Below are 56101 nucleotides of genomic sequence, written 5' to 3'. Positions count from 1 at the left end.
GCTCATCGTCGTCGCCCGCGCCGTCCTCGACCAGGCGGTCTCCGGCATGGCTACCAGGATCGCCGTTATGATGAAGTTGAGCGCGATCCACTTCCAGAAAAGGAGGCCGAGCGCGAGCCAGACGGCGACGTGGAAGATATCGTAGCCGATCGTCGCCAGCAGCAGCCATTTCTTCCTCAGCGGTGCGGCAATGGCAAATATCTGCAGGCCGAAGGCTGCCAGATTCACCGGCACCTGTAGCAGGATCAAAGCGTCATAGCCGAGTTGCACCAGCTCCGGCGAAGCTGCGTAGGGCAGCGTGCCCTTTTCCAGCGCGCCGGGAATGCCGTCGGCCAGGCGGTTGTCCAGGATCCAGGAGAGGATCCCCCCGTCCATCCACAGCTTTGCAAGCCCGGACCAGAAATAGTTGGCGAGATGCGCGCCGATCCCTGCCGTCAGGACCATGATCGCCGCCCGCAGCCGCTCCGGCCCGGTCAGGCCGAGCCGCATTGCGGACAGCGGAAGCCTGGCCGCCAGCGCAATGAAGCAGAAACCGATTCCCCAGAAGGTGAGAATCTCCGCAACGTTGCGGATGTCGAGATCGGAGAAATAGAAGCCGGTGAGCTCGCTGTGCAGGCCGCGCGTCATCCAGAGCAGCATGGCAGCGCCGAAGACGGCCGACGGCCGCCAGACCCCAAGCATGGCCAGCGGGATTGCCGCCCAGCGCACATGGCCGTGGAACAGCACCGCCGGATGATCGAGCGGCAGGGTCACATAGGGAACCGCGAACGGCTCCAGAGCGAAGTAGAGCGCCAGGAACACCGCCCCTCCCCGCAGCGCCGTGCGGGCGTAGGCAGGCAGCGCACCATAGCCGACCGGCAGAAAAGCGCCGGTCAGCAGCGCGATGACCCCGCACCAGACGAGGATCAGTCCGGGCCGCTCGGCGGCAATGAAATCGGTACCCTGCTTCAGCAGCGTGAAACCGAGAAGCGCCGCAAGGAGCAGCATGAGCGGACCGGCAAGTCCGCCGGCTTCCCCATGGGGTTCGACCGTTCGGGCAGCTGCATGGGCGCTGACCGGCATGGTCATGGTTCAGCCCTGCCCCGCCTCGTTCCAGCTCTGCTCGCGAAGGACGATGTCCTTCTGCCCGCGCCGCTCGAAGCGGCGCGCCATGAAGCGGTGGAAGAACCAGCGCTTCTTCGAAAAGGGCATGACGTGGTAAAGCAGCCGCTCGGACAGCGTCCAGCGCACCTTCCTGCGGTCGCCCCGCCGTTCCGAACTGATGCACCACAGGTCGCGGTCATAGGTCTGGCCGCCCAGCTGCAGCACGCGGTCCATCAACTCGTGGTCCTTCAGAACATAGGGCCAGCGCCGCGCGTCATAGCCGCCCGCAGCCTTGAGCGCGCTCGTGCGGAACAGCTGCGCCGCTCCGCTGGTGTGGTTCTGCCGCGGCATCAGGCGCGCTGCAGCCAGCCGCCGGTTCGCGGCCCACCAGTCGGCGAGAGCGCCAGACCGCTCCGGCATCAGCAGCGCGCCCAGCGCGACCCGGCTTCGGCCGCCCTCGTCGAACAGCTCTTCGGCGCGCGTCAGATAGTGCGGCGGGTACCAGGTGTCGGCGTCGCAGATCGCGACGAATTCGGTCTCGGCGGCGTCGATGCCCCGTTTCAGCGCATGCACCTGGCCGGGAGCCTCCTCTTCGAGGAATTCGATTTCGAGATCGCGCGCGGCGGCGAGCGCGCGGGCATCCTCGATACAGCCGTCCGTCGACCCGTTGTCGACGACGAGGATGCGCACGGGCTGTTCCTGGTCGGCAAGAGAAGCGAGCGTGCGCGGCAGGTAGTCGCGTTCGTTGTAGACGGGAATTACCGCCGACCACCGCAATGAACCAGGTTCTTCCCCGCTATAATTCATGGCTTCACGACCCTTTGACGACCGCGGGCACCGCACGAGATTTTGCAGTGCGCCCCAACCTCACTACATAATGCGGGAGCGCATAAGAGCCGGGATATGGAGAGCGCAATGGTGCTTGATGACGAAAAGATGGGCGGGGCGATGCGGTCCGCCTCCTTCGGCATCGGCGATGTCGTGAAACACAAATATTTTCCCTTCCGCGGGATCATATTCGATGTGGACCCGGAATTCGCGAATACCGACGAGTGGTATGAGGCAATCCCCGAAGATATCCGCCCGGCAAAGGAGCAGCCCTATTACCACCTGCTGGCCGATAATGGTCAGGAGGCCTACGTGGCCTATGTCAGCCAGCAGAACCTGCTGACCGACGATGAGGGCGGCGAACCGATGCACCCCGCCTTTGCAGAGCTGTTCGAACGCGGACATGACGGCCGCTATCACCTGAAGGGCGCACAGGCGCACTAGCCGGGTTCGGGCTGCCGCTCAGCGACCGTCCGGTCTTGACGAACCGGACAGGCCCCAGTATCTCGCGCGTTCGTTCAGCGGCCAGCTCGCGGTTCCGAGGATTCGCGCGGCCGCTGTGTTCGTTTTTATAGGACCGTTTGGAAAGACCCGATGTTCGCGATCGTGCGCACGGGCGGCAAGCAGTATCGTGTGGCCGCCGACCAGAAGATTGTCGTTGACCGGATCAACGGCGAAGTGGGCGACAAGATCGCTCTCGACGATGTCCTTATGATGGGCGAAGGCGCCGATCTGAAGGACGCCGCCAAGGAGGTCGTGCACGCGGAGATCGTCGAGCAGGCCAAGTCCAAGAAGATCAAGGTCTACAAGAAGAAGCGCCGTCACGGCTATGAGCGCACGCAGGGTCACCGGCAGCAGCTGACGGTCCTGAAGATCACCGCGCTCGGCGGTAAGGCGCCGGCCAAGAAGGCTGCGCCGAAGGCCGAAGCCAAGGCCGACGATTCGTCCGAAGCCAAGGCGCCCGAGACGAAGGCCGCGGAATCCAAGGCGGCGCCGAAGAAGGCTCCCGCCAAGAAGGCCACTGCCAAGTCCGAGACGAAGACCGAAACGAAGGCCGCCGCCGAAAAGAAGGCGCCTGCCAAGAAGAAGGCCCCCGCCAAGAAGGCCGCGACGGCGAAGTCCGACGCGAAGTCCGACGACGCGGCCGAGTAAGAGGAGACTGAAAGATGGCACATAAAAAAGCAGGCGGCTCCTCCCGCAACGGCCGCGACTCTCCCGGTCAGCGCCTTGGCGTGAAGCGTTTCGGCGGTCAGCAGGTTGCTGGCGGCAATATTCTCGTGCGTCAGCGCGGCACTCGATTCTGGCCGGGCCGCAATGTCGGCCTGGGCAAGGACCACACCCTGTTTGCGCTCGTAGAGGGCAAGGTTGTGTTCCACGACGGTGCGCGCGACCGAAAGTATGTCTCGGTCGACCCCATTATGGACGCGGCCGAATAACGCGAGGCGACCCGCCGAAAATACAGGTCGCCGGACAGGCGACCCAGGGACAGCGAAAGTCCCGAAAAAGAGGGAGACGGGTCGCCGGCTCCCTTCTTTTTTGTCTCTCTCGATCGATAAGGCCCTGCGCCGTGCCTTCATGTGGGTACGGTTTGAGGGGCAGGGAGGGCAGGAAAGATGTTCATGATCACACCGCGCCTTTTCCTCAGGCCCCTATGGCCGGAGGATGCCGAGTCGCTGGCGACCAGGATGGGCCGGCGCGAGGTCCTGTGGAATCTCGGCACGCCGCCCTGCCCCTACGGTATAGAAGACGCGCGCGCGAAAGTCGCCGGGGACTGGGCGGACTGGCCGCTGAAGGTTTCGCTGGCCATCTTCATGCGCACGCCCTCCGGCCCCGAACATGTCGGCGGCGTGGGCTTTTCCGCCGCCCCGACTGCGAAGGGCGGCATAGAGCTGGGCTACTGGATCGCGAAGGACTGGTGGGGCCAGGGTATCGCCGTCGAAGCGGCCCTGCCGGTGCTGGAACACGCCTTTCTGGCTTGGAGACTGCCGCGCCTGTGCGCTGGCCACTACGAGGATAACCCGGCGTCAGGCAGAGTGTTGGAGAAGCTGGGCTTCGTTCCGACGGGAGAGGTCATCCTCTACGACAGCGTTCCGCGCCAGCGGAAGGAGCGCAGCGTTGAATATGAGCTTTCGCGCGAACGCTGGGAAGACCTGCGCGGGTTTCGCTGTCGCCCCGGCGTATCCGAGGCGGCGTGAAGGAGTGACAGCCTTGTTCATAACAACGAAGCGGCTGTTTCTGCGCCCCCTCTGGCCGGAGGACGCGCCCCTGCTTGCCCGGCGGATGGGCGAGCCGGAGGTGCTGCGCAATCTCGGTACGCCGCCGTCACCCTTCACGCTTGACGCTGCGAAGCAGAAGATCGCGGCGGATGCGGCCTGCTGGCCGTCAACCGTGCAGTTAGGAGCCTTCCTGCGGACCGAGGATGGCCCCGAACTGGCCGGGGGCGTGGGCTTCGGCGCGCGCGCCGACCGCGGCGGCGAAACGGCGCTGAGCTACTGGATCGCAAAGGAGTGGCAGGGCCGGGGCATCTCGGTAGAGGCGGGCTCTGCCCTGCTTGAGCATGCGTTTCTGGCGCATCGCCTGCCTACCCTCACCGCCCGCCACTATGCCGACAATCCGGCATCGGGCCGGGTCCTCGAAAAGCTCGGCTTCACCGCGCTGCCCGGCACGCAGAAGGTCTTCTGCCGGCCGCGGGGCGAGGACGTGGACAGCATCTGCTTTTCTCTCACCCGCGCGGACTGGGAACGGCATAGCGGCCTGCTCGCAGAACCACTGCGACGGGCAGCCTGACCCTGATCGCGGATACGGATAGCGGCCTCGCCATCACAGCCAATGGCCAGCCGCTGCCGCAGCCGCTAGAGCCACGCCCATGCAGTTTCTCGACCAGGCCAAGATCTATCTTCGTTCCGGCGCGGGCGGTCCCGGAGCCGTTTCCTTCCGGCGCGAAAAATATGTCGAGTTCGGCGGGCCCGATGGCGGCAATGGCGGGCGCGGCGGCGACGTGGTGTTCCGCGCGGTCCCGAACCTCAACACCCTGATCGACTTTCGCTATCGCCAGCATTTCAGGGCGAAGCGCGGAACGGGCGGCGCCGGGCAGAACCGGACCGGCGCTTCCGCCCCCACCATGGTCATCGACGTTCCGGTCGGAACGCAGATTTTCGACGAGGACCGCGAGACGCTTCTGGCCGACCTCACCAAGGCAGGCGAGACGATCACCCTGCTGGAGGGCGGCATGGGCGGCCGCGGCAATGCCAGCTACAAGACCTCGACGAACCGCGCCCCGCGGCAGCATCAGCCGGGCGAGCCCGGCGAGGAGATGTGGGTCTGGCTGCGACTGAAGCTGCTGGCGGATGCCGGCCTCCTCGGCCTTCCCAATGCCGGGAAGTCCACCTTCATCGCGCGGGTCTCGAACGCGAAGGCGAAAGTCGGAGACTATCCCTTCACCACCGTGAAGCCCCAGCTGGGCGTCGTAACGTGGCGCGATCACGAGTTCGTGCTCGCCGACATTCCCGGCCTGATCGAGGGAGCCGCCGAGGGCGCCGGTATCGGCGACCGGTTTCTCGGACATATCGAACGCTGCCGCGTCCTCCTCCATCTGGTGGACGGCACGCAGAACGATCCGGCAGGGGCCTACAGGACGGTACGGGACGAGCTGGCAGCCTACGGCGCCGAACTCGAGGACAAGCCCGAGATCGTGGCGCTGACCAAAATCGACGCGCTCGATGCGGAACTGATCGCGGCCCAGGTCGCTGAGCTGGAAGAAGAGTGCGGACAATCGGTCCTGCCTGTTTCGGCGCAAAGCGGAGACGGGCTGCACGAATTGCTGCGTGACCTTGCGCCGCTCGCCGCCGCCCCGAAGCCGGCGGAAGTCGAAGACGAAGACGAGAATGAACAACAAGGGGACTGGTCTCCACTATGAGTGAAGAGACACCGAACAACCTGAAGGGTATCAAGCGGCTGGTCGTGAAGATCGGCTCGGCGCTCCTGGTCAGCGATGCGGGCGAGCCCGAACGCTACTGGCTCGCCAGCCTGATCGACGACATTGCGCATCTGAAGCGTGAGAACGACATCGAGACCGTGATTGTCGCCTCTGGCGCCGTGGCGATGGGTGCAGAGCTGCTCGACCTTCCACCGCGTGAAAAGCGCAGCCTTGAGGACAGCCAGGCCGCCGCCGCGACGGGCCAGATTCTGCTTTCCTCGCTCTTCTCCGAGCTGTTTCGCGCCCAGCGCCTTCGCGCCGCCCAGATTCTCGTCACACTCGACGATCTGCAGGACCGGCGCCGCTATCTGAATGCCGCCGCGACGCTCGACAGGCTCGTCAGTCTGGGCGTGACGCCCATCGTGAACGAGAATGACAGCGTCACGACGGAGGCGATCCGCTTCGGTGACAATGACCGCCTTGCCGCGCGCGTCGCGCAGGCAGCCGACGCCGACATGGTGCTGCTGCTGTCGAACGTCGACGGTCTGTACACCGCCGACCCGCGCGGCGATCCGAAAGCAGAGCATATCCCTGTGGTGGACGAAATCTCCTCGCTAAACGTCACCCTCGGGGCCAGCACGGGGCCTGGCTCGGGCGGCATGGGATCGAAGGTCGAGGCGGCCCGCATCGCTACCGCAAGCGGCATCAACCTCGCCATCGCCGACGGGCAGCGGCCGAACCCCGTGCTGCGCTACCGCGATGGTGGTCGCGCGACCCTGTTCACCGCGAACCCGGACGTGAATGCCCGCAAGGCCTGGATCGCCGGAAAGATCGACATTCAGGGCCGCATCACCATCGACGAGGGCGCAGAGAAGGCGCTGTGCGAAGGGAACTCCCTGCTGGCCGCAGGCGTCATTTCCATAGACGGTGAATTCGCGCGCGGCGCGTCGATCGACATCTACTCCGCCGAAGGCGCGCTACTGGCGCGCGGCCTCACGGGGTACAGTTCCGGCGACGCGCGCCTGATTGCCGGTAAACGAAACGACGCCCAGCGCGAACTGCTCGGCTATGCCCCGCGCTCCGCACTGGTGCACAGAAACAATATGGTGCTCTTGTGAACGACATGACCCCCGTAACCCTTATCGACACTCTCGGCCGCGAGGCTCGCGAGGCGGCGCAGAAGCTCGCGCTTATGACGACCGAGGACAAGGCAGAGGCGGTTCGCGCCGCCGCGCAGTCCATCCGCGAGTCGGAAGCCGAGATTCTCGCCGAGAACCAGAAGGATCTCGACAACGCGTCCGACCTTCCCGCCGCCATGCAGGACCGGCTGAAGCTCGATCCGCAGCGGCTTGCCGGCATTGCCGACGCAGCGGACGCCATTGCCGCCCTTCCCGATCCGGTCGGCGAAGTGATCAAGACCTGGGAACAGCCCAACGGCCTCAAGTTCGAACGCGTCCGGGTTCCGCTGGGGGTTGTCGGCATCATTTACGAAAGTCGCCCCAATGTGACTGCCGACGCCGGCCTCCTCTGCGTCATGGCGGGCAATGCCGCGATCCTTCGTGGCGGCTCGGAAGCGGTTCATTCGAACCGCGCGCTGCACAAGGCCATAGTCGCGGGCCTCGAAAAGGTCGGCGTTCCGGGCGCGGCCGTGCAGCTCGTGCCGACCCAGGACCGCGCCGCCGTCGGCGCCATGCTGAAAGCGTCCGGGCTGATCGACATCATCGTGCCGCGCGGCGGCAAGTCGCTCGTCGCGCGCGTGCAGGAAGAGGCCCGGGTGCCGGTTCTCGCCCATCTGGACGGCATCTGCCACGTCTATGTCGACGGCGCGGCTGATCCGGACATGGCAGAAAAGATCGCGGTCAATGCGAAGATGCGCCGGACGGGCATTTGCGGCGCGATGGAAACGCTGCTGATCGACAAGGCCGCTATCGAATTCGCGCCGCGCATCATCCGCGCGCTGCTCGACGAAGGCTGCGAAGTGCGCGGCGACGTCACCGTCAACGGCATGGACGAACGCGTAAAACCGGCTGCCGCGGAGGACTGGGATACCGAGTATCTGGAACCCATCGTGTCCGCCAAGATGGTCGACGGAGTCACAGGAGCGGTCGAACACATCGCTGCGCACGGCTCGCATCACACCGATTCGATCATCACCGACGATCAGGCGGCGGCGAACCGGTTCCTCGCCCAGGTCGATAGCGCCATCGTCATGCACAATGCCTCGACCCAGTTCGCCGATGGCGGCGAGTTCGGCTTCGGCGCGGAGATCGGCATTGCAACCGGCCGCCTGCACGCACGCGGCCCGGTCGCGCTGGAAGGGCTGACCACTTACAAAACTCGCGTTCTCGGCTCGGGCCAGGCGCGCCCTAAATAAGCGCGGCCAAGTCATTTACGGCAGGTATCCGGGGCTCTCCTGTCAGGAGGGTGCCGGTTACCCGCGTGCGCGGTATTTTCGCCTAAAGAATTCGCTAAACCAGCTTCCGGGGAGGGAAACTGGTGGAGCCGAGGGGAATCGAACCCCTGACCTCTACAATGCCATTGTAGCGCTCTACCAACTGAGCTACGGCCCCGGACCGGTTTGCGGGCAGCGGCCGCCGGGTGGCCTGTTCGCTGCCGAGAGCGCGGGCCTTTAAGCGAAGGCCGGGCGCCGCGCAAGAGGGTGCGGACCGAATGATCCGCACCGCGTCCGGATCAGGTGTCTTCGGGCTCGTCGTCCCCGGCCGACTTCGTCACCTCGCTGAGGTCGTCGTCACCGCCGAGATCGGTCTCGTCGTCGGGCGAACCTTCGTCGTCCTCATCAATGTCGAGATCTTCCTCGTCGAGATCGGCCTCCTCGGCCTTCTCCTTCGTGGTCTTCGCCGTATCGAAGGGAAGCGGCTGCTTCGACTTCAGCACCGGCTCCGGCACCCATTCGTTGCCGCATTCGATGCAGGTCACCGGCTCGTCCGATCCCAGGTCGTAGAACCGCGTTCCACATTCCGGGCACTGACGCTTCGTGCCCCATTCCGCTTTCGCCAAAGCAATATCTCCGTGATGCAAAGGGGTCGGACCGCGCTCCGGCCGACGCCCGCGAATCGATGCCATCGAAACAAGCCGCGGCGCTTGCCATGCTGCGGGGCGGGTGTCAAAGCCGCCCGGCGGAGCCCCGCCGTCCCGTACTCACCAGTTGAGATAGAGCCGAAATCATGACTGACAAGAGAGAGCTCGCTTTGTCGGCTCCGGGTTCCTTGTCCGGACGCATCCGGGTTCCCGGTGACAAGTCGATTTCTCACCGGTCGCTCATGTTCGGGGCGCTCGCCGTCGGACGCACCCAGGTGACGGGCCTGCTGACGGGCGAGGATGTGCTTGCCACGGCATCCGCGCTGCGCGCCATGGGGGCCTCGATCGACATCGAAGACGGCAGTGCCCTCATCGAGGGGGTAGGCGTCGGCGGCCTGCTGCAACCCCAGGACGTCATCGATCTCGGAAATAGCGGAACGTCGGCGCGGCTGCTGATGGGCTTGCTCGCAACTCATCCTCTGACGGTGATAATGACGGGCGATGCGTCTCTTAGGAAACGGCCCATGAACCGCGTCATCGAGCCGCTTTCCCGCTTCGGAGCGGAATTTTCCGGCGCGGACGGACGGCTGCCGCTGCAGGTTCGGGGCACCGACTGCCCCGTTCCGCAGCGCTACGAGCTTCCCGTGGCATCGGCGCAGGTGAAGTCGGCGGTTCTGCTGGCGGGCCTCAATACGCCGGGCCGCACGACCGTCGTCGAATCGGTCGCTACCCGCGATCATACGGAGCGCATGCTCCGCTGCTTCGGGGTCGATGTCGACGTCGAGCAGAATGGCGATGAGAGGATCATCTCCGTCACTGGCCATGCAGAGCTGTCCCCTGCCCGCATAGATGTGCCCGGCGATATTTCCTCCGCCGCCTTTCCACTCGTGGCCGCCCTGATCGTTCGGGGAAGCAGTGTCGTCATAGAGCATGTCGGCCTCAATCCGACGCGCACTGGTCTGCTCGACGCCCTGTCTCTTATGGGCGCCCGCGTAGAGCGGTCCGGAAATGCGGAGGCAGAGGGCGAACCCGCGGGCGGGCTTACCGCGCAGCATAGCGGTCTGGTCGGCGCAGTGATCCCTCCGGACCTTGCCCCTCTGATGATCGACGAATATCCGATTTTGATGGTGGCGGCTGCGGTCGCCGACGGCGTCACGGAGATGCGCGGGCTGGAAGAACTGCGCGTCAAGGAATCGGATCGCCTCGCCGTCATGGCAGAAGGCCTTGCCGCGTGCGGGGTGCCGGTCGAGCTGCTTTCGGACGGGATACGCATTACCGGAAGCGGTGGCGGCCCCATCCCCGGCGGTGCGCGCATCGACGCGCACCTCGATCACCGGATCGCGATGAGCTTCGCCTGTCTGGGACTTGTTGCGAGGGAGCCGGTTCTCGTCGACGATGCCTCGCCGATCGATACGAGTTTTCCGGGCTTCGTACAGCTGATGCGCGGACTTGGCTGCCGCGCCGCGTCGGCCTGATCGTTAGAGGATCAGGACCAGAAAGAAGGCGGTGCCGAACAGCCAGCTATTGGCCGCAAAGGTGAACAGCCGCGTGAATCCGTCGCTGTCGCTTGCGCTTTCCGCGACCGGCGCCTGCATGCCCTCCCGATTACTGCTGCCACGAGCCACTCTGCTTCCTTCACGAACTTGGCTAACGGCATATTAACTCTGATCCCGCCGAAAGGTTACCCGCTTTTTCCAGTTCGCCGATCAGGATTTCCGCGATCCGGCTGCCGCTGGTTCCGGTCCCCAATGCGGAACTCCGACTGACGGGCCCGTGCCGTCCCATGAGGTCGGCGGCCCGTTGGCAGATGAAATCTTTGTTGGGCGGTACGAGGACGCGCTCGCCGGGGCTGAGACATTCCGGCCTTTCCGTCCTCTCGCGCACGACGAGCATCCTTCGGCCCAGATAGGCTGCCTCCTCCTGGACGCCGCCCGAATCGGTGACGACGAGATCGGCACAGGCGAGCTGGCTGACGAATCGGTCGTGCGGGACGGGCGCGCTCACCTTGGCCGGTCTGGCGCAGCGCTCGAACCATGACAGGTTCGACAGCCGCGGGTGGCGGAACAGGGTAACCGCGCATCCTTCGCTGGCGAGTTTGGCAGCGGCGGCGACAATCTCCTTCAAGCGCCTCCCCTCATTCTCGCGGCGATGAGCGGTCACGAGGATGCGGGGTCGCGACGAGGGCGACCGGCGAAGCGGAGTCCGTCGACGCCGCTCCTTCGCAAGAACCTGTTCCAGTGCATCGATGACCGAGTTTCCGACGACCTCCACCCGGCCGCCCACACCTTCGCGAAGCAGAGCCTGCTTCGATGCCTCTGTGGGAGTCAGGTGGATTCCGGCGAACCGAGCGATCCCGCGCCTCAGGAGTTCCTCCGGGAACGGGTCGAACGGGGTTCCGGTCCGAAGTCCCGCTTCGACATGGGCTACGAGAACATTCTCTAGAAATGCGGCAGCTGCCCCGGCGAACGCGCTTCGCGTATCGCCTTGCACCACCACCATGGCGGGCCGGTGTAACCGGATCGCCCGTTGCAGAGGGGCAAGAAGGTGCGGAAGGTCTGCCTGGTGCAGACGCTCGTCGATCCGCAGATCCAGGCATTCCACGGTCTGGGGTAGTAGGTCTGCATGCTGTCCGGTGGCCAGAACGAAGGTACGCGCGCCGCGCCGTTCGAGGGCGGCCAGAACCGGCGCCATCTTGACGGCTTCTGGCCGGGTGCCGATGACGGCCATGATAGACAGCAGCCGGGCCCCCTCTTGGCTGTGAATGTCCAGATTACCGGCACTTGGCGTGCGGGCAACGCAGAAAGGTCGCAGCCTGATGAAAATCGCCATCGACGGCACGGCGGCGTCCGGAAAGGGCACACTGGCGCGGCGCCTGGCAGCCGAGCTTGGACTTCCCTATCTCGACACCGGCCTCATTTATCGCTCGTTAGCCTTTCGCCTGATCGAAGACGGCGGCGACCTGTCCGATGAAGCCGCCGCCGCAGGCGCTGCGCGTGCCCTCTCGGCGGAAGACTGCAGCGACCGGCCGGCGCTTCGCACCGAAGCGGTCGGGCGGGCCGCATCCTCCGTGTCCGCCTTTCCGCAGGTTCGCGAGGCGCTTCTTGCCTTCCAGCGAGATTTCGCGGCGCGGCCCGGCGGCGCTGTCCTCGACGGCCGCGACATCGGCACGGTGGTGCTTCCCGATGCCGATGTGAAATTCTTCGTGACGGCCAGCCTTCGGGAGCGTGCCCGCCGGCGGGCCGGCGATCTCGGCCTCTCCGGTGACAAGGACATCGCTGCGGTGGGCGAGGAGTTACGTGCCCGCGACGAACGCGACATGGCGCGGACCCATGCACCGATGAAGGCGGCGGACGACGCCTATGTGATCGACACGACGCGGCTCTCGCCCGCCGAAGTGCTGCGGACAGCCTGCGAGATTGTCGACGGCGTGTCCGGGGCGAACAACTAAGTACGCCTTGCTTTTTTCGCCTTTTCCGCCTATCTGCCGCCACGATTCTCGGGCCGCTTGGTCTCGAGTAGGGTAGACGGGGACCCCAAGGGGCAGGCGGCCGGACAAACCGGACCGTCTGTTTTTCGTTTGCCCGCCCCCCGCATTTTTCGGGTTCAACGATAGTGAGCAATTCCGCTCGAGACCGCCGGAACCAACCGGTTGGCAAGAATAGAACTGACAAGGACCAACCTAAACTTATGGCATCTGCTACCCAGCCGACCCGTGACGATTTCGCCGCCATGCTCGAAGAGAGCCTGGGCGGCGCCGAAGCCTTCGAAGGCCGCGTCGTCAACGGCACCGTTACCGCAATCGAAAATGATCTCGCCGTCATCGATGTCGGCCTCAAATCCGAAGGCCGCGTGCCGCTGCGCGAATTCGCGCCGCCGGGCCAGAAGGCCGAACTGAGCATCGGCGACGAAGTCGAAGTTTATGTCGACCGCGTCGAGAACGCGAATGGCGAAGCCATGCTGTCGCGCGACCGGGCCCGCCGCGAAGCCGCCTGGGACCGCCTCGAAAACGAATATAACGATACAGCCCGCGTCGAAGGCCAGATCTTCGGCCGCGTGAAGGGCGGCTTTACCGTCGACTTGGGCGGTGCCGTGGCCTTCCTGCCGGGCTCGCAGGTCGATGTCCGCCCGGTGCGCGACGTGACTCCGCTGATGGGCATTCCGCAGCCGTTCCAGATCCTGAAGATGGACCGCAAGCGCGGCAACATCGTCGTCTCGCGCCGCGCCATTCTGGAAGAGACGCGCGCCGAGCAGCGCAGCGACCTCATCCAGTCGCTGACCGAGGGTCAGGTGGTCGAAGGTGTGGTAAAGAACATCACCGACTACGGCGCCTTTGTGGATCTGGGCGGTATCGACGGCCTGCTCCACGTCACCGACATGAGCTACAAGCGCGTCGGCCATCCGTCCGAGATCCTGTCGATCGGCGAGACGGTCAAGGTGCAGATCATCCGCATCAACCGCGAGACGCAGCGTATCTCGCTCGGCATGAAGCAGCTTGAGGCGGATCCGTGGGACGGCGTCCACGCCAAGTATGAGATCGGCCAGAAGGCGACGGGCCGCGTGACGAACATCACCGACTACGGCGCCTTCGTCGAGCTGGAAGACGGCATCGAGGGTCTCGTCCACGTGTCCGAGATGTCGTGGACGAAGAAGAATGTTCACCCGGGCAAGATCGTCTCCACCAGCCAGGAGGTCGAAGTCGTCATCCTAGAGGTCGACGAAGAGAAGCGCCGTATCTCCCTCGGCCTCAAGCAGGCCCAGGCGAATCCCTGGGACGAGTTCGCCGAGACGCACCCGACCGGCACGATTGTCGAGGGCGAGGTCAAGAACTCCACCGAATTCGGTCTGTTCATCGGCCTGGCCGGCGACGTCGACGGCATGGTGCACATGTCGGATATCGCCTGGGGCGTTCCGGGCGAGGAAGCCCTGGAAATGTACCACAAGGGCGAAACCGTCAAAGCCGTGGTGCTCGACGTCGACGCCGAGAAGGAGCGTATTTCGCTGGGCATCAAGCAGCTCGACCAGGCCGGCGAAGGCACTGAGCAGCTGTCCGTTGCCAGCGACGTCAAGAAGGGCGACATCGTCACCGGCGAAGTCGTCGACGTACGCGATGGCGGCGTCGAAGTTTCGATCGAAGGCGGCGTTACCACCGGCTTCATTCGCCGCTCCGACCTCAGCCGCGACCGCGACGAGCAGCGTCCGGAGCGGTTCCAGGTCGGCCAGAAGGTCGATGCGATGGTGACCGGTTTCGATCGCTCCAAGAAGCCGAACCTCTCCATCAAGGCACTCCAGATCTCCGAGGAGAAGGAAGCCGTGAAGCAGTACGGGTCGTCGGACAGCGGCGCGTCGCTCGGCGACATTCTCGGCGAAGCGCTGGGCAAGGCCAAAGACGACTAATTATAGTAAATTCAGGTTAATTATTGGAGTGGAACGCCTCCGTCTGCTAGTAATGCGGGCGGAGGCGTTCCCGTTTTCCACTTGACCTAGATTAAAATATATGGGGTGGGGTGATCAGGGGCCGGAGATAGTCGCACGAAGATAAAAGGGTTTGGGTTCGTGATCAGGTCTGAACTAGTAGCCGCCGTGGCGGAAATGCACCCTCATCTCTCCCACAAGGACGCCGAGCGCGTCGTTGCCACGGTGTTCGAGTCTATCGTTCAGGCCCTGGCCGACGGACGACGCGTCGAGCTTCGCGGTTTCGGTGCGTTTTCGACTCGCGACCGCGATGCCCGAATCGGCCGCAACCCGCGCACCGGGGAGCAGGTTGAAGTCGACGCCAAGCGCGTCCCCCACTTCAAGGCTGGCAAGGAGCTGCGAGAGCGGCTGAACCCGGGAGGCTGACGAGCGCTGCCGGGACCGGGTTCGATATCGGAATTCCGGGACGCCCTTCTCAACGGCGCAGCTAGGCGGTAAGTCCGCCAGCCATATGCGCTTCCTAACGCTTCTCCTCTACATCTTCTTCGGCCTGCTGGTCGTCTGGTTCGCGTCGCAGAACTGGGACCGGACCGTGCTCTGGCTTCCCGGCGGCTACGAAGCCTTCTGGCCGCTGGGCGTGTACATCCTGGTGGCACTTCTGATCGGCCTGCTGCCGATGACTCTGCTCCATTCGGTCACCCGCTGGCGGCTGAAGCGGAAGATCCGCAAGCTCGAACGGCGCCTCGAACTGGAAACGTCCGGACCCGGCGCTCCCGCCCCTGCGCACGCTCCGGCATCTTCGGCTGCCACACCGCGACCGGAAGGCGAGCCCGCCACGCGCCCCGCGTCTCCCTCGCTGTGACGAACCCGGTCTTCGTCGCCGTCGACACGGCAGACCTGGCCCGCGCGGAGAACCTCGTGCGGCAGCTTTCCGGGCTGGTCGGGGGGATTAAGCTCGGCCTGCAATTCTGGAATGCCCATGGGCCGGCAGGCGTGCGTCAGGTTCGCGCCGCCCTGGGGTCGGAGCGCCTGTTCCTCGATCTGAAGCTGCACGACATTCCCCATACCGTACGCGGCGCCGTCGAGTCGCTCGCTCCGCTCGGAGTCGACCTCCTGACCGTTCATGCGGCGGGCGGACGCGACATGATGCGCGCGGCCAAGGACGCTGCCGGGCCCGATGTGCAGGTGGTCGGCGTAACGGTGCTGACGAGCATGGCCGAGCCCGATCTGGAGGACATCGGCATTGACGACAGCGCGGAGCTTCAGGTGGCCCGCCTCGCCGATCTCAGCCGGACTGCCGGTCTCGACGGCATCGTGTGTTCGCCTCTCGAAGTCGAACAGCGCCGTGCCGCCTGGCCCGACGGCGTCTTTGTCGTGCCCGGAATTCGTCCCGAAGGTGCGGCAATGGATGATCAGAAGCGTGCCATGCCGCCCCGCGCCGCGCTAGAGGCGGGCGCAACGATCCTGGTCATCGGACGGCCGATAACGAGCGCCGCAGACCCTGCCGCGGCCGCGAGAGCCATCGCCCAGTCACTGGCATGACCCGCATCAAGATTTGCGGCGTCTCCACTCCGGATATCGTGGAGACCTGCCGGGACCTTCGCGTCGATCATATCGGCTTCGTGTTCGCGGCGAAGAGCAGCCGCGCCGTGACCCCTGCGCAGGCAGCGGCCCTCGCCGCTCAGGCAGGTGCCCTGTCCACTGTCGGCCTGTTCGTCGATCCCCGCGACGAAGAGATCGAAGCCGCCCTTCCTGCCATCTCGGTTATTCAGCTCCACGGCGCCGAAGCGCCCGCGCGCTGCGCCGAGATCGGGGCCCGCTTTTCCCGTCCCGTTTGGAAGGCGATCGGTGTGGGCAGCCCGGCCGATCTGTCCGGCTCCGGGGCCTATGCACAGGCGGCGGACCTGGTCCTCTATGACGCGAAGCCCGCGCCCGGCGGCCCGCAGGGTGGTCTCGGTGTTCGATTCGACTGGTCGCTGCTGAAGGACCGCCCCCCGGTTCGCGACTGGGGCCTGGCAGGGGGACTGACGCCGGAAAATGTGGGACGGGCCATTGCCGCGACGCGTGCGCCCCTTGTGGACATATCCTCGGGTGTGGAAGACGCGCCGGGACAGAAGGACAAGGCAAAGATCGCCGCGTTCGTAGACAGGGTTCGCCGTTCATGAGTTCATCTCCCCTCCCTTCGCTGCCAGACGAGCGCGGCCATTTCGGACAGTTTGGCGGGCGTTACGTCGCCGAGACGCTGATGCCGCTGATCCTGGAGTTGGAGCGGGAGTATCGGCGCGCGCAGGCCGACCCGGCCTTCAAGGCACAGTTCGAGGACCTGCTGCAGCATTATGTGGGCCGGCCGAGCCCGCTCTATTTTGCCGAACGCCTGACGGATGCCGTCGGCGGTGCGAAGATCTACCTGAAGCGCGACGAGCTGAATCACACAGGCGCGCACAAGATCAACAACTGCATCGGCCAAATCCTGCTTGCCCGCCGTATGGGAAAGACACGGATCATTGCGGAAACCGGCGCCGGCCAGCACGGCGTCGCCACCGCAACGGTCTGCGCGCGTTTCGGGCTGCCCTGCACGATCTATATGGGCGCCAAGGATATGGAGCGGCAGCAGCCGAACGTGTTCCGCATGCGGCTGCTCGGCGCCGAAGTGCGCGGGGTGACCGCCGGACGCGCCACGCTGAAGGACGCCATGAACGAGGCGCTTCGCGACTGGGTCGCCAGCGTCTCCGACACTTACTATCTGATCGGCACTGCCGCAGGCCCGCACCCCTATCCCGAGCTGGTCCGGGATTTTCAAAGCGTCATCGGCAAGGAGGCCAAGTCTCAGCTTGAGAAGGCAGAGGGGCGCCTGCCCGACCTTCTGATCGCGGCGATCGGCGGCGGCTCCAACGCGATCGGCCTGTTTCATCCCTTCTTGAATGACGAGAGCGTCCGCATGATCGGCGTGGAAGCCGCCGGACGCGGTCTCGACGGTCCCGACCATGCCGCCAGCCTGGCAGGGGGCAAGCCCGGGGTCCTCCACGGCAACAAGACATACCTGCTGCAGGACGACGACGGCCAGATCATCGAAGGGCACAGCATCTCCGCGGGCCTCGACTATCCCGGCATCGGGCCCGAACATAGCTGGCTGCACGAAAGCGGACGCGTCGACTATCGCTCGGCGACCGACGAGGAGGCGCTCGACGCCTTCCAGATGCTGTGCCGCAGCGAGGGGATCATTCCCGCTCTCGAGCCCAGCCATGCGCTTGCGGTCGTGCGCACCGAAGCGGCAAGGATGCGCTCCGACGAAATCGTCATCGCGAATCTGTGCGGCCGCGGCGACAAGGACATCTTCACGGTTGCCGAAGCGCTGGGGGTGGACCTGTGAGCGAACGCCTGTCCGCCGCCTTCCGCAAGAACCGGGCCGCGCTCGTCACCTTCGTGACGGCGGGCGACCCCTCCGCCGAGAAAACCGGCGACATCCTCGATGCGCTTGTCGAGGGCGGCGCCGACGTGATCGAACTCGGCATGCCCTTCACCGACCCGATGGCAGACGGACCGTCGATTCAGGCCGGCTCTCTCCGCGCTCTCAAGGGCGGCATGACCCTGAAGGGAACGCTTGAGATCGCACGCGCCTTTCGCGGGCGCCACCCCGACGTGCCGCTGATCCTGATGGGCTATCTCAATCCCGCGTTGGCCTACGGGCCGCATTTCGCCCGCGATGCGGCGGCGGCCGGAGTCGACGGACTGATCCTCGTAGACCTGCCTCCGGAAGAGGATGCGGAACTGGGCGGCGCACTTCGCGGCGAAGGCCTCTCGCTCGTCCGCCTTGCCACGCCGACGACCGACCGGAACCGCCTTCCCGCCGTTCTCGAGGGAGCTTCGGGTTTCCTCTACTATGTCAGCGTCGCGGGCGTAACGGGTACGCGGGCAGCGGATACGGCAGACGTTGCCGAAGCCGTCGGCCGCATCAAGGCGGAAACCGACCTGCCGGTCGCTGTCGGGTTTGGCATACGCACAGCCGAACAGGCGGCCGACATTGCGCGCATCGCCGACGGGGTGGTGGTTGGGTCGGCCATCGTCGACCTGATCGGCGAGAATGCCGCCGACCCGGCGACCGCCGTGCGCAATTATGTGACAAAGCTGTCGCAGGCGATAGAAACGGCCGCATGAGCTGGATCACCAATCTCCGCCCGCGCCTGCGGTTCTTCGCGAAGAAGGAAACGCCCGACAATCTGTGGACGAAGTGCCGCGGCTGTTCGCAGATGGTCTTCCAGCGCGAGCTGAAGGAAAATCTCTTCGTTTGCCCGCATTGCGATTTCCATGAGCGCATCGGCCCCGCTGAACGGTTCAACCAGATATTCGACGGCGATTCCGAATCCGGCGGCACCTATGCCCGCCTGCCGGTGCCGATGGTGGCCGACGACCCGCTGAAGTTCCGCGACCAGAAGCCGTATCCGGCCCGGCTGAAGGCAGCCCGGCAGAAAACCGGAGAGATGGAAGCCTTCCTGCTGGCGCGCGGCCTCGTTGCCGGGGTCGACAGCGTCGTTGGCGTGCAGAATTTCGACTATATGGGTGGGTCGATGGGCATGGGCGTGGGCGCGGCGTTCGTGGCGGGCGCGCAGGAAGCCAAGCGACAGGGTCTGCCCTATATCGTCTTCACCGCGTCGGGCGGCGCGCGCATGCAGGAAGGGCTGTTCAGCCTGATGCAGATGCCGCGGGCGACCGTCGCGATCGAGGAGCTCAACGAGGCGGGGCTGCCCTATGTCGTGGTTCTCACCGATCCAACGACCGGCGGCGTCACGGCAAGCTATGCCATGCTGGGCGACGTTCAGATCGCCGAGCCGGGCGCCCTGATCGGCCTGGCGGGCCAAAGGGTGATCGAGCAGACCATCAGGGAGAAACTGCCCGAAGGCTTTCAGCGCGCCGAGTTTCTTCTGGAGCACGGGATGCTGGACAAGGTCGTGCACCGCAAGGATCTCAAGGACGTGCTCGGCCGTATCATCTCCATGATGATGGACGCGCGCGCAGGACGTAACGCGGCCGCGTGAGCGAACCGCCCATCCGCGGCGACGGAGCCCGCTCGGCCAATCCGGATCTGGACCGGCTGCTGGTCGAGGCGCAGAGACTCCATCCGAAGAAAATCGATTTGACTCTCGACCGGCTGCGCCGGGTGCTCACTGAGCTGGGCAATCCCGAAGCTTCGCTACCGCCGGTATTCCACGTGGCCGGGACCAACGGCAAAGGCTCGGTCTCGGCGTTCCTGCGAGCTTCTCTGGAGGCCGGCGGGAAAAGCGTTCACGTCTATACCAGCCCGCATCTTGTCAGGTTCAACGAGCGGGTTCGCCTCGGGGGGACACTTGTCGAGGACGCGGCGCTGATGTCCGCTCTGTCGCGGGTGATGGAGGCGAATGGCGGCAGACCGCTTACCTTCTTCGAGCTGACGACCGCCGCCGCCTTCCTGGAATTTGCGCGCGTGCCCGCCGATGCCCTGATTCTGGAAGTCGGCCTCGGCGGCCGGTTCGATGCCACCAACATGGTTGCCCCCGCCGGAACGGCTGCCTGCGGCCTTACGCACATCTCCCTCGACCACCAGCAATTCCTGGGTGACAATCTTGTCGATATCGCCGCGGAAAAGGCTGGTATCGCCAAGGCCGGCGTGCCGCTGATCGCGGCCCATCATTCCGCCCCCTTGATGCACCGCATCGCCCAGGCGGCGGACGAGGCCGGCGCGACCTACCTGCCGCGCGGCAATCTGTGGGACGCCACCTTCAGCCGCAACGGGATCGACTATCGCGACCGGCACGGGGAATTGCGCCTGTCCGCGCCGGCGCTGAAGGGACGCCATCAGCATGAAAATGCCGGTCTCGCCGCAGCCATGCTGCGTCACCAGGACAAGATCGCGGTTCCGGACTCGGCGCTGAGAGCCGGGCCGCGCTGGGCATCCTGGCCCGCCCGCCTCCAGCAGCTGACCGAGGGCACCCTGATAGCCCCGCTTCCCGACGGAGTGACCGTCACGCTGGATGGCGGACACAATCCCGGGGCGGGCGCCGCGATCGGTCAATATCTGAAACGGCGGCGGACTCGCGGACAGCGTCAGCCTGTTACCTTGATCGTCGGGATGGTCGAGGGGAAGGACGTTCCCGGCTTCCTGCAGCAGGTGGCGCCCCATGCCGACCGGCTGATCGCAGTCCCCATTACCGGTCATGTTCACGAAAGCCCGGACCGCATCCGCGATGTCGCCAGCAGCCTCGGCCTGACGGCGGAAACGGCTGCCGACGTGACCGCGGCATTGTCCCATGCCGGCGCGGAAGGACCGCCGCGAGATATCATGGTCTGTGGATCGCTGTATCTTGCGGGGGAGATGCTGGACGCCAATGGGACGCCGCCGAACTAGGCTGTCCTACCCGGCGGTGGCTTCCTCGGCCCGCTCGTCCCTATTTTCGCCATCGCCGCCGTCACCGGCCTCGCGGTCATCCTCGCGGCCCTCCACAGCCTCGCCGGACAGGCTGGTGTCCCGGTCGTGGATACGCTGCATCAGTTCGCGAGCCCAGCTGTCGTCGGAAAGATGCGGGTTGTTCGCCACTGGCGCGAGCACCTTCTCGGCCATCTCCCACTCACCGGCGATGGCGTAGGAGACCGCAAGCGTCGTCGAGACCTGCGAGATTTGCGGTCGCAGCTCGCGGGCAAGCAGCATCATATTGCGCTCGTTCTCGCCGCGGTAGGCGTCACCGTCATGGGCGTAGAAATACAGCGTCGGCACATGATCGGGCCGTATCTTGTAGGCACGCGCATATTCGACCCGGGCCCGCTCGTGGTCGGCATCCATATCGGCGCCTTCCTCATGCGCGCGGCGGGAATAGGCGCGGCCCAGATAATAATGATGGTCGGCATTGTCGGGCTCTGCCCGCGCCAAGGCGGTCAGCGCCGGAATGGCGAAGGAGGTCTCGCCGGCGATGGCCTCTGCATAGGCCCGCGTGGTCTGTGCATAGGGATCGTCGTGATCCTCCGCATCGTCGCGAATGATCTCGAGATGCTCCTCGCTGTCCCCAATCGTACAGTCGAGAAGCGCGAAGCGCGGCAGCATGTCGTCCGAGGAGTTCGGATATTCGGTAATCCGGATCCACGACCGGCGAAAGGTGCCCTCTTCGAACTCGATAGTCCGGTAGTTGATGCGGTTGCGGTCCATATATTGGTCGAGCGCCACGTCCAGCTCCTCGGGCGTCTGCCCGAAAGCCTCCTCCCAGGCTGTCACCGGATCGCTACCGCCGGCGACGGCATTCAAATAGAGCTGGAATGTCTGCGTACGGTCCGGGTCGGCATAAACATAGTGGGTCAGCAGCCAGCTCATGGCGTAAAATATGCCCGTCTGGACGGGATGATAGACCCCGCTGAGCACCATCTCCGAAGGCAGCCAGGTTTCATGGAGAAGACTGCGGCCCCGTGGCTTCGTATAGCGCCCGATGCTGACTTCCTGACCATCGAACTCTGCGGTCATGAAATATTCGGCGAAACCTTCGACGAACCACTTCGGATAGGCAGCGGCAAAATGCTGGCTCATGAAGTGATGGGTATATTCGTGAAGCAGGGTCGCCCCGTAAAAGCCGCTGTCCTTGCGCTGGGCGAAGGCACAGACGCCGCCGGGCGACGAGACATACAAGCCTGCGACATTGTCCATGCCCGACGTGCGGCGCATCTCTCCCGAATTGTTCAGCAGCCAAACGTCGAGCTTTGGCACCGACCGCTCCGACGGCACGCCGGTATAGATGCGCAGAAGCTGGTCGAACTGTTCGAGTTGCTGCGCGCGCTCGGAGACACGTTGCTCGCTGCCGCGGCTGTAGACGCGAAACTGTTCGCTTTCCGCCATCACCCACTCGGCGGCCGCAGGACTCGTCGTCATGAGGAGCAGTGCAGCGGAGACTATCGAACGAAACATGAAACTACCCAGTCAACGCCCCCTTCGCGGACAGTCTAACGCGTACCGGCGACGGGGAAACCCGCCTTTGCGCCAATCTCGATCACTGACCGGGATCAGTATCCGGCGAGGTTATCGGGTTTTCATGACTGCGCGGGCGCCGGGCTCCTCTTCGTCGGAACCCTCCTCCGCCCCATGTTCTGCCGGCCCGGTCTCCAGAAACGCCTCGACCGCCGCGACGTCCCGCGCCTCTACGCGCTGCATCAGCTTGCGCGCCCAGCTGTCCTCGGAAAGATGGGGATCGAAAGCCACCGGGGCGAGGACCCGTTCCGCATTGTCCCAGTCCTCGGCGAGAGCGAGCGAGATGGCGAGCGTCGTATTTACGGAGCGGACCTGCGGACGAAGTTGCCGCGCCACTGCCAACATGTTGCGCTCATTCTCCCCCCGATAGGGCTCGCCGTCATGCGCGTAATAATACAGCGTCGGCACATGGTCGGGCCGTAGCTTGTAAGCTCGGGCATATTCGATCCGCGCGAGACGATGATACTCGGCGACATCCTGCCCGTCCTCATGAGCCCGGCGCGAATAGGCTCGGCCGAGATAATAATAATGGTCGGGATTGTCCGGTTCGGCCTGCGTGAGCGTCTGGAGCGCCGGGATGGCCACATCAGTGTCGCCCGCGATAGCCTCGGCATAGGCATGCGTTGCGGTCGCAAAGCGATCATCATAGTCGTCCGCCTTGTCGCGGATGACCCTGAGGTGCTCCTCCGGATCGCCCGACGAGCAGTCGAGCATGGCGAAGCGGGGCAACATGTCGTCGGAGGAGTTGGGATATTCGGTCGTCGGAATATCCGTCAGCAGCACTTCATCGTCGAAGGTCATGCGCCGGTATTTGACGCGGCGGGTCGCAAAATATTCCCGCAGGCGCTTGTCCGCTTCTTCCACACTCTCGCCGAATACGAGCTCCCAGGCCGTGACGGGGTCCTCGCCGGCGGCGACGCTCTCGAGATAGCGCGGAAAGGCGCGGGCCCGGTCAATGTCGCTGTAGATATTGTGCGTCAGCAGCCAGCTCTGGCCGTAGAAGACGCCGGTTGTTTTCCGGGTCAGATTGCCGCGCAGCACGTCCTCAAGTGCCATCCACCCGGTCGTTCCCAGAACCCAGGCCCGGCTTTTCGAGTAGCGGCCAACCTCGATTTCCGGACCGTCGAACTCCGCCGTCATGAAATATTCGGCGAAGCCCTCCACGAACCATTTCGGGTAGGCCACGGGAAAGTGCTGCATCATGAAATGATGGGCATATTCGTGGAAAAGGATTTGTGCGCCGTAATCGCGGCGTGAGCGCAGCGCGAATGCGCAGACTCCGTTTGGCCTGGCCCTGTAGAAGCCGGCGGCATCGTTCATGTCGCTAACGCGGCGCAGCTCCGACACGCCGTTCAACAGCCAGACGTCCAGCTTTGGCGTCTGCTTGTCGAGAGGCACGCCCGTAAAACGCCGTAGCAGCCCGTCGAACCGCTCGAGTTCGGCGGCTCGCTCGGCAAGGATTTCGTCGTTACCGCGGCTATAGACGCGGAAATTGTCGGTTTCCGCTCTCACCCATTCGGCAGTTGCCGGGCTCGCCGCCGCAAACGCGCAGAGCGCCGCCAGTATCGCGGTCTTCCGAATCATACCGCCCCCGATTCGTCCCATCCCCAGAGGAGCTTAGCGCGGGCCGTAAGGAAGGAAACCCGGGCGCCCCTGTCAGTCGGCCTCCCGGTAGGCCGGGACTTCCTCTGCGGGGGGCTCCGTCCCGGCCGTACCGATGGCGGCGTCGACCAGGCCCGTGCGCATCATGATCCCGTAGAGAAGGATGCCGGGAACCGCTGCGGCCGTCGTCAGCAGGTAGAAATTCACATAGCCGATGCTTTCGATCAGCGATCCTGCCGTCGTGCCTGTGAGGGTGCGCCCGACGATACTCGCCGCCGCTGAAATGAGCGCATATTGCGAGGCGGTAAACCGCAGGTCGCAGAGCGCCGAGAAATAGGCGACGACGGCGACCCCGCCGAACCCGCTCGCGAAATTCTCGAAACCGATGGCGGCCGCCATGCCGAGATTGCTGTGCCCGGTGGCTGCCAGCGCCGCGAAGCTGAAATTGCTGACCGCCATCAGGATAAGGCTGATCATCACCGACCATTTCATGCCGAGGCGCTCGTACAGCCAGCCGCCCACGAACACACCGACAAGGAGCGCCCAGAATCCGACCCCGACATCGTAGAAGGCGATCTCGTCATTGGTGAAACCGAGATCGTCGAAGAGCAGGCGAAAGGTGAGGTTCGCCAGCGTGTCGCCGATCTTGTGAACGAGGATGAACAGGAGGACGAGGAATGCGCCCTGACGCCGTAAAAACTCGGCAAAGGGGCCGAGGACCGACTGGACCGCCGCTCGCACGCCCTTCCGCTCGGCCGGTTCGCGGTGGCGCGCCGGCTCCCCCATGACGAGCGCGGCGATCATGGCGGGAAGCGCGAACAGCGCGCAGACGATATAGGCCAGGGTCCATCCCGCCTCGTCGGCAACGACGAGCGCGGTCCCTGCCGCCGCCGCAGCGCCGATCCGCCAGCCATATTGGCTCATCCCCGCACCGACCCCGAGCTGGCGCGGCTTCAGAAGTTCGATGCGATAGCCGTCGATCACGATGTCGTAGGTCGCCCCGGCAACCGCGACCAGGATCGCGGCCCAGGCGGTGTAGACGATGTCATCGGCAGGCTGCGCGATGCCGAGGTTGACGATGGCAGCTACCACGAGGCAGCCGGCCACCAGCATCCAGGAGACGCGCTGCCCCAGGCGGCCCAATAGGGGCAGGCGGACGCTGTCGATGATCCACGCCCAGGCCCATTTCAGATTGTAGGCGAGAAAGGCGAGCGCGAAGAGCGTGACGGTCGACTTCTCGATACCGTCCTGCGCCAGACGGGTCGTCAGCGTCGCGGCGATCATGGCGAACGGCGCGCCGGACGAAATGCCGACGGCCAGCGCCGCCAGCGGCGCCGGTTCCAGATAGGCACGAATGCCGGTCGGGTGGGCTGGTGCCTCGCTTGCCAAATTCGTCTCCATCTAAAGCGCGTTGCAGGCCAACGGACAGCCCGGCGCATCGCTCCGTCCACCCATGGTGAAGGTCACAGTAGGTCACACCTCAATGCGGGCGCGGTATCGGGCGAGATCCGGGGAAAATGTGGGCGAAGCACGGACGCGAACATAGGCCGCGACCGTTCCCGACATCGCCCTATTTTGCAAGTGCCGCGAAGAGGTGCGTGCACTCCCGCGGAAAATTCCCAACATCGGCTGCATTCGCCCCCCTTCATTCGCATAGGGCAGGTGCCCTCGCCGTGATGGTTCCGTTCCGGTATAAAGCGGTCATGGACATGCCCGCGCCCAAGCGACGGCCGACAAACGGCCAGCTCGCGCTCGCCCGCCGCATCAAGAGCGGCGAAAGCCTCGCCATGCCGAAGGCCGCTACCCTGGACGCCTCGATCTACATCGACGATGCCCGGTTCTGCCGCGAACGGGAAACCCTGTTCGAGAGCATGCCGGTTCTGGTCGCCCCCTCCGCGCTGCTGCCCGAGCCGAACAGCGCAGCGACCCATGACGACTATGGCGTGCCGCTGCTGCTGACCCGCGACAAGGGCGGAAAGCTGCGCATTTTCCTGAACATCTGCCGGCATCGCGGTACGCGCCTGCTGGATGCGGAGGAGGTGGTGAAGGCGCCGCGTATCGTTTGCCCCTATCACGCCTGGACCTATGCGCCGGACGGGGCGCTTGCCGGCCTGCCGCGCCCGGAAGCCTTCGAGGGCGTCGACCGCTGCGACCTCGCCCTCATCGAAATGCCGAGCGCCGAAGCCGGCGGCATGATCTGGGCCGGCCTCGACCGTCAAAAGGACTATGACTTCAGCTTGGTCACTGGCCCCTTGCGCCAGGATTTCGAGGCGCTGGGCTTTGCCGACATGCACCTCTACCGCCGCCGCACCCACAAGGTCGAAGGCAATTGGAAGCTGATCATGGACGCCTTTCTGGAAAGCTATCACGTCCAGCGGCTTCACCAGAACTCGATCGCGCGCTTTTTCGGCGACGGCGAAGGCGCGGGCGACCAGATCGGTCCGCACCAGCGCTCGCTGGTCACGCGCAAGGCCGAGGGCGAGGAGTTCGACCTGGAGGACTGGGACGTGCTGCGCCGCCTCGGCACCTTCACCTACCAGATGCTGCCGGCGTCCGTGATCATCTGCTCGCCCGACTATGTGAACGTCATGACGATCATGCCGCAAACGGTGCGCGAAACGCTGGTCGAGGACTTCATGCTGATCCCTGAGCCGCCCGCGACGGACAAGGCGGAGGATCATTGGGCGCGCAGCTGGGCGCTGCTGGACGGCCAGGTGTTCGGCAAGGAAGATTTCGGCGCCTGCCGCCTGGGTCAGAAGGGTCTCGATTCCGGAGAGGTCGGCACAATCGTCCTCGGCGGTCTGGAACAGGGCGTGAAGCGGTTCCACGACGAAGTGGACCGCCAGATCGGCGCCTGACCGGACCGGCCCGCCAGCGCCCCTGGCCGACTAGCCGGAGGGTGTGAGAACGGTCAGGTCGACCAGCGGCGTCACGTCATATTCGTCGCCGATCCTGCGCTGCACGGCCCGCGCCAGCGCCTCCTTTTGCGTTTCGGTGGCGCTGCCCTGCAAATAGGCGGTAATCAGCACGGTGGACTGGTCCGATATGTCGGCGCGGGTGAAGTCGGCATTCGCCTGAACCAGGATCAGCTCCCCGCTTTCCTCGTCAAGCGTCTGCCGCACGTCGGCGGTAATGCGCTGCGCCAGCGAGGAACGCTCAAGCTCCGGCGAGACCGAAAATTGCAGATAAAGAAGACCCGCGAACACAAGGCCCGTCGCGCCCAGCGAAATCCAGCTGGCAACGGGCTTGCCGCGCGCAAATCGGGCGCCGTCGGAATTGAGACCGTAAAGCCTGAGGACCGCAAAGCCGGCGAGGTTGATGCCCGCAATCTGCAGGACCAACACCCAGGCGCTCGAGCGCACGATGTCCCATTCGCCGATGGCTAGTCCCATACCGACAAGACCGGTCGGCGGGGCCAGCGACGCAGCGATAAGCATGCCGGTGGCCGCGCCGCTGACGAGGCTGGAGCGCTCCGACTGGGCAAGGTTGAGTGCGCCCGCCGCGCCCGCCACGACGGGCAGGATGAAGGAAACCGCCGAGCGCATGCTGGTATCGACCATCAGACCTGTCGCGATCTCTTGGCGGAAGATCAGGCTGAGCAGGAAGCAGACGGCGATGCTGACCGCCAGCGCCGCCACGTATCGCGCCAGAGAGCGGCGCAGCAGGCGCACATCGCCGCGCGCCGTTCCCAGCGCCATCGTCATTGCAGGCCCGGCAAAGGGCGCGATCAGCATGGCCGCGACGAGTAGATAAACCACCTCCGTGTAGAGGCCGACCCAGACGATGACCCCGCCCGCCGCGGCGTAGCCGAGAAACCCCTTCCATGAGCCGATGCTTTGCAGGCCGCCCAGAAACACCTCGATCGGACTGAGCGGCTGTACATCGGTGACCTGGTCCTCCGCCTCGTCGTCCGGTGGCCGCAGCGCGATCACGCCCTGAGGTTCGAAATTGACGTGGAGGTCCCTGATCGACTCCAGGTCGGCCAGCAGCCCCTCGATACACGCATTGGGCACGTTGAGGACGATCAGCTTCATAGGCGCCCCGCCCCGCTCTGCGTCGACTTCCGCAAAGCGGCGGGCATCGTGCCGGTCGGCGGCGGCGACGGCCTCCCCCGCATAGCGCGGCGGTACGGCGAGGATCATCTGGCGCATGAAGCGGCTCCGGCCCTTGGTAAGGTCACATCGAGGGGCTACGAAAGCGGCTGGGGCAGGCGGCGGCAAGGAACATATGATGGCGACCGAACGAATCGAGTTCGAAAATGCCGACGGGGTCAAACTCGCCGGAGCGCTGGAACTCCCGCCGGGGCGCGTGCGCGGGGCCGCCCTGTTCGCGCATTGCTTCACCTGTACAAAGCAGAGCCGCGCGGCGACGCGCATCACCCGCGCGCTCGCCCGCATCGGGATCGCCACCCTGCGGTTCGACTTTACCGGCCTGGGCGGATCCGACGGCGATTTCGCGAATGGCGGGTTCGCCAGCGACGTCGCGGATGTCGTCAGCGCGGCGGGCTATCTGGAACGACGCTTCGGCGACGGGGTACTGCTGGTCGGCCATAGCCTGGGCGGCGCGGCCGTGCTTGCCGCCGCTCATCATGTCCCGCGCGTGCACGCCGTGGCGACCATCGGCGCGCCCTCCGACGTGCCGCATGTGCTGGAGCAGTTTCGCGGCGACCTCGAAGCCATCGAGCGCGACGGGGAAGGCGAGGTCGAGATTGCCGGCCGGCCGTTCCGCGTCGGCCGCAAGTTCATCCAGAGCGTGCGCGGCGCCGACGTGCTGTCGGCGGTCGGCTCGCTGAAGATGCCCCTCCTCATCATGCATTCGCCCGTCGACGAGGTGGTCGGCGTCGACCATGCCCGGCAATTGTACGAGGCTGCGTTTCACCCGAAGAGCTTCGTCAGCCTGGACGATGCCGATCATCTGATGGTGAAAGATCGCGATGCGCACTACGCCGCCGGGGTGATCGCGGCGTGGGCCGAACGCTACCTGCCCGAGGCGGCGATCGAAGCACCGGACGAAGGCGTGCTCGTCGAAATGGGCCACGGGAAGTTCGGCACGCAGGTCTATGCCGGATCGCATGCCTTCGTGGCGGACGAGCCGAAAAAGGTGGGCGGTGAGGATTTGGGGCCGACCCCTTACGACCTGCTTCTCTCCGCGCTGGGTACCTGCACGGTGATGACGATGAAGATGTATGCCGACCGGAAGGGCTATGACGTTACCGCGCTGTCGGTTCAGCTGACGCATGACAGCCACCACGAAGAGGACTGCGAGCATATCCTCAACGACAAGGACGCGCAGATTCAGGCGATCTGGAAGACGATCAAGGTCGACGGCGACCTGAGCGACGAGGAACGCGAGAAAATCGTCGCCATTGCGGAAAAATGCCCGGTCAACCGCACGCTGACCGGGCATCTCCATATCCATTCGCGCTGAACGCCGCGCCGCAGCGAACAAGCCAGCCTAGCCGAAGCCCTTCATCAGGATGCGGTGCAGTTCCGCATTCACCTTGTCGGGCAGCGCGCCCGCAAAGGCATGCTGGACGACGTTCATCGGATTGCCGCCGACGACCCCGGCCTTTCCGGCGAGCATTGCCTTCCAGCCGTCTTTCGCCACCGTTTCGGGGTCATCCTTCAACGAGGTGGAGGCCGCTTCGGTATTTTCCATGTTGGCGCGGTCGAAAAAGCCGGTGTCGGTCAGGCCCGGCATCAGGACCGTTATCGTGACCCCGCTATCCTTCAGCTCGTTGCGCACGGCGTAGGCCAGGCTGTCGATGAAGGCCTTCGACGCATTGTAGACGGCATTGAAGGGACCGGGAATGCGGTCGACGATCGACCCGGTGACGAGGATCCGCCCCTCGCCCCGGCTGCGCATATGCCGGCCGATATCGTAAATCAGGCGGGCGGTCCCCGTACAGTTCAGATCGATGACGTCCTTGGCGTCATGAAACTCCTGGTCGAGGAACGTCTCGCCGCCCTTGCCCAGACCGGCATTTGCGCAGAACACGTCCACCGGGCGGTCCGAAAGCGCGGAAAGAAGTGTCTCCACACCGCTTTCGGTACCGAGGTCGGCGCGCACGGCCTTTGCCGAGACGCCGAAGACTTCGAGTTCGCTCGCGCGGTCCTCGAGTTCCTCCCCACGCGCATTCACGATCAGGTCGTACCCGTCGCTTGCGGCGCATTTGGCAAGTTCCCACCCGATGCCGCTCGTAGCACCGGTGACGACGGCGAGTTTGCGCTCGCTCATGCGGACATTCCCGGCTTCAGGACGACCTTCGTCCATTCATTCTGGTTGTTGCGGAAATTTTCGTAGCCGGTCGGCGCCTGCTCGAGCGGCAGGCGGTGCGAGATCAACCAGGTCGTGTCGATCTCGCCCTCCTGAATTTTTTCCAGAAGCGGCTTCAGGTAGCGCTGTACATGCGTCTGACCGGTCTTCAGGGTCAGGCCCTTCTCCATGAAGGCGCCGAGCGGGAACTTGTCGACCATCCCGCCATAGACGCCAGGCATGGAGACCCGGCCGCCCTTGCGCACGGAGAGGATCGCCTGCTTCAGAGCGGCGGCGCGGTCGGCGCCGATGCCTACCGTCTGCTTCACGCTGTCGAGCACATTGTCGACGGCAAAGCCGTGCGCTTCCATGCCCACCGCGTCGATCACCGCGTCGGGCCCGATGCCGCCGGTCATGTCCATCAGCGCGTCGCGCACGTCGGTGCGGCGAAAGTCGATGACTTCCGCGCCCTGCTGCTTTGCCAGCTCCAGGCGGTGCGGATGGTGGTCGATGGCGATGACGCGGCCCGCGCCCATCAGGCGGGCGGACTGGACGGCGAACAGGCCGACCGGCCCGCAGCCCCAGACGGCGACGATGTCGCCCTCTTCGATCTCGGCGTTCTCCGCACCCATCCATCCCGTCGGAAGAATGTCCGACAGGAACAGCACCTGATCGTCCTCGAGCCCGTCCGGAATGACGATCGGGCCGACGTTCGAAAACGGAATGCGGGCATATTCGGCCTGACCGCCGGAATAGCCGCCGGTCATGTGCGAATAGCCGAACAGTGCGGACATGGCGTGGCCGTAAAGCTTTTCCGACATGTCCTGCTTGTCGGCGGGATTGGTGTTGTCGCAGGCGGAATATTGCGTCTTGCGGCAGAAGTAACAGTCGCCGCAGGAGATGGTGAAGGGCACGACGACGCGCTGCCCCTTCTGAAGCGTGGATTCGGGGCCGGTCTCGACCACCTCGCCCATCATCTCATGACCGACGATGTCGCCTGGCATCATGCCGGGGATCACGCCGTCGTAAAGGTGAAGGTCGGACCCGCAAATCGCGGTCGAGGTGACCTTGATGACGGCGTCCTTCGGATTGATGATTTCGGGGTCGGGAACGGTGTCCACGCGCATGTCGTGGGTTCCGTGCCAAGCTACTGCGCGCATTTATTATTCTCCCGTCGTCCGGCTGTGCGCGGAAGTCGCGATCTCGCCGGTTTCCATAAGCATCTTGAATCGTTTCAGGTCGTGGCGAGCCTGGATCTTCGGCTCTTTCAGGAAGGCCTTCGCCAACAGCCGCCCGATCTCGCCGCCCGGCGCCTTGTAGGCGATGACCAGCTGCACCTTCGTGCCGCGATCACCGACAGCGTCCTCGAATTCCACGCGTCCTTCGGTGTCGATGTCCGAACCCTCGACAGATCGCCAGGCAATCAGCGAGTCGGCTTCGTCCTTGACGATTTCCGTCTCGACTTCGACCGAGCGGCCGCCCGGGGCGGATATCGTCCAGACCGCGCGGCCGTCCTTGCCCGTAGGCTGGATCGACGTGACATTCTGCATGACCGTGGGAAGGTTCTGGAAATCCTTCCAGAAGGCATAGAGTTCATGCCGCGGCCGGTTGATCGTGACCGCGCGGCCGACAACGTCGTATTTCCCGAACCTGTCGGAATGCGTTGTCCAGCCCGGCGCCGAATCATGCGGCCGGTCGCGCCGTGCGTTGCGCAGCGCCGCCGAGCCGCCAATCGCCGCCGCCGCGGCGACCGCCCCGATGGCGGGCAGCCCTATCCAGAGTTTCTTTCTGGTATCGTCGTCCATCGTTTGCGCTCCCTGTCGTCTGGATGACCGGGGCGCGTTCGGACCGCGCCGCGGCGTTTCCCAGTCAACAGGGCGGGCAGCCCGCAGGTTCCCGTGACATTTTTACCTGAAACCAACGGGTTAATTTATGTTGTCAGAAGGCTTTTGCGCTCTGGTGCTAGGCCACCGGCGCACGGCGCCGATAGCTGAGTGCCTCGGCAATATGGGCGCGCGATACGCGGTCGGCAGCGGACAAATCGGCGATCGTGCGCGCCACCTTCAGCACGCGGTGGTAGGACCGGGCCGTCAGCTTCATGGCCTCCGCCGCCTGCCGCAACAATTCCGCGCCCGCCTCCTCGGGAGTCGCGGCGTCGCTGAGCACGTCTCCGTCCGCTTCGGCGTTGGTGCGGGCCGCAACTTCGGCGTAGCGCTGCGTCTGGCGCGCCCGCGCCTCGGCGACCCGGGCTGCGACGTCTGCCGACCCTTCGGCAGGCGGCGGCATGGCGAGGTCGGCGGCAGAAACGGGCTCGACCTCCACATGCAGATCGATCCGGTCGAGCAGCGGACCGGACAGCTTCGCCTGATAGTCGGCAGCGCAGCGCGGCGCGCGCGCGCAGGCGAGAGCGGGATCGCCCAGATGTCCGCAGCGGCACGGGTTCATCGCCGCGATCAGCTGGACCCGTGCGGGGTAGGTGACGTGAAGCGCCGCACGCGCCACGGACACCTCGCCCGTTTCCAGGGGCTGGCGCAGGCTGTCGAGCACCCGCCGGTCGAACTCGGGCAGTTCATCCAGGAAGAGTACGCCGAGATGGGCAAGACTGACCTCTCCCGGTTTGGCCTTCTGCCCGCCGCCGACGAGAGCGGGCATCGAGGCGGAATGATGCGGGGCGCGGTAGGGACGCTGGCGGATAAGCCGCCCGGCCTCCAGCGTCCCCGCAACCGATGCCACCATCGAGACTTCGAGCGCCTCCTGCGGCGCCAATTCGGGCAGGATCCCCGGCAGGGTGGAGGCGAGCAGCGACTTGCCCGCCCCCGGCGGACCCGACATGAGCAGGTTGTGTCCCCCGGCCGCGGCGATTTCGAGCGCTCGTTTCGCGGTTTCCTGCCCCTTGACTGCTTTCAGATCCGGGACCGGCGGTGCGTCCGCGGCCGCCGCACGTTCCGGCGGCGACAGAAGCTGCGTTCCCTTGAAATGATTCAGCAGTTCCAGAAGGCCGGGCGCCGCCAGCACGTCGATGCGACCCGCCCATGCCGCTTCCCCGCCCTGCGGCGCGGGACAGATCAGGCCGAGGTCGCTGGCGGAGGCATGGAGCGCCGCGAGCAGCACGCCGGGAACGTTGGCGACGCGTCCGTCGAGCGAAAGCTCGCCGACGATCAGATATTCCGCCAGCTGCTCGGCATCGACGATGCCCATTGCCGCGAGAAGACCAAGCGCGATGGGAAGGTCGTAATGCGATCCCTCCTTTGGCAAGTCGGCGGGGGAAAGGTTCACGGTGATGCGCTGGAACGGCAGGGCAAGACCGATACCGGAAAGCGCGGCGCGCACGCGCTCCTGCGATTCCGCCACCGCCTTGTCGGCCAGCCCGACGATGGTGAATTTCGAACTTCCCTTCGCGATCTGGACCTGCACGTCGACGGTGCGCGCTTCCAGTCCCAGAAACGCCACCGTCGTCACATGCGAAACCATGCCCGCCCCCTATCTTCCGGCCCCGGTTGAAAGGGTTAGCGGGGATGGACGGCTTGTCCACCGGCGAAACGGTCGGCGGACGCCACGCGGACGGGCCATCCCTGGAAAAAGGGAGAGAGCCCGCCCGTTCGGATCACTCCTCCCCGGTTCAGAAATCCATGCTGAGGGTGAACACCACCGTGCGCGGCGCACCGATCCACGCACCGTTTCCGGAAATGCCGCCGAGATAGTCCTCGTCGAAGAGATTGTTGACGACAAGATCGGCGGAGATGCCTGTCAGCACCTCGCTGATCCCCTCGCCCCGTACACCCAGGTAAACGTCGGTGATCACATATGAGTCGGCGGCCCAGTCATTGGCGAAGGTCACGTACCGGTCGCCGGTGTATTTTACCGATAGGCCGGCATTGTAAGGGCCGTCGAGCCAGTCCAGCGAGCCGCTGAACAGATGGTCGGCGACGCCGACGACCCGGTTGCCGGGCGTGATGCCAAGCGCGCCGTCCACCGCGGCATCGCCGGTACCGATATAGGTCGCATCGACATAGGAATATGAGACGAATGCCGAGATCGTGCTGCTCACCGGCGCCTCCAGCGAGACCTCGATCCCCTCGCTGTCGATGCCGCCGGCGTTGAAGTAAGTGCCGTTGGTGCCAATCAGATAGTCCGGCCCGGCATCGGTGTTGTTGTCGAGGAAGATGATGCGGTTCTCGAAGTCATTGGTGAAGTAGGTCACCGACCCGGAAAAGAACGGCCCGCCGTAGCGCAGACCGGCCTCTATGTTCTCCGACGTTTCCGGCTCAAGGTTGCTGAGGTCGGAATCGGGGCGCTCGAGGATTTCGTCACCCAGCGCCTTGAAGTTCTCGGCATAGCCCGCGAACAGCGACAGGCCGTCCACCGGAGTGTCGTACACCGCGCCAAGCGACAATAGCAGGTCGGAGTCGGAATCGATCTCCGCGTCGGAGGTCAGGCCGAACAGGTCTTTCCGCGACACATCGACCAGGAACTGCTTCACCCCAACCGACAGGCTGAGACCGGCGAATTCGCCGCTCGCCTCCGCATAATAGCGGAACGTGCTGGCCGGATATTCGCGGTCATACTGCGTCCAGTAGGGCGTCTCGTCGAATTCGTAGCCGACACGTGCGTCGGTGATCTTGTGCCAGTCGCGATGTTCGGAGCGGGTACCGTCCTCATACCAGATTCCGCCGCGCAGGCCGGCCCCGAAGTCGCCGAAGTCTCGGTTCCAGGCGGCATCTGCCGTCACACCGTAACGGTCGCGCTTGTAATGGGTGTGACGGTAGGATTGCACGGGAATCACGCCAGCAGGATAGCATGCCGCGTCATATTGCGCCCCGCCGCCGCCATAGGGGAAGGTGATCGAGGAGACGCAGTCGGGGTCCGGTGTCAGGGCGACGCCATTCGCATCTACGAAAAAGATCTGTCCCAGTAACGGCGTGCCGAAATAGGAGCCGCCCGCCAATTCGCTGTGCGGTGCCCCGTCACCGTCGTCGAACGTGTCGACGATATAGGGCGGCACCCAGTCGCCGCGGCCGAAATTGCGATGATAATAGGCGCCGCCGGTCAGATCGACATCGCCGAGGCCGGCATCCGCCTTCAGATAGGTGAAGAAGTTCTCGCGCAGCGTCGACCAGCCGCGGCGATAGACCTGGTCGACATAGGGATTGCCGACCCACTCGTCGATCAGCCGGTCCCATTCGGGATTCTCCTGATACTCCGCTTCGGAGAACAGGCGCTGATAATTGTCCTCATGCGTGTCGTCGTAGGAGATGTAGCCGGTCAGCGTGACGGGATCGGCGTCCGCGATGAACTTCGCGGCGATGTGGTCGCGCTCATTCTCGGCCGCGCCGTTGATCCAGTCGGTTGCCTTCTGATGAGACAGCGAGACCCAGGCGCGCACCAGGTCATCCGCAAGCGCCCCGGTATCGTAGCGAACATAGTAGCGCTGCGCCTCGAATTCGCCGAGCGAGACGGAGGCGCGCAGGCGGCGGTCGTCGAGCGGGTCGTCGGTGAGGAAGTTCACCGTTCCGCCAAGTGCCTCGTTGGAGCGCGACGCAATGTCCGCCGTGCCCTGCGACACCTCGATTCCGCCGATATTCGCCGAATCGATATAGCGGTTCGCCTTCGAGCCGCCGCCATAGTTGGAGCCGCCATTGGGCAGGCCGTCGATGGTGATGCCGATCTGCTGGTCGGCCAGAGAGGTCTGAAAGCCGCGAATGGTAATCGTCGTCGACCAGTCGTCGAAACCGAAGGTGTCCCCTTCCTGGATCGAAATGCCCGGCAGGTTGTCGATGAGGGCCAGCGGACTGGTGAGCGGCGTCTGCTGCGCCTTCATCGCATCGGTCACGAGCGATTGATTGAAGGCCGTGTCGGCGGTGACGACGATGACCTCGTCGGAAACGGTGGCGAGTTGGTCGGCTGCCCCCTCCCGTGCCCATGTCGGCGCGGAGACGAGCAGTGCGGTTGCCAGGGCGCAGGTCGCAGCGCCCAGCGGAGAGATAACGGTCATTCCAAAGTCCCCCAATTTCGCTTGAGGCACACCGACCCTCGGACGTGCGGATCGTTTGTGCGCTGCGGCATCTGGCGACGTTCGGTGACAGGAGGGTTGAGCGGATTTTGCGTTCAGGTGAAGTTTTCAAAACCGTTCAATGACGGTTCACCGCGACCTCGCCAAAGCCCTGGTGGACCGTGGGCGTGGCAAACGGGCATCGCCCGCGCGGGAACTTCGCGCCGCCCCCCTTGAAAACCGGGCGGCCCACCCGATGATGGTGGGGAAAATACAAGACGGGAGACCAAGCACCTTGGGCGGAAAAGCGGCATGGCGGCGCTGGAGCGAGTTGATCGCCGGTATTGCCCTGATGATCCTCGCGCCGGTGGTCCTTGGTCCCACGGCCCCCGGCCCCGCCGGCCTTCTGGGTTTCGCCCTCGGCCTTGCCCTCGTTCTCAGAAATTCGCGCTGGGCGAAGCGCCGCTATGTGCGCTTCAAGCGGCGGTGGCCGCGCGCTGGCCGCCTTACCGACCGGGGACTACGCCGTCCCGCCCGCGGCATCGCCTCTCCGCCCCCGAAGACGGCGCACGACGACGGGGACCAGCGCGAGAACCGCGAGGCCGATCACGGGAATGAGTATTGCCGGGTCGGTCAGAACGCCTGAGAGCCGAAGGTCCTCGCCGCGCGCGATGATCGCACCTGCGCCGTTGCCGATCGAGGCGTAGACGAACGTCCCCGGCATGATCCCGAAAAAGGTCGCCAGCGCGTAAGGCAGCAGGCGCATGCCGAACAGGCCGGCGGCGATGTTGATGAGGAAGAAGGGGAAGGCGGGCACGAGCCGCAGGAAGAGGAGGTAGTTGAAGGCGTCCTTCTCGAACCCGGCGCGCAGTTTTCGCACGCGCGGCCCCGCCTTTTCCCGCAGCATGTCCGCAAAGGCGGTACGCGCAGCGAGGAAGATCACGACGGCACCGGCGGTTGCGCCCACGACGGTGAGCGCGCCCCCGAGAACCGTGCCGAACAGGAGGCCCCCGGCGATGGTAAGGGCGCCCGCGCCCGGTACGCTGATGGCGACGACAAGCAGGTAGAGAAGCGCATAGCCCGCCGCGGCAAGGAACAGGTTATCGGCGACGAAGCTGCGCAGCTCCTGATAGCGATCGGCAAGATAGTCAAGGCTGAGATAGTCGCCGCCGCCAAGAAGGAAGAAGGCGGCGAGGCCGAGGGCGAGAAGCGCAAGCGGCAGATAGCGGCGCACCCCGCCCCCGCCCCCGCCCCCATCCGAGGGAGGCTCGGGCGGCTGGACGGAAGAACCGTCGGCCGGCATTTTGGCGCCGCGCGGATTGCGGGAGGTCTCTGTCATGGGCATGCTTTCGGCCTAGAGGCCCTTCCCGTTACCGAATATTGACAGAATAGCGAGCGGAGCCTATGTGCCGCAGCGAACGTGGCCGCTCGGCCCGCGCGCTCGACTAGGCGATGCCCTCTCGTGGAAGGCGTATGTCCCCCGGCGCGCAGGACCAAGGCGGCCTTTATTATTTCGCACGTTTTCGCAGGTGATGTCCGATGAAGCGCACGTTTCAGCCCTCCAATCTCGTCCGCAAGCGGCGGCACGGTTTCCGCGCCCGCATGGCCACGAAGTCGGGGCGGCAGGTGCTGGCGCGTCGCCGTGCGCGCGGCCGCAAGAAGCTGTCCGCGTAACACTCGACCGGCTGAGGAAGCGGCGTGACTTCCTCGCCGCGAACAGAGGCGCGCGGGCTCCGACACAGGGCTTCGTCCTGCTGATGCGGGCGCGCCGCGATGATTCGGATGTCGTCCGGGTCGGCTTCACGGTCACCAAGAAGATCGGCAATGCGGTCGTCCGCAACAAGCTGAAGCGGAGGCTCCGTGCCCTCAGCGCGGCTATCCTGCCGGACCGCGCCCCGCCTGGTACCGACATCGTCCTGATCGGCCGCAATGGCGCGCTGACACGCAGCTTCGCCGATATGGAACGGGACCTGGCAAAGGCCGTGGGCCGCGCCGCGAAGTCCCTGTGACACGGTCGCCGTGAAGCGCGCGCTCCTTCTGCTGGTCAGGGTCTGGCAACGGGCCCTCTCCCCTCTGTTCGGCCCCACCTGCCGCTTTCAGCCGACCTGTTCACATTACGCCGCGGAAGCCATAGAGAGGCACGGCGCAGGAAAAGGAGGGCTGCTCGCTCTCCGGCGTCTCTTGCGCTGCCATCCACTAGGACCATCTGGATACGACCCGGTACCGCCGGCCCGCAAGGGATCGAAGCGGCATAGCGGAAAAGAGAACGGGGACCTCGCTTGAACAACGATACCAGGAACCTCATTCTCGCCATGGTCCTGTCCATGGCGGTTCTGTTCGGATGGGGCTTCATCAGCGAAGAATTCTTTCCGACCAGCCGCGAACCGGCGACGGAATTCGTGGACGGCGAACAGGTCGTCCTGCCCGACGACGATGCGGGTCCCGTTTCGATCACGCCGACCGCCATCCGCGACCGGGCTGACGTGCTTACGGACAGCCCGCGCGTCCTGATCGACACGCCGGCACTCGAAGGCTCGATCAACCTGACGGGCGCACGCCTCGACGACCTGCTGCTGCGCCGCCATCACGAGACGCTCGAAGCCGACACCGATATTCGCCTGTTTTCGCCGAGCGGCGCGCAGGACGCTTATTTCGCGCAGTTCGGCTGGACCGGCGACGGCGACCTGCCGGGACCGACGACGCGCTGGCAGGCGAGCGGCGAGCGCCTGACTCCGGACAGTCCGGTCACGCTCAGCTGGACGAACGATGCCGGCATGCGCTTCCTGATCGAACTCTCTGTCGATGAGGACTACCTGTTCACCGTCCGGCAGCGGATCGAGAACCGTGGCAGTTCAGCGGTCATTGCGCGCCCCTATGGTCAGATCGCGCGCGACGGCACCGGCCCCAACGAGGACACCTGGACGGCCCATGTGGGGCCCGTTTCCTCCGGTCCCGACGGTCTCGACTACGATCTCGGCTATGACGACCTGGAGGGGCGCGAAGAGGTCGCCGCCGACGGCGGCTGGCTGGGCTTTACCGACACATACTGGCTGTCCGCGCTGATTGCGGGCGACGGCGAGCCCGTGCGCGCAGCTTTCCGTACGGGCGGCGGCAGCGACCGCTACGAAGCGACGATGCAGGGCGACCCGCTCGCCGTGGGTCCGAACCGTGCGGCAAGCAGCGAATTCCGCCTGTTCGCCGGTGCAAAGGAAGTCGAGGTGCTCGAGCGCTACGATGACTACCTTGGCATTCCGCGTATGGAGGGCGCCATCGATTGGGGCTGGTTCGGCTTCATCGCAAAGCCGATCTATCACCTGCTGGCCTGGCTGTTCGGACTGGTGGGCAACTTCGGTGTCGCCATCATCATTCTCGTGGTGCTGATCCGGATCGTCCTGTTCCCGATCGCGCACAAGCAATATGAAAGCATGGCGAAGATGCGCCGCGTGCAGCCGAAGATGAAGGCGCTGCAGGAACGCTACAAGGACGACAAGCCCAAGCTGCAACAGGAGATGATGCAACTGTACAAGACGGAGAAGGTGAACCCCCTGGGCGGCTGCCTGCCGATCTTCCTGCAGATTCCGATCTTCTACGCGCTCTACAAGACGCTGCTGCTGGCCATCGACGTCCGGCACGAACCGTTCGCGCTCTGGATCCGGGACCTGTCCGCGCCCGACCCGCTGACGCCGGTCAACCTGTTCGGCTTCCTGCCCTTCGACCCGCCCGGCTTCCTGGCCATTGGCGTGCTGCCGATCCTCCTCGGCATCTCGATGTGGCTGATGATGCGCCTGAACCCGACGCCCATGGACGACATCCAGAAGAAGATATTCGGCATCATGCCTTGGATCTTCATGTTCATCATGGCGCCCTTCGCGGCCGGGCTGCAGCTTTACTGGACGATCAACAACATCATCTCGATCGGCCAGCAGTGGATGCTCCTGAAGAAATATCCGCGCGAGGAACCGCCCGCAGAGCCCGCGAAGGCGAAGTGAACGGCGCCGCGCCTTCAGGCTCGGGAACGGGCGCAGGGGCGGAGCGCTATGCCCGCGACCTGTTCAAGTCCGGCGCGGCCTTCGCGAAGTCGGTCAGTGCTCTCGACCAGCTACCCGCCGACGACGTTCCGGAAATCGCCTTTGCCGGCCGGTCGAACGTCGGAAAATCGTCGCTGCTGAACGCCCTTTGCGGACAGCATGGGCTGGCCAGAACTTCGAACACGCCGGGGCGCACCCAGCTTCTGAACCTCTTTCCGATCGGCGAACCGCCCGAGCTTCGGTTGGTGGACATGCCCGGCTACGGCTTCGCGAAGGCTCCCAAGCAGGTCGTCGAGGGCTGGAAGCGGCTGGTCTTCGATTATCTGCGAGGCCGCGCCACCCTGCGCCGCGTCATGCTGCTGATCGACGTGCGCCGCGGCATCAAGGATGTAGACCTCGAGGTGATGGAACTGCTCGACGAGGCAGCTGTCACCTATCAGGTGGCGCTGACGAAAGCCGACAAGGTGAAGCCGACGGGCGCCGCATTCGTGCAGAAGGAGGCGCTCGCTGCGCTTTCGAAACGGCCGGCGGCGTTCCCCGAAGTTCTGGTCTCCAGCGCCGAGAAGAACGAGGGCATCGACCAGATGCGGCTGACCATTCTGGACGCCGCGCGAAGCTGACACCCCCTCGACGGCGCCAGCCGCGCAGCTTAGGCGCGGAAAGACGGTTTGTTCGGCAAAAGGCGAGACCCTGTGAGGATCATCCTCGGCAACAAGCGCTATTCGAGCTGGTCGCTGCGCGGCTGGCTTGCGATGAAACAGTCCGGGCAGGATTTCGAGGAACTCGTCATCCCAATGGACACGCCGGAATGGGCGGAAAAGAAGGCCGACCCTGCCCTTATGCCTTCCTCCCGGGTCCCCACGGTATGGGACGGCGACATCGCCGTCTGGGAAAGCCTTGCCATTATCGACTGGCTATCGGACCGCTACGGTCAGACCGCCTACTGGCCCGTAGACGGCGCGGCGCGCGCGTTTGCGCGGTCGATCGCGGCGGAAATGCACGCAGGCTTCACGGCGCTTCGCCGCCAGTGCCCGATGGACGTGTGCAGCAGCTACCGGACCTTCCGCCTGGAAGAGGATGCCCGCCGCGACGCGGAGCGGATCGAACAGCTGTGGACGAAGGCGCGCGAGGACTATGGTGACGGCGGCCCGTACCTGTTCGGCGCCTTTGGCGCGGCGGACATGATGTATGCGCCGGTAGCGATGCGATTCAGAACCTACGGCATCGATCTGACCGGCGCCGCAGCCACCTATCAGACGGCGATCTGCGCGCATCCGTGGATCACCGAATGGTGCGACGCGGCAGCGGAGGAGCCCGAAAGCTGGACTATCGAGCATTATGAGGATCATGTCCGAGCCTATCTGTAGCCCTCTTCTTAAGGACCTGCGAGGACCCGCGTGCCGCTGAGTACCCTCTCTTCCCTGCGTCAGCGCCTTTCCGGCGCACAGGCGGACGGCCGCCCGGCAAAGACCTGGCTCGGGGCGCCGCGCTGGGCCACGGCGCTGGTCGCCATCGCTGTCCTTGCGATCCTATACTGGGGCGTGGCGGCGCTGATCATCGACGACCGCAACGCCGACATGACGCTGCGCCCGGCCCCGGCGGCTCTTCCCCCCGGTGGCAGCGTTACCGCCGCCTATGCGGCGACGATCCTGGAGCGCGAAATCGACCGTGGGGGCTGGACGCCGAACGATAGCTTCCTGTCCCCCACGGCCGGGCTTGGCCGCATGCCCGCCTTTCAAAGAGGTACCGTCGCGATGGTCGAGACGGCCGTCGGTGCCCTGTCCGAGCGGGAGAACGAGCAGCGGCTGGCCCGCGCGGCGGAAAGCCTGTCCATCGATCCTGCCCGCGGTGTGTTCCACGGCCGCTTCCCCTTCATCGGCGCGAGCGCCGGATCCTATTATCATGACGCTGCCGAAGACCTCATCGCCTACAACACCGCCCTTGCGACCGGCGAGATCGTACGCCCGGACGACGCGGAGACGGCACTGGCACTGGTAAGCGCCGTCCGCCGCAGCCTCGAGGCCGGGCGCGAGGGTCTGGATGCGCCCATTCGCGGCGAAGACGGCGCGGACGAGGCAAGCATCTCCTATGAGTTCATACGCGGTCAGGCCTATGCCGCCGGGTTGCTGCTGCGCGGCGTCCGCAGCGACTTCGCTCCCAATCTGCGCGAGCGGCAGCTGATTTCGGCCATTGTCGAGGCCATCGAAAGTCTCGACCAGATCGCGACCGAGCGCGCCGCCTTCGTCGGGCGGGACGACCTGACCGCGCAGGGCTATTTCCTGAGCCGCTCCATCGAAACGCTGGGCCGGATCGAAACCGGACTGGCCCGCGCATCATGAGCTGGAGCCCGAGCGACCGCGGCCCCGGCTATCTGCTGGTGGTGGACGGCAGCGATGAAGCCGAGAAGGCGCTGCGCTATGCGGTACGCCGCGCCGAAGCCATCGGCGGACAGATTACGCTGCTCTATGTCATCCGTCCGGCCGAGTTCGTGCAGTGGGGCGGCGTACAGGACATGATCGCCGCCGAGGCGCAGGAGGCTGCCGAGGCAGCGCTGGTGCGCTCCGCCGATCATGTCCGCCGCCTGTCGCAAATCATACCGTCGCTGGTCGTCCGCCAGGGCAAGCTGGTGGAGGAAGTGGCGGCAGTCGTCGAGCAGGACCCGCAGCTCTCGGCCCTCGTCCTGGGCGCCGCGTCGAAGGGCGCCCCGGGCCCGCTCGTCTCCCACTTTGCGGGTGAGCGCGCCGGCGGCCTGCCGGTCGTCATCATCATCGTACCGGGCGCCCTGAGCGAAGACGCCATCGACGAGCTGACTGGCGGCAACGGTGCCGACCGAGGCCTTGATTGACCGGGACCCGCGCCTCACATCGGCTCTGAAGGAGCCCGAACACAATGCATATTCAGACGCAGCCGACGCCCAATCCCGCGACGCTGATGTTCCAGCCCGGCCGCCCGGTTTCGCCCGAGCGCACCTATGACTTCGACAATCCGGACGATGCGGAAGTTTCGCCGCTCGCCTCCGCGCTGTTCTCGCTGGGCAGCGTCACCGGGGTGTTTTTCGGCGCCGACTTCGTATCGGTGACGCGCGATCCGGCGGGATCCGACTGGGCCACTTTGAAGCCCGAGGTGATGGGCATCTTGGTTGATCACTTCGCGAGCGGCGCCCCGCTGGTCCGCGGCGAGACCGAAACCGCGCCCCGGATCGACGAAAATGAAGAAGATGCCGACATCCGCGCACAGATCACCGAACTGCTTGATGACCGGGTCCGCCCGGCGGTGGCGGGAGACGGCGGCGACATCGTTTTCCACGGCTTTCAGGAGGGCATCGTCTATCTGAAGATGCAGGGTGCCTGCGCCGGCTGCCCCTCGTCCACCATGACGCTGAAGAACGGCATCGAGAACCTGCTGCGCTATTACGTCCCCGAAGTGACGGAAGTACGCGCGGTCTAGACGCGACTTGCGGTAAGGACCGCACAGCTTTAGCGCCGGTGGCGTTGCGCCCCTTCCGTACCCGGAGTTTTCATGTCCGACCATTTACTGAGCGACCGAGACCTCGATCTGATCTTCCGTTCGGCGCGAAGTTACAATGCCTGGAAAGACGAAACGGTCAGCCGGGTCGAACTTGAGGCGCTCTACGACCTGATGCGCATGGGGCCGACGTCCGCCAACTGCCAGCCGGCTCGGCTGATCTTCTGCCAGACCGCCGACGCGCGTGAAAAGCTCGCCGCCTGCGTCATGGACGGAAATGTCGAGAAGGTGAGAACGGCGCCGGTCGTCGCCATCATCGGGATGGACATGGAATTCTACGAAAAACTGCCGCAGCTTTTCCCGCATACGGACGCGCGCAGCTGGTTCGTAGGAGACGACGGTCCGGACGGCCCTCTGGTCGAGGAGACCGCCTTCCGCAATTCCAGTCTTCAAGGGGCCTATCTGATCATCGCGGCGCGCGCGCTCGGACTCGATTGCGGTCCCATGTCCGGCTTCGACAAGGAGAAGGTCGACGCGGCCTTCTTCGGCGGAACCACAGTCAAATCGAATTTCATCTGCGCGCTTGGCCACGGCAGCCAGAAGGACCTGTTCGATCGCAGTCCGCGTCTGTCCTTCGACGAGGCATGCCGGATACTCTGACCGCGGCGGCCGACGCGCTGGCCGGGCCGCTCTTGGGTATCGGTACCGCCCACCGCGCCTGTTCGCTGGCGCTTGTCGAGAAGGGAGCCGTCACCCGGCACACCGACGAACTGATCGGCCGTGGGCATGCGGAGCGGCTGATGCCGATGTTGGCGGAGCTTCTCGGCGGCGTGACCGCGAACAGCATCATCGTCGAGACAGGACCCGGAAGCTTCACGGGCATTCGTATCGGTGTGGCAGCCGCCCGCGCGCTCGGTCTTGCCTGGAACGTCCCGGTCCACGGCATCTCCTCTTCCCTGCTGACCGCCGCCCGCGCCTTTCATGAGGGGCTGCCCGCGCCGCTGGGGATAGTCCTCGACGGGGGCCGCGGCGAGGTTTTCCTCGAACGCTTCGACGAAACGGCAGCCTCGCTAGGGCCGCCGGTCGCCGTTCCTCGCGGCGATCTGGCCCTCGAAGGCATCGCGGCCATTGCGGGGACGGGCCTCGAGCTCGTCGACGCCCCCTCACCGGTCGCACGCGGATCCGCGGACCCTCCCCGGCTTGTCGACCTGGTCCATGTGCCGAATCTCGAACGGCACCTCCTGCCGCCGCAGCCGCTCTACGTGCGCCCGCCCGACGCGAAAGTACCCGGCGCCCCGTGCTGACGTTCCGTCCCGCTCCGTCCTCCGATGCAGACAGGCTAGGCGAGATTTGCCGTGAGATTTTCGATCCACGCTTCGGCGAAGGTTGGACAGGCGCGCAGATCGCCACGACCTTGGCCGGAACCGGTACGGCATGTGAAATAGCCGAGACCGACAATATTCTCCTGGGCTTCAGCCTGATCAGGAGCGTGGCGGACGAGACCGAGTTGCTGCTGGTCGGCGTGAGGCCTCGATTTCGCCGCCGCGGACTCGGTCGCCAGCTTGTCGAACGGGCGGCAAATCATGCCGCCGCCCGAGGCTCCACTACCATGCATTTGGAAATGCGGGAAAATAATGTCGCCGCACGTAAAGCTTATCAAACGTTAGGATTTGTCGAAGTCGGCCGGAGACGGGAGTATTATTCCGGACATGACGGCACTAAATTCGACGCTATTACGATGAAAACTTTACTACCTTTGAAATCCGCCAAAAAAGGCCTTGAAGTCCTTTGATAGAAGTATCATAGGCGGCGCAACCTAATTGAGAAAGTGCAGTACGGAGTTATGATGGAAGACGAAGTAGATTTCCACGAAGACATTCTGAGCCTGACGGCGGAGGTTGTTTCGGCGCATGTAGGCAATAACACGGTCGCCGTCTCCGACCTGCCTACGCTGATCGAGCAGGTGTACAACACGCTCGCGAAGCTCGGCCCGGCTCAGGAGGAAGAGGAAGTCCAGGAGCCGGCAGTTTCGGTTCGCGCCTCCATCAAGCCGGACTACATCGTATGTCTCGAGGACGGCAAGAAGCTGAAAATGCTGAAACGCCACCTGATGACGCACTATGACATGACGCCGGAAGACTATCGCCGTAAGTGGAACCTGCCCGCTGACTATCCGATGGTCGCCCCCAACTACGCCAAGCAGCGCCGGGAACTGGCCAAGAAGATCGGCCTGGGCACCAAGCGCACACGCGGACGCGCCGCGCGCTAAGCGCACCGAACGGTAACTCGCCCTTGCCGCCGGCAGGGGCCTGACCTTAGAAGGGGTGCCATGCGAACTGGCACCCCTTTTTCCGTAAGATGAGCAAGATCGATCTCGAGGCGCTGTGCGCCGAACGCGGACTGCGGATCACCGAGCAGCGCCGGGTCATCGCGCGCGTGCTGTCGCAGGCCGACGACCATCCCGACGTCGAGGAGCTTTATCGCAGGGCGTCGGAAGTCGACGACCGCATCTCGATCGCGACCGTCTACCGCACGGTCCGGTTGTTCGAAGAAGCGGGCATTCTGGAGCGCCTGGATTTTCGCGACGGTCGTGCCCGTTACGAGCCCACCCCCGACGAACATCACGATCATCTGATCGACGTGGAGAGCGGCGAAGTCGTCGAGTTCCACGACGAAGAACTGGAAGAGCTCCAGCGCATCATCGCCGAACGTCTTGGTTACGACCTCGTCGATCACCGCATGGAACTGTACGGCCGCAAGCGAAAGGCGTCCTAGACCGCCCGTGGAGACGGAGCCGGGCTATTCCCACGTCTATTCCTATGCGGATCGCATTCCCTGGGAACGGATCCTGTTCTGGCTCGTCCCGGCGGTCGTCATCCTCGTCCCGCTGAACATGCTGTCCATGCGGCTGTTCCCCAGGCGGCAGCCGGTCATCCCGAAACTGTTTCATCGCATGCTGAACCACGCCATCGGTGTGACGGTGCGAAAGCACGGGACGCCTGCCAGCGGCACAACCCTGTTCATTGCCAATCATCTCAGTTGGACCGACATCCCGATCCTGGGCCAGTATCTGCGCGCGCGGTTCGTCGCGAAGGCCGAGATTTCGGACGCGAAGGCGCTCGCCTTCTTCTGTGCGCAGCAGCGCACCCTGTTCGTGAACCGCGAGGACAAGCGCGGATCGGGCGAGCAGAAGAACATGCTGACGGCCACCCTGGCCGGCGGCGACAGCTGCATCATGTTTCCCGAGGCCACGACCAATGACGGGCGCCGCCCGCGTCCCTTCAAGACGCCGCTGTTTCACGGCCTCGCCAGCGGCGAAGCGCCCGGTGTCATGGTGCAGCCCGTAAGCCTCGCCTTCACGCGCGTCCGCGCCATGCCCGCAACCCGCGCACGCTGGCCGTTTCTATGCTGGATCGGCGACTATACCGTCGGGGAGAGCGTCGTCGATTGGCTGCGCCTGCGCCATGTGCGGGCAGACGTCGTCTTCCACGAGCCCGTCGATCCGACCGGTTTCAAGGACCGCAAGGCACTGGCGCGCTATTGCTACGACACCATCCAAAGGGGTTACAGGCAGGCGATGTCCGACTATGCTCGACCGCGATGAAGCTCGACTCGGCCCTGTGCCTGACTTATCCGCGCCGCTTTTCCCCGCGTCTGACCTTTCCGTGCCATGACTGATCCCAAACGTTATTTCGTGCGCAGCTATGGCTGCCAGATGAATGTCTACGACGCCGAGCGGATGGAAGAACTGCTGGGCGATGCGGGGATGACGCGCGCGGCAACACAGGACGACGCCGACGTCGTCGTCCTTAATACTTGCCATATCCGAGAGAAGGCCGCGGAAAAGGTCTATTCGGAAATCGGCCGCATCAAGAAGGCCGCCGCCGAGCGCGGATGGAAGCCCGTGGTCGCGGTCGCGGGCTGCGTCGCCCAGGCTGAGGGTGAAGAGATCGCGCGCCGCGCCCCCGATGTGGGCGTGATCGTCGGTCCGCAGGCCTATCACCGCCTGCCGCAGATGGTGGAGCGCGCCGCGAGCGGCCAGCGCTCGGTCGACACCGACCTGCCGACACTGGAGAAGTTCAAGGCGCTCGGCCAGCGACGCCGGGCTGCACCCTCCAGCTTCCTCACCATTCAGGAGGGCTGCGACAAGTTCTGCACCTACTGCGTGGTGCCCTATACGCGCGGCGCCGAAGTATCGCGCGATGCCGATACGGTGCTGGAGGAGGCCCACCGACTTGCGGAAGCGGGCGCGCGCGAACTCGTCCTGCTCGGACAGAATGTGAACGCCTATCGCGATGCGCGGGGTACGGGCTTCGCGGACCTCATCCGCCGGGTCGCCGACGTGCCGGGCATATCGCGAATCCGCTATACCACCAGCCACCCCGCCGACATGACCGACGAGTTGATTTCGGCGCATGGCGAGATCGAGGCGTTGATGCCCTATCTGCATCTTCCCGTGCAATCCGGCAGCGACCGCGTTCTGAAGGCGATGAACCGCAGCCACAGCGCCGAAAGCTATGTGGAGACGATCGAAGCCCTGCGGCGGGTGCGACCGGACATGGCGATCAGCGGCGATTTCATCGTCGGCTTTCCCGGCGAAACCGACGCCGAGTTCGAGGCCACGCTCGAGATCGTGCGGCGCACCGGCTATGCGCAGGCCTACAGCTTCAAATATTCGCCGCGGCCGGGTACGCCCGCCGCCACCATGGGCGACCAGATCGCCGAAGAGGTGAAAACGGAGCGGCTGGCGCGGCTCCAGGCCCTTTTGAACGAGCAGCAGCTCGCTTTCAACGAAGGCACGCGCGGCGTGACTTGCGATGTCCTGGCGGAGCGGAACGGACGCCGTCCCGGACAGTTGCTCGGGAAATCACCCTGGCTGCAGTCCGTGCATTTCAGCGCCGATGGGGCGAGTGTCGGTGATATAGTCGAAGTGCGTATAGATACGGCCGGCCCGAACTCGCTGTCGGGCCTGAGAACGGACAGAAAGGCGGCCTGAGCAAGAAATGGCGGGCATAAAGCGCAAGGCGGCAGATCCCGTCCCGGAACCTTCGGACCGCGTTCGGCTGAACATCCAGTTCGATCGCCCCGATCTTCTCGGTCCGCTTTTCGGTCAGTACGACCAGAACCTGATCGCCATCGAGAACCGGCTCGGCGTCTATATCGCCGCGCGGGGCGACAAGGTCACGATCGAGGGCCAGGCGGACGCGGCGGCGCGGGCCCGCGACGTCTTGAAGTCGCTTCACGAGCAGTTGATGCAGGGGCGAGACATCTCGCCGACCGACGTCGGGACGGCGATCGCCATGGGCGACGAGCCGATGCTCGATGGGCTCGAGATCGTCGACGACAAGAAGAAGCGCCCCTCCATCGTCATCCGCACGCGGCGCAAGACGATCGCCCCGCGTACGCCGATGCAACTTCACTACATGCAGGCCCTCGCGTCCGAAGACGTCATCTTCGCGCTGGGGCCGGCAGGTACCGGCAAGACCTATGTCGCGGTCGCTCAGGCGGTCAGTCAGCTCATTACCGGCTCGGTGGACCGGCTGATCCTTTCGCGGCCGGCGGTCGAGGCGGGCGAGCGACTGGGCTTCCTGCCGGGCGATATGAAGGAGAAGGTCGACCCCTATCTCCGCCCGCTTTACGACGCGCTGTACGACATGCTTCCCGCCGAGCAGGTGGAGCGCCGCATCGCGGCAGGGGAGATCGAGATCGCCCCACTTGCCTTCATGCGCGGCCGGACGCTCGCCAATGCCTTCATCATCCTCGACGAGGCGCAGAACACGACGCCGCAGCAGATGAAGATGTTCCTGACCCGTTTCGGGGAAAACAGCCGCATGGTCGTCTGCGGCGATCCCAAGCAGGTCGACCTGCCGGATGCGGGGCGCTCCGGCCTTGCCGACGCCGTCGGCCGGCTCGAAGGAATCGAGGGGATCGGGACAGTCAGGTTCGGCACTGCGGACGTGGTTCGCGCACCTATCGTCGCGCGTATCGTAAAAGCGTATGAGGGCGCCGATGCTTAACGTCGAAACTTCCGTGGAGGGCGATGAATGGCCCAGCCTGGACTTTTCCCGCACTGCGAGTGACGCCGTTCGCGCTGCCCTCGCCGGCAGTCCGCATGGTCACCTGCTCGACCGGCCGCTCATCTGCGAGGTGTCGGTCAAATTCTCCGACGACGCGACCGTCCGCACTCTGAACGACCGCTTTCGTCAGAAGGACAAGCCCACCAACGTTCTCAGTTTCCCCGCCGTGCAGGAAGACCTCCTGGCCTCCCTCGCCAACACCGATGACGGTGAAGCACTGCTGGGCGATATCATCCTTGCCGGGGCCACCTGCCGCCGCGAGGCCGAGGAAAAGGACGTCAGCATCGCCGCCCATGCCGCCCATCTGATCGTGCATGGGACGCTGCACCTGGTCGGTTACGACCACGAGACCGATGCGGATGCCGACGACATGGAGCGGCTCGAAACGGAAATCCTGAACGGCATGAACATTGCCGATCCCTACCGCCAGGGTTCGGAGACGGACTGAAGCCATGGCCTCCCAGCCAAGCGACGGCAGCGCGTCGAGACCCATTCTCCGCGTCATGAAGAGCCTGCTTTTCGGCCGCGGCACCTCTCTCCGCGAGGCCATAGAAGGCGCGCTCGAAGAGCATGAGGACGATGAGGAGACGGGCCTCGTCTCCGGCGACCTGAGCGCGCCCGAACGGCTGATGCTGCGCAACCTGCTCGATTTCGGTGAACGCAAGGCCGGCGACATCATGGTGCCGCGCGGCGACATCATGGCCTTCGAAGCGTCGGGCGAAGTCAACGAACTGGTCGCCGCCTTTGCCGATGCCGGCCACAGCCGCCTGCCCATTTACGCTGGTGAACTCGACAAGGTCCTCGGCATGATTCACGTGAAGGACCTGTTCAACGAACTGGCGATGGATCGCGGCGAAAGTGCGAAGATAGCCGATCTCGTTCGGCCCGTCCTCTTCGTCCCCTCCGCCATGAGGGTTCTCGACCTTCTCGCCCGCATGCGCACGAACCGAACGCACATGGCCATCGTCGTCGACGAATATGGCGGGACGGACGGCCTCGTCACGGTCGAGGACATCGTCGAGGAGATCGTGGGCGAGATCGAGGACGAACATGACGAGCCCGAGGACGAGCCCATTCGGCCGCTGCCCACCGGGGGCTACGAGGTAGAGGCACGGGTCGACATCGACGATTTCGAAGAGCGGCTCGAAACCGACTTCACCTCGGCCGTCGACGGCGAGATCGACACGGTCGGCGGGTTGCTGTTCATGATCGAAGGGCGCGTTCCCGCACAGGGCGAAACGGTCGAACATCCGGCCGGCTGGCGGTTCGAGATCCTCGCTGGCGATGAGCGCCGCGTCGAGCGCGTCCGCGTGCAGAGAAGCGCCGACTGACCGCTGCAATGGCGCTGCGGATGGGGCTTTGGCGGCGGCGTGCGCTGCTGTTCGCTGCGGGCGGCCTGGGCGGGCTCGGCTTCGCGCCCTTCGGCTTGTGGCCGGTTACGCTCGTCTCGCTGGCCGTGCTCTGCCTTGTCGTCGAGACAGGCGCCCGAAACGGTGCAGGCCGCGGCAGCGTCTTCGTCTCCGCTTGGGCCTGGGCGTTCGGAAATTTTCTCGCCGGGCAATATTGGATCGCCCATGCCTTCCAGTTCCAGGCGAACATGCCCGCCTGGCTCGGCTGGGTGGCCGTTGTGGGTTTGTCCATGTTCATGGCGACTTACCCGGCGGTTGCTGCGGCACTCGCCAGCCGCTTTCGCAAGGCGCCAATGGCTCGCGCACTCGCCTTTGCCGGCGCCTGGATGCTGACCGAATGGCTGCGCGGCTATCTGATGACGGGATTTGGCTGGAACCCCCTGGGGATCACGACCCTGTCGCTCGGCCCCGCTGCGCAAGGCGCTTCGTGGGTCGGCGCGCTCGGCATGAGCGGCGTCATGCTGCTGGCGGGCTACGCCATCATGCTGACGGCGGCGGAAGTGCGCAGACATTGGCGCGAAGGCTGGGTTTTCGCGCCGCTTGCGGAGCCGCTCGGGGGCGGCCGTGCCCTGCTTGCGCCGCTTGCCACCGCGCTCATTCTCGGCTGGCTTACGCAGGGCGATCCCACGCCCTCGGACACGCGCGTCGATATCGTCCAAGCCAATATCCCGCAGGAAGAGAAATATGCCGAGGGCGCCTTCTACCGGAATTTGCAGCGGTATATCGACCTCTCGCCCCCGCCCGGCGGCGAAGCCCGCCTGCTGATCTGGCCGGAGGCGGCGATTCCACGCACCCTCGACACACGGCCCGACCTGCGCCGCGACCTTGCGGTTCTGCTGCTCGGGGAACGCGACCTGTTCCTGACCGGCGCGCTGAAACTGGTACCGGGCCAGTCGTCGGACGATCCCTGGGCGGGCCTTAACAGCCTTTATGCCATCGGCCCCGATGGCGGCATTCATGCGCGCTACGACAAGCAGCGGCTGGTGCCCTATGGCGAATATCTGCCGCTGCGCCCCGTTCTGTCCAGGATCGGGCTCGACAGCTTCGCGCCGAGCAGCGTCGATACCTATGCCGGCACGCGGCCGCGGGTCATGGCGCTGCCCGGCTTTCCCGACCTTGTGGCCATGATCTGCTACGAGGCGGTCTATGCCGAGCAGGCCGACGGCGCGACCCGGCCTGCCTGGCTGCTGAACGTCTCCAACGACGCCTGGTTCAGCGATGGCGGCGCGGCGATGCACCTTGCGCACGCGCGCCTGCGGGCGATCGAACAGGGCCTGCCGCTCGTGCGCTCCACGCCAACGGGCATCAGCGCCGTGATTGATCCCTATGGCGAGGTAATCGCATCCCTGCCCCGCCACGAGGCCGGGGTGATCCAGGCTTCGCTGCCGCTGCCGCGCGCCGAGACGCTGTTCGCAAGGACCGGCAACGCCCTTCCCATCGCCCTCGCACTGTTTCTGCTTGCAGGCGCGCTTGCCCTCCCGGCTAGGTCTCGTCGCAGCTGAACCGCAGACAGCCTCACACATATAAGGATATCTTTATATGCTTCCTTGCCTGCCTGCCTGAGCCCAGTTAAGCCGCCCCTTCACCCTCGAACTGTCTCCATTCGAACAGGCGAACAACATGGCCCGCAGCGACTATATCTTCACCAGCGAGAGCGTTTCCGAAGGACATCCGGACAAGGTCTCCGACCAGATTTCCGATGCCGTCGTCGACCTGATGATCGACAAGGAACCGGAAGCCCGCGTGGCGTGCGAAACGCTGACGACCACCGACAGGGTCGTGCTGGCAGGCGAGGTTCGGTGCCGGCCGATGTACGACCTGGCGGAACATGCCACGACGCATGGCTGGGCCCCAGGCTCCCTGGAGGCGATCGAGGATGCGGTCCGCTCCACGGTCAAGGATATCGGCTACGAGCAGGAGGGGTTTCACTGGCGCACGCTGGACCTGCAGAACTTCCTGCACGGCCAGTCGACGGAAATCGCTCAGGGTGTCGACGCCGGCGGAGAGGGATCGAACAAGGACGAGGGCGCCGGCGACCAGGGCATCATGTTCGGATTCGCCTGCGACGAGACGCCGGAGCTGATGCCGGCGACGTTGCACTACTCGCACCGCATCCTGAAGCGGCTGGCCGACGACCGGAAGGGCCGCAAGGTCGCCTTCCTGGAACCCGACGCCAAAAGCCAGGTCACGCTGCGCTACGTGGATGGCATGCCCCAGCGCGCCGAGGCGGTCGTCGTCTCGACCCAGCACGCGGCGGGATATCATGAAGGCGCGAAGGAAGCCGAGCTGAAGTCATATGTCCGCGACGTGATCGCGGCGGAGCTGCCGGACGGCTGGGTCGACGACAAGACGGTTTTCCACATCAATCCCACCGGCGCGTTCGAGATCGGCGGCCCGGACGGGGATGCCGGCCTGACAGGCCGCAAGATCATCGTCGACACCTATGGCGGCGCGGCGCCCCATGGCGGCGGCGCCTTCTCTGGCAAGGACCCGACCAAGGTCGACCGTTCGGCCGCCTACATCACGCGCTACATGGCGAAGAACATCGTCGCCGCCGGCATTGGAAAGCGCTGCACCATTCAGCTCAGCTATGCCATCGGCGTGTCTGAGCCGCTGTCTCTCTACGTCGACCTGGGGTCGGACCCGCAGGTCGACCCGGCGAAACTGGAGAACTGGCTGCGCGAGCGCGTGCGCCTCACCCCGCGCGGCATTCGCGAGCATCTGAACCTCAACAAGCCGATCTACCAGAAGAGCGCGGCCTATGGGCACTTCGGGCGCACGCCTGACGGCGACCTGTTCCCCTGGGAACGGACCGACCTGGTGGATGAGCTGAAGAGCGCGTTCTAGGCACCACGTCGCGCGAGCGTCCTCACTCCGCGGCGAGCGGCCTGTCGGTTGCAGGCAGGGAGCCGCTCGGGGCATCGACGCTCATGACGCGATTTCGGCCTTCGCGCTTTGCGGCGTAGACGGCCTGGTCGGCGGCGCGCAGCGCCTGCCTGAGCGAAGCGTCGCCGATGGGCACGACGCCCACACTTCCCGTCAGCCCTCCCGGAATGCCTGCAATTTCGAGCCCCGCCAGCCCGGCGCGAATATCTTCGGCTACCTGCGAGGGCCGGCGCTGCCCGTCGGGGTAAAGCAGGACGGCGAATTCCTCGCCGCCGATCCTCGCGACGCGCCCCTCCCCGCCGACCATCCGGTCGAGAACGCCGGCAGCCGCTATGAGGGCGCGGTCGCCTGTCTCATGGCCGAAGCGGTCATTGATCGCCTTGAAATGGTCCAGGTCGACCAGAAGGACAGCGGCGAACCCGGCCCGGGTGCCCTCGGTCCCGATCCAGCCTTCGAATGCGCGCAGGTTCGCAATTCCCGTCAGGTGGTCGGTGCCGGATGCACGCGAGTGGCGCTCGATCAGGTCGCTTCCGATCCCCAGCAGCAGGATGATACCGCCGATCAGCGCCAGCGCGCCGGTCGTGAGGTAGAAAGTGAGGTTGTAGAGGCTCCAGAAGCCTGCCGCCGCGTCGATTTCGGCCGCGTCCCGGGGCAGGAACAGGACACCGCGCAGGAAATAGCAGCTGGCGGCGAAGATCACCGTTCCGGCAAGGATCCGGTCGATAATGCTTCGGCTGCGCCTCAGTAGCACCGGTAGCGCACCCGCCTGGATCGCCGCCCCGATCAGATTGGCGTTCGCGGATCCGAGCGCCGGGTCGCGCTCGACGAAGGTGGTGTGAAGAAGGACAGCAAGGCCGGTGGCGGCCACGATGCCCACATAGCGCCGCGGCAGTCGCCCGCCTTTGCGCACCACGTAGGCGGTCGATATGAGTCCGAGCGCCACCCAGTGCAGCGCCGTCGCGCAGGCCATCAATATCAGGTTGTCGGGCTCTCTGGCCGTATCGGCGAGAAGCGCGACGAGCGCCACGGCAAACCCCGCCGCAGCCCATCGCGCGGAAAGATGTTCCGGCTGGCTGATGGCAACGGCGACAAACACAAGCGTGAAAATCGCCAGCACGCTCGGCGCCAGCCAGAAGAAAATAGCCTCGTTCACCCTACTACCCCCCGCGCGAATACTCAGCGCGGCCCCGAAACCGCCTTGAACCTGCCCCTCGGTCTTCTATGGCACGGCGTCATGACTGCATTCAAGGAAGGCGATCCCACGACGCTCGGCCGGCTGTATGGCCGCACGAAGGGGCACAGGCTGCGGCCGGGCCAGCAGCAACTGCTCGACGACATGTATCCGGCCTTGGCCGTTCCGGAGGAGGGACCGGTCACCTCTCAGGAGCTGTTCGGCGAGAACAGGCCGCTGCATTTCGAAGTCGGCTTTGGCGGCGGCGAGCATCTTGCCTACCGCGCCGACCTCCTTCCGGATCATGGCTTCATCGGCGCGGAACCCTTCGTGAACGGCGTCGTCAGTGCCCTGCAGCATATTCGCGACGACCGGCTGCCGAACGTACGCCTGCATATGGGAGACGCGCTGGAAGTGCTGGAGCGCGTGCCGGACGCTGCCTTGTCCTTTCTCTACCTCTTGCACCCCGACCCTTGGCCAAAGGCGCGCCATTCGAAGCGGCGCATGATGAACCCCGGACCTCTCGATCTGTTTGCGCGCAAGCTGAAACCCGGCGGCATTTTTCGCCTGGCAACGGATCATCCGGTCTACTGCCGCTGGTCGCTGATGCAGATGGCGGGACGGGAGGACTTCGAGTGGATGGGCGAACGGCCGCGCGACTTCCGCGACGCTCCTGGGGGGTGGCCGCTCACGCGCTACGCCGAAAAGGCGCTGCGCGAAGGCCGCGAACTATGGTTCTTCCAATATCGGCGCACCGATAGCGGAACGCCCTGATACCGGCTCCGGCCATTGATTTATTTTGTGCACAATATATTTATCCACCTTCAATTCGAAGGAGGATGTCATGAGCAGTCTTTACGCCACCAAGGTCACCGCCGTCGGCGGCCGCAACGGACGCGCCAGAAGCAAGGACGGCGTGCTCGACCTCGACCTCGCCGTTCCGAAGGAACTCGGCGGCCCCGG

General features: G+C 65.1%; 60 protein-coding genes and 1 tRNA gene (2 of these 61 only partly in view). 44 read left to right on the top strand and 17 right to left on the bottom strand.

Annotation, left to right across the window (positions count from 1 at the left end):
- Together KCN53_RS06585 and KCN53_RS06580 are read right to left on the bottom strand one after the other, a co-directional pair.
- Window positions 1-1068 carry the 5' portion of a hypothetical protein gene (locus KCN53_RS06585; protein WP_088710888.1) on the bottom strand. The gene continues 591 nt to the left of window position 1, outside the view, so 1068 of the gene's 1659 nt are visible here — the first part of the coding sequence; its start codon is at window positions 1066-1068; its stop codon lies off the left edge, out of view.
- Between the two features lie 3 nt (window positions 1069-1071).
- Window positions 1072-1890: a glycosyltransferase gene (locus tag KCN53_RS06580; protein WP_088710889.1), complete on the bottom strand. Its 819-nt coding sequence runs from the start codon at window positions 1888-1890 to the stop codon at window positions 1072-1074.
- A gap of 96 nt (window positions 1891-1986) precedes the next feature.
- On the opposite strand from KCN53_RS06580, the gene hspQ reads away from it, so the two are divergent.
- The 8 genes from hspQ to KCN53_RS06540 all read left to right on the top strand — a co-directional run bounded on the left by hspQ (window position 1987) and on the right by KCN53_RS06540 (window position 8201).
- The gene (gene hspQ / locus KCN53_RS06575) at window positions 1987-2355 is read left to right on the top strand and encodes a heat shock protein HspQ (RefSeq protein ID WP_207790581.1); all 369 of its coding nucleotides are present in this window, start codon (window positions 1987-1989) and stop codon (window positions 2353-2355) included.
- Window positions 2356-2505: 150 nt separating this feature from the next.
- On the top strand, window positions 2506-3063 hold the full coding sequence (rplU, locus tag KCN53_RS06570; protein ID WP_088710890.1) for a 50S ribosomal protein L21: 558 nt from the start codon (window positions 2506-2508) through the stop codon (window positions 3061-3063).
- 14 nt (window positions 3064-3077) lie between these two features.
- Window positions 3078-3347, top strand: coding sequence for a 50S ribosomal protein L27 (rpmA, locus tag KCN53_RS06565; RefSeq protein ID WP_088710891.1), 270 nt, complete (start codon window positions 3078-3080; stop codon window positions 3345-3347).
- Between the two features lie 183 nt (window positions 3348-3530).
- Window positions 3531-4106 (top strand): GNAT family N-acetyltransferase, encoded by a 576-nt coding sequence (locus KCN53_RS06560; protein WP_172406128.1) that lies wholly within the window; start codon window positions 3531-3533, stop codon window positions 4104-4106.
- Between the two features lie 13 nt (window positions 4107-4119).
- Entirely contained in the window at window positions 4120-4698 is a 579-nt protein-coding gene (locus KCN53_RS06555; RefSeq protein ID WP_172406129.1) for a GNAT family N-acetyltransferase, read from the top strand.
- A 79-nt stretch (window positions 4699-4777) separates the two neighbouring features.
- Window positions 4778-5827 carry a GTPase ObgE gene (gene obgE, locus KCN53_RS06550; protein WP_088710894.1) on the top strand — a complete coding sequence of 350 codons (1050 nt, stop codon included), beginning with the start codon at window positions 4778-4780 and terminating at the stop codon, window positions 5825-5827.
- Window positions 5824-6945 carry a glutamate 5-kinase gene (gene proB, locus KCN53_RS06545; RefSeq protein WP_088710895.1) on the top strand — a complete coding sequence of 374 codons (1122 nt, stop codon included), beginning with the start codon at window positions 5824-5826 and terminating at the stop codon, window positions 6943-6945. Before obgE ends, proB begins: the two co-directional genes overlap by 4 nt.
- Before the next feature lie 5 nt (window positions 6946-6950).
- Window positions 6951-8201, top strand: a complete 1251-nt coding sequence (locus KCN53_RS06540; RefSeq protein WP_088713257.1) for a glutamate-5-semialdehyde dehydrogenase — start codon at window positions 6951-6953, stop codon at window positions 8199-8201.
- A 120-nt stretch (window positions 8202-8321) separates the two neighbouring features.
- Here KCN53_RS06540 and KCN53_RS06535 read toward each other — a convergent pair.
- Together KCN53_RS06535 and KCN53_RS06530 are read right to left on the bottom strand one after the other, a co-directional pair.
- Window positions 8322-8397: transfer RNA gene (locus KCN53_RS06535), tRNA-Ala, on the bottom strand.
- Between the two features lie 121 nt (window positions 8398-8518).
- Window positions 8519-8845 (bottom strand): TIGR02300 family protein, encoded by a 327-nt coding sequence (locus tag KCN53_RS06530; RefSeq protein ID WP_088710896.1) that lies wholly within the window; start codon window positions 8843-8845, stop codon window positions 8519-8521.
- A gap of 167 nt (window positions 8846-9012) precedes the next feature.
- Here KCN53_RS06530 and aroA point away from each other — a divergent pair, with 167 nt between their 5' ends.
- Window positions 9013-10341 carry a 3-phosphoshikimate 1-carboxyvinyltransferase gene (aroA, locus tag KCN53_RS06525; RefSeq protein WP_088710897.1) on the top strand — a complete coding sequence of 443 codons (1329 nt, stop codon included), beginning with the start codon at window positions 9013-9015 and terminating at the stop codon, window positions 10339-10341.
- Between the two features lie 3 nt (window positions 10342-10344).
- Here aroA and KCN53_RS06520 read toward each other — a convergent pair whose 3' ends face one another.
- Window positions 10345-10491, bottom strand: coding sequence for a hypothetical protein (locus KCN53_RS06520; RefSeq protein WP_172406130.1), 147 nt, complete (start codon window positions 10489-10491; stop codon window positions 10345-10347).
- A 22-nt stretch (window positions 10492-10513) separates the two neighbouring features.
- Window positions 10514-11695 carry a non-hydrolyzing UDP-N-acetylglucosamine 2-epimerase gene (gene wecB, locus KCN53_RS06515; protein ID WP_088713258.1) on the bottom strand — a complete coding sequence of 394 codons (1182 nt, stop codon included), beginning with the start codon at window positions 11693-11695 and terminating at the stop codon, window positions 10514-10516.
- Between wecB and cmk the strand changes: the two genes are divergently transcribed.
- From cmk to KCN53_RS06465, 10 genes are all read left to right on the top strand, one after another.
- The gene (gene cmk, locus KCN53_RS06510) at window positions 11682-12314 is read left to right on the top strand and encodes a (d)CMP kinase (protein ID WP_088710898.1); all 633 of its coding nucleotides are present in this window, start codon (window positions 11682-11684) and stop codon (window positions 12312-12314) included. The two genes, wecB and cmk, sit on opposite strands and share 14 nt — an antisense overlap.
- Window positions 12315-12553: 239 nt before the next feature.
- Window positions 12554-14260: a 30S ribosomal protein S1 gene (gene rpsA, locus KCN53_RS06505; protein WP_088710899.1), complete on the top strand. Its 1707-nt coding sequence runs from the start codon at window positions 12554-12556 to the stop codon at window positions 14258-14260.
- Window positions 14261-14419: 159 nt separating this feature from the next.
- Window positions 14420-14704, top strand: coding sequence for an integration host factor subunit beta (locus KCN53_RS06500; RefSeq protein ID WP_088710900.1), 285 nt, complete (start codon window positions 14420-14422; stop codon window positions 14702-14704).
- Between the two features lie 85 nt (window positions 14705-14789).
- Entirely contained in the window at window positions 14790-15140 is a 351-nt protein-coding gene (locus tag KCN53_RS06495; protein ID WP_088710901.1) for a lipopolysaccharide assembly protein LapA domain-containing protein, read from the top strand.
- On the top strand, window positions 15137-15820 hold the full coding sequence (gene pyrF / locus KCN53_RS06490) for an orotidine-5'-phosphate decarboxylase (protein ID WP_088710902.1): 684 nt from the start codon (window positions 15137-15139) through the stop codon (window positions 15818-15820). Before KCN53_RS06495 ends, pyrF begins: the two co-directional genes overlap by 4 nt.
- The gene (locus tag KCN53_RS06485) at window positions 15817-16443 is read left to right on the top strand and encodes a phosphoribosylanthranilate isomerase (protein WP_088710903.1); all 627 of its coding nucleotides are present in this window, start codon (window positions 15817-15819) and stop codon (window positions 16441-16443) included. Before pyrF ends, KCN53_RS06485 begins: the two co-directional genes overlap by 4 nt.
- The gene (gene trpB, locus KCN53_RS06480; protein WP_088710904.1) at window positions 16440-17648 is read left to right on the top strand and encodes a tryptophan synthase subunit beta; all 1209 of its coding nucleotides are present in this window, start codon (window positions 16440-16442) and stop codon (window positions 17646-17648) included. The genes KCN53_RS06485 and trpB overlap by 4 nt, the downstream gene beginning before the upstream one ends.
- Complete coding sequence (trpA, locus tag KCN53_RS06475; protein WP_088710905.1) at window positions 17645-18433, top strand: tryptophan synthase subunit alpha; 789 nt, start codon at window positions 17645-17647, stop codon at window positions 18431-18433. Before trpB ends, trpA begins: the two co-directional genes overlap by 4 nt.
- Window positions 18430-19311 (top strand): acetyl-CoA carboxylase, carboxyltransferase subunit beta, encoded by an 882-nt coding sequence (gene accD, locus KCN53_RS06470; protein WP_088710906.1) that lies wholly within the window; start codon window positions 18430-18432, stop codon window positions 19309-19311. Before trpA ends, accD begins: the two co-directional genes overlap by 4 nt.
- Window positions 19308-20657: a bifunctional folylpolyglutamate synthase/dihydrofolate synthase gene (locus KCN53_RS06465; protein WP_088710907.1), complete on the top strand. Its 1350-nt coding sequence runs from the start codon at window positions 19308-19310 to the stop codon at window positions 20655-20657. The genes accD and KCN53_RS06465 overlap by 4 nt, the downstream gene beginning before the upstream one ends.
- A gap of 6 nt (window positions 20658-20663) precedes the next feature.
- Here the strand turns inward: KCN53_RS06465 and KCN53_RS06460 are convergent, their stop codons facing one another.
- The 3 genes from KCN53_RS06460 to KCN53_RS06450 all read right to left on the bottom strand — a co-directional run bounded on the left by KCN53_RS06460 (window position 20664) and on the right by KCN53_RS06450 (window position 25259).
- A complete protein-coding gene (locus KCN53_RS06460) occupies window positions 20664-22196 on the bottom strand; it encodes a tetratricopeptide repeat protein (RefSeq protein ID WP_088710908.1) in 1533 nt (510 codons plus the stop codon).
- A gap of 111 nt (window positions 22197-22307) precedes the next feature.
- A complete protein-coding gene (locus tag KCN53_RS06455; protein ID WP_088710909.1) occupies window positions 22308-23840 on the bottom strand; it encodes a tetratricopeptide repeat protein in 1533 nt (510 codons plus the stop codon).
- 72 nt (window positions 23841-23912) lie between these two features.
- Window positions 23913-25259: an AmpG family muropeptide MFS transporter gene (locus KCN53_RS06450; RefSeq protein WP_088710910.1), complete on the bottom strand. Its 1347-nt coding sequence runs from the start codon at window positions 25257-25259 to the stop codon at window positions 23913-23915.
- Between the two features lie 308 nt (window positions 25260-25567).
- Here KCN53_RS06450 and KCN53_RS06445 point away from each other — a divergent pair, with 308 nt between their 5' ends.
- A complete protein-coding gene (locus tag KCN53_RS06445; RefSeq protein ID WP_224199394.1) occupies window positions 25568-26716 on the top strand; it encodes an aromatic ring-hydroxylating oxygenase subunit alpha in 1149 nt (382 codons plus the stop codon).
- 30 nt (window positions 26717-26746) lie between these two features.
- On the opposite strand, the gene KCN53_RS06440 is transcribed toward KCN53_RS06445, so the two are convergent.
- Window positions 26747-28009, bottom strand: coding sequence for a DUF389 domain-containing protein (locus KCN53_RS06440; RefSeq protein ID WP_088710911.1), 1263 nt, complete (start codon window positions 28007-28009; stop codon window positions 26747-26749).
- 79 nt (window positions 28010-28088) lie between these two features.
- On the opposite strand from KCN53_RS06440, the gene KCN53_RS06435 reads away from it, so the two are divergent.
- Window positions 28089-29285, top strand: a complete 1197-nt coding sequence (locus KCN53_RS06435) for a bifunctional alpha/beta hydrolase/OsmC family protein (protein WP_088713260.1) — start codon at window positions 28089-28091, stop codon at window positions 29283-29285.
- Between the two features lie 27 nt (window positions 29286-29312).
- Here KCN53_RS06435 and KCN53_RS06430 read toward each other — a convergent pair whose 3' ends face one another.
- The 6 genes from KCN53_RS06430 to KCN53_RS06405 form a co-directional block, all read right to left on the bottom strand.
- The gene (locus tag KCN53_RS06430) at window positions 29313-30095 is read right to left on the bottom strand and encodes an SDR family NAD(P)-dependent oxidoreductase (protein ID WP_088710912.1); all 783 of its coding nucleotides are present in this window, start codon (window positions 30093-30095) and stop codon (window positions 29313-29315) included.
- A complete protein-coding gene (locus KCN53_RS06425; protein WP_088710913.1) occupies window positions 30092-31273 on the bottom strand; it encodes a zinc-dependent alcohol dehydrogenase in 1182 nt (393 codons plus the stop codon). The genes KCN53_RS06430 and KCN53_RS06425 overlap by 4 nt, the downstream gene beginning before the upstream one ends.
- Window positions 31274-31276: 3 nt before the next feature.
- Window positions 31277-31918, bottom strand: coding sequence for an SRPBCC family protein (locus KCN53_RS06420; RefSeq protein WP_088710914.1), 642 nt, complete (start codon window positions 31916-31918; stop codon window positions 31277-31279).
- A 157-nt stretch (window positions 31919-32075) separates the two neighbouring features.
- Window positions 32076-33584 (bottom strand): YifB family Mg chelatase-like AAA ATPase, encoded by a 1509-nt coding sequence (locus KCN53_RS06415; protein WP_088710915.1) that lies wholly within the window; start codon window positions 33582-33584, stop codon window positions 32076-32078.
- A 148-nt stretch (window positions 33585-33732) separates the two neighbouring features.
- Window positions 33733-36105, bottom strand: a complete 2373-nt coding sequence (locus KCN53_RS06410) for a TonB-dependent receptor domain-containing protein (protein ID WP_088710916.1) — start codon at window positions 36103-36105, stop codon at window positions 33733-33735.
- 517 nt (window positions 36106-36622) lie between these two features.
- Window positions 36623-37441: a TVP38/TMEM64 family protein gene (locus KCN53_RS06405; RefSeq protein WP_207790582.1), complete on the bottom strand. Its 819-nt coding sequence runs from the start codon at window positions 37439-37441 to the stop codon at window positions 36623-36625.
- Between the two features lie 200 nt (window positions 37442-37641).
- Between KCN53_RS06405 and rpmH the strand changes: the two genes are divergently transcribed.
- From rpmH to metK, 21 genes are all read left to right on the top strand, one after another.
- Window positions 37642-37776 carry a 50S ribosomal protein L34 gene (gene rpmH, locus KCN53_RS06400; RefSeq protein ID WP_088713262.1) on the top strand — a complete coding sequence of 45 codons (135 nt, stop codon included), beginning with the start codon at window positions 37642-37644 and terminating at the stop codon, window positions 37774-37776.
- A gap of 11 nt (window positions 37777-37787) precedes the next feature.
- Window positions 37788-38111, top strand: a complete 324-nt coding sequence (gene rnpA, locus KCN53_RS06395) for a ribonuclease P protein component (RefSeq protein WP_088713263.1) — start codon at window positions 37788-37790, stop codon at window positions 38109-38111.
- Between the two features lie 10 nt (window positions 38112-38121).
- Window positions 38122-38385 (top strand): membrane protein insertion efficiency factor YidD, encoded by a 264-nt coding sequence (gene yidD / locus KCN53_RS06390; protein WP_088710917.1) that lies wholly within the window; start codon window positions 38122-38124, stop codon window positions 38383-38385.
- The gene (gene yidC, locus KCN53_RS06385) at window positions 38382-40091 is read left to right on the top strand and encodes a membrane protein insertase YidC (RefSeq protein WP_088710918.1); all 1710 of its coding nucleotides are present in this window, start codon (window positions 38382-38384) and stop codon (window positions 40089-40091) included. The genes yidD and yidC overlap by 4 nt, the downstream gene beginning before the upstream one ends.
- Window positions 40088-40750 (top strand): ribosome biogenesis GTP-binding protein YihA/YsxC, encoded by a 663-nt coding sequence (gene yihA / locus KCN53_RS06380; protein WP_088710919.1) that lies wholly within the window; start codon window positions 40088-40090, stop codon window positions 40748-40750. Before yidC ends, yihA begins: the two co-directional genes overlap by 4 nt.
- A 72-nt stretch (window positions 40751-40822) precedes the next feature.
- Window positions 40823-41497 (top strand): glutathione S-transferase, encoded by a 675-nt coding sequence (locus KCN53_RS06375; protein ID WP_088710920.1) that lies wholly within the window; start codon window positions 40823-40825, stop codon window positions 41495-41497.
- Window positions 41498-41527: 30 nt separating this feature from the next.
- Complete coding sequence (locus KCN53_RS06370; RefSeq protein WP_088710921.1) at window positions 41528-42469, top strand: hypothetical protein; 942 nt, start codon at window positions 41528-41530, stop codon at window positions 42467-42469.
- Window positions 42466-42975: a universal stress protein gene (locus tag KCN53_RS06365; RefSeq protein ID WP_088710922.1), complete on the top strand. Its 510-nt coding sequence runs from the start codon at window positions 42466-42468 to the stop codon at window positions 42973-42975. The genes KCN53_RS06370 and KCN53_RS06365 overlap by 4 nt, the downstream gene beginning before the upstream one ends.
- A gap of 44 nt (window positions 42976-43019) precedes the next feature.
- A complete protein-coding gene (locus KCN53_RS06360) occupies window positions 43020-43577 on the top strand; it encodes a NifU family protein (RefSeq protein ID WP_088710923.1) in 558 nt (185 codons plus the stop codon).
- Between the two features lie 72 nt (window positions 43578-43649).
- Window positions 43650-44255 carry a malonic semialdehyde reductase gene (locus KCN53_RS06355; protein WP_088710924.1) on the top strand — a complete coding sequence of 202 codons (606 nt, stop codon included), beginning with the start codon at window positions 43650-43652 and terminating at the stop codon, window positions 44253-44255.
- Window positions 44240-44899, top strand: coding sequence for a tRNA (adenosine(37)-N6)-threonylcarbamoyltransferase complex dimerization subunit type 1 TsaB (tsaB, locus tag KCN53_RS06350; protein WP_088710925.1), 660 nt, complete (start codon window positions 44240-44242; stop codon window positions 44897-44899). The genes KCN53_RS06355 and tsaB overlap by 16 nt, the downstream gene beginning before the upstream one ends.
- Window positions 44893-45387 carry a GNAT family N-acetyltransferase gene (locus tag KCN53_RS06345; protein WP_088710926.1) on the top strand — a complete coding sequence of 165 codons (495 nt, stop codon included), beginning with the start codon at window positions 44893-44895 and terminating at the stop codon, window positions 45385-45387. The genes tsaB and KCN53_RS06345 overlap by 7 nt, the downstream gene beginning before the upstream one ends.
- Before the next feature lie 54 nt (window positions 45388-45441).
- Window positions 45442-45864 carry a MucR family transcriptional regulator gene (locus KCN53_RS06340; protein ID WP_088713264.1) on the top strand — a complete coding sequence of 141 codons (423 nt, stop codon included), beginning with the start codon at window positions 45442-45444 and terminating at the stop codon, window positions 45862-45864.
- A gap of 89 nt (window positions 45865-45953) precedes the next feature.
- Entirely contained in the window at window positions 45954-46370 is a 417-nt protein-coding gene (locus KCN53_RS06335) for a Fur family transcriptional regulator (protein ID WP_088710927.1), read from the top strand.
- A 7-nt stretch (window positions 46371-46377) separates the two neighbouring features.
- On the top strand, window positions 46378-47199 hold the full coding sequence (locus tag KCN53_RS06330) for a lysophospholipid acyltransferase family protein (protein WP_088710928.1): 822 nt from the start codon (window positions 46378-46380) through the stop codon (window positions 47197-47199).
- Window positions 47200-47265: 66 nt separating this feature from the next.
- Window positions 47266-48591, top strand: coding sequence for a tRNA (N6-isopentenyl adenosine(37)-C2)-methylthiotransferase MiaB (gene miaB / locus KCN53_RS06325; protein ID WP_088710929.1), 1326 nt, complete (start codon window positions 47266-47268; stop codon window positions 48589-48591).
- Window positions 48592-48598: 7 nt separating this feature from the next.
- On the top strand, window positions 48599-49612 hold the full coding sequence (locus KCN53_RS06320) for a PhoH family protein (protein WP_088710930.1): 1014 nt from the start codon (window positions 48599-48601) through the stop codon (window positions 49610-49612).
- A complete protein-coding gene (ybeY, locus tag KCN53_RS06315; protein WP_088710931.1) occupies window positions 49605-50120 on the top strand; it encodes an rRNA maturation RNase YbeY in 516 nt (171 codons plus the stop codon). Before KCN53_RS06320 ends, ybeY begins: the two co-directional genes overlap by 8 nt.
- A 55-nt stretch (window positions 50121-50175) precedes the next feature.
- Window positions 50176-51003: a hemolysin family protein gene (locus KCN53_RS06310; protein WP_224199392.1), complete on the top strand. Its 828-nt coding sequence runs from the start codon at window positions 50176-50178 to the stop codon at window positions 51001-51003.
- Between the two features lie 8 nt (window positions 51004-51011).
- Window positions 51012-52583: an apolipoprotein N-acyltransferase gene (gene lnt, locus KCN53_RS06305; protein WP_088710933.1), complete on the top strand. Its 1572-nt coding sequence runs from the start codon at window positions 51012-51014 to the stop codon at window positions 52581-52583.
- Between the two features lie 118 nt (window positions 52584-52701).
- Window positions 52702-53928, top strand: a complete 1227-nt coding sequence (metK, locus tag KCN53_RS06300) for a methionine adenosyltransferase (RefSeq protein WP_088710934.1) — start codon at window positions 52702-52704, stop codon at window positions 53926-53928.
- A 22-nt stretch (window positions 53929-53950) separates the two neighbouring features.
- Here the strand turns inward: metK and KCN53_RS06295 are convergent, their stop codons facing one another.
- Window positions 53951-55120, bottom strand: a complete 1170-nt coding sequence (locus KCN53_RS06295; RefSeq protein WP_088710935.1) for a GGDEF domain-containing protein — start codon at window positions 55118-55120, stop codon at window positions 53951-53953.
- An 81-nt stretch (window positions 55121-55201) separates the two neighbouring features.
- Between KCN53_RS06295 and trmB the strand changes: the two genes are divergently transcribed.
- Both trmB and KCN53_RS06285 read left to right on the top strand, forming a co-directional pair.
- Window positions 55202-55912, top strand: coding sequence for a tRNA (guanine(46)-N(7))-methyltransferase TrmB (gene trmB / locus KCN53_RS06290; protein WP_088713265.1), 711 nt, complete (start codon window positions 55202-55204; stop codon window positions 55910-55912).
- A gap of 70 nt (window positions 55913-55982) precedes the next feature.
- A protein-coding gene (locus tag KCN53_RS06285) for an Ohr family peroxiredoxin (RefSeq protein WP_088710936.1) crosses the window boundary here: on the top strand, window positions 55983-56101 show its beginning. The gene runs 307 nt beyond the window's last position; the window shows 119 of its 426 coding nt (coding positions 1-119); it begins with the start codon at window positions 55983-55985; the stop codon falls past the right edge of the window.

Origin of the sequence: Pacificimonas aurantium, from assembly GCF_020092905.1 — a bacterium.
GTDB lineage: Bacteria > Pseudomonadota > Alphaproteobacteria > Sphingomonadales > Sphingomonadaceae > Pacificimonas > Pacificimonas aurantium.
Note: the sequence above shows the minus strand (reverse complement) of the source record. Positions and strands in the feature narration are given on the sequence as shown.

Excerpts from the sequence above, each read along its gene's own strand:
- KCN53_RS06580 (WP_088710889.1), bottom strand. The coding sequence starts at position 1,890 with ATGAATTATAGCGGGGAAGAACCTGGTTCATTGCGGTGGTCGGCGGTA.
- hspQ (WP_207790581.1), top strand. The coding sequence starts at position 1,987 with ATGGAGAGCGCAATGGTGCTTGATGACGAAAAGATGGGCGGGGCGATG.
- rplU (WP_088710890.1), top strand. The coding sequence starts at position 2,506 with ATGTTCGCGATCGTGCGCACGGGCGGCAAGCAGTATCGTGTGGCCGCC.
- rpmA (WP_088710891.1), top strand. The coding sequence starts at position 3,078 with ATGGCACATAAAAAAGCAGGCGGCTCCTCCCGCAACGGCCGCGACTCT.
- KCN53_RS06560 (WP_172406128.1), top strand. The coding sequence starts at position 3,531 with ATGATCACACCGCGCCTTTTCCTCAGGCCCCTATGGCCGGAGGATGCC.
- obgE (WP_088710894.1), top strand. The coding sequence starts at position 4,778 with ATGCAGTTTCTCGACCAGGCCAAGATCTATCTTCGTTCCGGCGCGGGC.
- proB (WP_088710895.1), top strand. The coding sequence starts at position 5,824 with ATGAGTGAAGAGACACCGAACAACCTGAAGGGTATCAAGCGGCTGGTC.
- KCN53_RS06540 (WP_088713257.1), top strand. The coding sequence starts at position 6,951 with ATGACCCCCGTAACCCTTATCGACACTCTCGGCCGCGAGGCTCGCGAG.
- aroA (WP_088710897.1), top strand. The coding sequence starts at position 9,013 with ATGACTGACAAGAGAGAGCTCGCTTTGTCGGCTCCGGGTTCCTTGTCC.
- cmk (WP_088710898.1), top strand. The coding sequence starts at position 11,682 with ATGAAAATCGCCATCGACGGCACGGCGGCGTCCGGAAAGGGCACACTG.
- wecB (WP_088713258.1), bottom strand. The coding sequence starts at position 11,695 with ATGGCGATTTTCATCAGGCTGCGACCTTTCTGCGTTGCCCGCACGCCA.
- rpsA (WP_088710899.1), top strand. The coding sequence starts at position 12,554 with ATGGCATCTGCTACCCAGCCGACCCGTGACGATTTCGCCGCCATGCTC.
- KCN53_RS06495 (WP_088710901.1), top strand. The coding sequence starts at position 14,790 with ATGCGCTTCCTAACGCTTCTCCTCTACATCTTCTTCGGCCTGCTGGTC.
- KCN53_RS06485 (WP_088710903.1), top strand. The coding sequence starts at position 15,817 with ATGACCCGCATCAAGATTTGCGGCGTCTCCACTCCGGATATCGTGGAG.
- trpB (WP_088710904.1), top strand. The coding sequence starts at position 16,440 with ATGAGTTCATCTCCCCTCCCTTCGCTGCCAGACGAGCGCGGCCATTTC.
- accD (WP_088710906.1), top strand. The coding sequence starts at position 18,430 with ATGAGCTGGATCACCAATCTCCGCCCGCGCCTGCGGTTCTTCGCGAAG.
- KCN53_RS06460 (WP_088710908.1), bottom strand. The coding sequence starts at position 22,196 with ATGTTTCGTTCGATAGTCTCCGCTGCACTGCTCCTCATGACGACGAGT.
- KCN53_RS06455 (WP_088710909.1), bottom strand. The coding sequence starts at position 23,840 with ATGATTCGGAAGACCGCGATACTGGCGGCGCTCTGCGCGTTTGCGGCG.
- KCN53_RS06450 (WP_088710910.1), bottom strand. The coding sequence starts at position 25,259 with ATGGAGACGAATTTGGCAAGCGAGGCACCAGCCCACCCGACCGGCATT.
- KCN53_RS06445 (WP_224199394.1), top strand. The coding sequence starts at position 25,568 with ATGCCCGCGCCCAAGCGACGGCCGACAAACGGCCAGCTCGCGCTCGCC.
- KCN53_RS06440 (WP_088710911.1), bottom strand. The coding sequence starts at position 28,009 with ATGCGCCAGATGATCCTCGCCGTACCGCCGCGCTATGCGGGGGAGGCC.
- KCN53_RS06435 (WP_088713260.1), top strand. The coding sequence starts at position 28,089 with ATGGCGACCGAACGAATCGAGTTCGAAAATGCCGACGGGGTCAAACTC.
- KCN53_RS06430 (WP_088710912.1), bottom strand. The coding sequence starts at position 30,095 with ATGAGCGAGCGCAAACTCGCCGTCGTCACCGGTGCTACGAGCGGCATC.
- KCN53_RS06425 (WP_088710913.1), bottom strand. The coding sequence starts at position 31,273 with ATGCGCGCAGTAGCTTGGCACGGAACCCACGACATGCGCGTGGACACC.
- KCN53_RS06420 (WP_088710914.1), bottom strand. The coding sequence starts at position 31,918 with ATGGACGACGATACCAGAAAGAAACTCTGGATAGGGCTGCCCGCCATC.
- KCN53_RS06415 (WP_088710915.1), bottom strand. The coding sequence starts at position 33,584 with ATGGTTTCGCATGTGACGACGGTGGCGTTTCTGGGACTGGAAGCGCGC.
- KCN53_RS06410 (WP_088710916.1), bottom strand. The coding sequence starts at position 36,105 with ATGACCGTTATCTCTCCGCTGGGCGCTGCGACCTGCGCCCTGGCAACC.
- KCN53_RS06405 (WP_207790582.1), bottom strand. The coding sequence starts at position 37,441 with ATGACAGAGACCTCCCGCAATCCGCGCGGCGCCAAAATGCCGGCCGAC.
- rpmH (WP_088713262.1), top strand. The coding sequence starts at position 37,642 with ATGAAGCGCACGTTTCAGCCCTCCAATCTCGTCCGCAAGCGGCGGCAC.
- KCN53_RS06365 (WP_088710922.1), top strand. The coding sequence starts at position 42,466 with ATGAGCTGGAGCCCGAGCGACCGCGGCCCCGGCTATCTGCTGGTGGTG.
- KCN53_RS06360 (WP_088710923.1), top strand. The coding sequence starts at position 43,020 with ATGCATATTCAGACGCAGCCGACGCCCAATCCCGCGACGCTGATGTTC.
- KCN53_RS06355 (WP_088710924.1), top strand. The coding sequence starts at position 43,650 with ATGTCCGACCATTTACTGAGCGACCGAGACCTCGATCTGATCTTCCGT.
- tsaB (WP_088710925.1), top strand. The coding sequence starts at position 44,240 with ATGCCGGATACTCTGACCGCGGCGGCCGACGCGCTGGCCGGGCCGCTC.
- KCN53_RS06340 (WP_088713264.1), top strand. The coding sequence starts at position 45,442 with ATGGAAGACGAAGTAGATTTCCACGAAGACATTCTGAGCCTGACGGCG.
- KCN53_RS06335 (WP_088710927.1), top strand. The coding sequence starts at position 45,954 with ATGAGCAAGATCGATCTCGAGGCGCTGTGCGCCGAACGCGGACTGCGG.
- miaB (WP_088710929.1), top strand. The coding sequence starts at position 47,266 with ATGACTGATCCCAAACGTTATTTCGTGCGCAGCTATGGCTGCCAGATG.
- KCN53_RS06320 (WP_088710930.1), top strand. The coding sequence starts at position 48,599 with ATGGCGGGCATAAAGCGCAAGGCGGCAGATCCCGTCCCGGAACCTTCG.
- ybeY (WP_088710931.1), top strand. The coding sequence starts at position 49,605 with ATGCTTAACGTCGAAACTTCCGTGGAGGGCGATGAATGGCCCAGCCTG.
- KCN53_RS06310 (WP_224199392.1), top strand. The coding sequence starts at position 50,176 with ATGAAGAGCCTGCTTTTCGGCCGCGGCACCTCTCTCCGCGAGGCCATA.
- lnt (WP_088710933.1), top strand. The coding sequence starts at position 51,012 with ATGGCGCTGCGGATGGGGCTTTGGCGGCGGCGTGCGCTGCTGTTCGCT.
- metK (WP_088710934.1), top strand. The coding sequence starts at position 52,702 with ATGGCCCGCAGCGACTATATCTTCACCAGCGAGAGCGTTTCCGAAGGA.
- trmB (WP_088713265.1), top strand. The coding sequence starts at position 55,202 with ATGACTGCATTCAAGGAAGGCGATCCCACGACGCTCGGCCGGCTGTAT.